Annotated in this window: 78 protein-coding genes (1 of these 78 only partly in view); 10 read left to right on the top strand and 68 right to left on the bottom strand. The window is 37.3% G+C overall.

The features are described 5' to 3' along the window. From sdrM to CD122_RS02595, 4 genes are all read right to left on the bottom strand, one after another. Positions 1–166: the 5' end (the start) of a multidrug efflux MFS transporter SdrM gene (gene sdrM, locus CD122_RS02610; RefSeq protein WP_103357446.1), read on the bottom strand. The gene continues 1,160 nt to the left of window position 1, outside the view; 166 of the gene's 1,326 nt are visible here — the first part of the coding sequence; the start codon lies at positions 164–166; its stop codon lies off the left edge, out of view. 147 nt (positions 167–313) lie between these two features. Continuing rightward, entirely contained in the window at positions 314–1,009 is a 696-nt protein-coding gene (gene trhA, locus CD122_RS02605; RefSeq protein WP_103357445.1) for a PAQR family membrane homeostasis protein TrhA, read from the bottom strand. A gap of 10 nt (positions 1,010–1,019) precedes the next feature. After that, positions 1,020–2,210, bottom strand: coding sequence for a UTP--glucose-1-phosphate uridylyltransferase (locus CD122_RS02600; RefSeq protein WP_103357444.1), 1,191 nt, complete (start codon positions 2,208–2,210; stop codon positions 1,020–1,022). A 94-nt stretch (positions 2,211–2,304) separates the two neighbouring features. Beyond that, positions 2,305–2,817 (bottom strand): metal-dependent hydrolase, encoded by a 513-nt coding sequence (locus tag CD122_RS02595; RefSeq protein WP_103357443.1) that lies wholly within the window; start codon positions 2,815–2,817, stop codon positions 2,305–2,307. A 181-nt stretch (positions 2,818–2,998) separates the two neighbouring features. Here CD122_RS02595 and CD122_RS02590 point away from each other — a divergent pair, with 181 nt between their 5' ends. Beyond that, a complete protein-coding gene (locus CD122_RS02590; protein ID WP_103357442.1) occupies positions 2,999–3,259 on the top strand; it encodes a SunI/YnzG family protein in 261 nt (86 codons plus the stop codon). 417 nt (positions 3,260–3,676) lie between these two features. On the opposite strand, the gene CD122_RS02585 is transcribed toward CD122_RS02590, so the two are convergent. The 12 genes from CD122_RS02585 to CD122_RS02525 all read right to left on the bottom strand — a co-directional run bounded on the left by CD122_RS02585 (position 3,677) and on the right by CD122_RS02525 (position 14,868). After that, a complete protein-coding gene (locus CD122_RS02585; protein WP_142381173.1) occupies positions 3,677–4,207 on the bottom strand; it encodes a hypothetical protein in 531 nt (176 codons plus the stop codon). Between the two features lie 81 nt (positions 4,208–4,288). After that, the gene (locus CD122_RS02580) at positions 4,289–4,657 is read right to left on the bottom strand and encodes a hypothetical protein (protein ID WP_103357440.1); all 369 of its coding nucleotides are present in this window, start codon (positions 4,655–4,657) and stop codon (positions 4,289–4,291) included. Positions 4,658–4,675: 18 nt separating this feature from the next. Further along, positions 4,676–5,140 (bottom strand): hypothetical protein, encoded by a 465-nt coding sequence (locus CD122_RS02575; protein WP_103357439.1) that lies wholly within the window; start codon positions 5,138–5,140, stop codon positions 4,676–4,678. Between the two features lie 34 nt (positions 5,141–5,174). Beyond that, positions 5,175–5,615: a hypothetical protein gene (locus tag CD122_RS02570; protein WP_103357438.1), complete on the bottom strand. Its 441-nt coding sequence runs from the start codon at positions 5,613–5,615 to the stop codon at positions 5,175–5,177. Positions 5,616–5,798: 183 nt separating this feature from the next. Beyond that, positions 5,799–6,119 (bottom strand): hypothetical protein, encoded by a 321-nt coding sequence (locus tag CD122_RS02560; RefSeq protein WP_103357436.1) that lies wholly within the window; start codon positions 6,117–6,119, stop codon positions 5,799–5,801. Positions 6,120–6,227: 108 nt separating this feature from the next. Beyond that, complete coding sequence (locus CD122_RS02555) at positions 6,228–7,598, bottom strand: YjiH family protein (RefSeq protein ID WP_103357435.1); 1,371 nt, start codon at positions 7,596–7,598, stop codon at positions 6,228–6,230. Between the two features lie 192 nt (positions 7,599–7,790). Continuing rightward, on the bottom strand, positions 7,791–8,753 hold the full coding sequence (locus CD122_RS02550) for a FecCD family ABC transporter permease (RefSeq protein WP_103357434.1): 963 nt from the start codon (positions 8,751–8,753) through the stop codon (positions 7,791–7,793). After that, positions 8,750–9,775 carry a FecCD family ABC transporter permease gene (locus CD122_RS02545; RefSeq protein ID WP_103357433.1) on the bottom strand — a complete coding sequence of 342 codons (1,026 nt, stop codon included), beginning with the start codon at positions 9,773–9,775 and terminating at the stop codon, positions 8,750–8,752. Before CD122_RS02545 ends, CD122_RS02550 begins: the two co-directional genes overlap by 4 nt. Before the next feature lie 34 nt (positions 9,776–9,809). Continuing rightward, a complete protein-coding gene (locus tag CD122_RS02540; protein WP_373694266.1) occupies positions 9,810–10,772 on the bottom strand; it encodes an ABC transporter substrate-binding protein in 963 nt (320 codons plus the stop codon). 88 nt (positions 10,773–10,860) lie between these two features. Beyond that, the gene (locus CD122_RS02535) at positions 10,861–11,934 is read right to left on the bottom strand and encodes an alanine racemase (protein WP_103357431.1); all 1,074 of its coding nucleotides are present in this window, start codon (positions 11,932–11,934) and stop codon (positions 10,861–10,863) included. After that, complete coding sequence (locus CD122_RS02530) at positions 11,934–13,703, bottom strand: IucA/IucC family protein (protein ID WP_103357430.1); 1,770 nt, start codon at positions 13,701–13,703, stop codon at positions 11,934–11,936. Before CD122_RS02530 ends, CD122_RS02535 begins: the two co-directional genes overlap by 1 nt. Further along, the gene (locus CD122_RS02525) at positions 13,681–14,868 is read right to left on the bottom strand and encodes an MFS transporter (protein ID WP_103357429.1); all 1,188 of its coding nucleotides are present in this window, start codon (positions 14,866–14,868) and stop codon (positions 13,681–13,683) included. Before CD122_RS02525 ends, CD122_RS02530 begins: the two co-directional genes overlap by 23 nt. A gap of 112 nt (positions 14,869–14,980) precedes the next feature. On the opposite strand from CD122_RS02525, the gene CD122_RS02520 reads away from it, so the two are divergent. After that, on the top strand, positions 14,981–16,942 hold the full coding sequence (locus CD122_RS02520; protein ID WP_103357428.1) for an IucA/IucC family protein: 1,962 nt from the start codon (positions 14,981–14,983) through the stop codon (positions 16,940–16,942). A 142-nt stretch (positions 16,943–17,084) separates the two neighbouring features. After that, complete coding sequence (locus CD122_RS02515) at positions 17,085–18,242, top strand: MFS transporter (protein ID WP_103357427.1); 1,158 nt, start codon at positions 17,085–17,087, stop codon at positions 18,240–18,242. 59 nt (positions 18,243–18,301) lie between these two features. On the opposite strand, the gene arsC is transcribed toward CD122_RS02515, so the two are convergent. The 7 genes from arsC to hchA form a co-directional block, all read right to left on the bottom strand. Further along, on the bottom strand, positions 18,302–18,697 hold the full coding sequence (gene arsC, locus CD122_RS02510) for an arsenate reductase (thioredoxin) (RefSeq protein WP_103357426.1): 396 nt from the start codon (positions 18,695–18,697) through the stop codon (positions 18,302–18,304). Between the two features lie 14 nt (positions 18,698–18,711). Then, entirely contained in the window at positions 18,712–20,001 is a 1,290-nt protein-coding gene (arsB, locus tag CD122_RS02505) for an arsenite efflux transporter membrane subunit ArsB (protein WP_103357425.1), read from the bottom strand. Beyond that, complete coding sequence (locus CD122_RS02500; protein WP_103357424.1) at positions 20,001–20,315, bottom strand: ArsR/SmtB family transcription factor; 315 nt, start codon at positions 20,313–20,315, stop codon at positions 20,001–20,003. The genes arsB and CD122_RS02500 overlap by 1 nt, the downstream gene beginning before the upstream one ends. A gap of 117 nt (positions 20,316–20,432) precedes the next feature. Then, the gene (locus CD122_RS02495; RefSeq protein ID WP_103357423.1) at positions 20,433–20,918 is read right to left on the bottom strand and encodes an Asp23/Gls24 family envelope stress response protein; all 486 of its coding nucleotides are present in this window, start codon (positions 20,916–20,918) and stop codon (positions 20,433–20,435) included. A gap of 66 nt (positions 20,919–20,984) precedes the next feature. Beyond that, the gene (locus tag CD122_RS02490) at positions 20,985–21,230 is read right to left on the bottom strand and encodes a DUF2273 domain-containing protein (RefSeq protein WP_103357422.1); all 246 of its coding nucleotides are present in this window, start codon (positions 21,228–21,230) and stop codon (positions 20,985–20,987) included. A 12-nt stretch (positions 21,231–21,242) separates the two neighbouring features. Continuing rightward, the gene (amaP, locus tag CD122_RS02485; RefSeq protein ID WP_103357421.1) at positions 21,243–21,785 is read right to left on the bottom strand and encodes an alkaline shock response membrane anchor protein AmaP; all 543 of its coding nucleotides are present in this window, start codon (positions 21,783–21,785) and stop codon (positions 21,243–21,245) included. A gap of 238 nt (positions 21,786–22,023) precedes the next feature. Continuing rightward, positions 22,024–22,887 (bottom strand): glyoxalase III HchA, encoded by an 864-nt coding sequence (gene hchA / locus CD122_RS02480; RefSeq protein WP_103357420.1) that lies wholly within the window; start codon positions 22,885–22,887, stop codon positions 22,024–22,026. A gap of 210 nt (positions 22,888–23,097) precedes the next feature. Between hchA and CD122_RS02475 the strand changes: the two genes are divergently transcribed. The 4 genes from CD122_RS02475 to CD122_RS02460 all read left to right on the top strand — a co-directional run bounded on the left by CD122_RS02475 (position 23,098) and on the right by CD122_RS02460 (position 25,793). Continuing rightward, a complete protein-coding gene (locus tag CD122_RS02475) occupies positions 23,098–23,544 on the top strand; it encodes a DM13 domain-containing protein (RefSeq protein ID WP_103357419.1) in 447 nt (148 codons plus the stop codon). A 100-nt stretch (positions 23,545–23,644) separates the two neighbouring features. Next, the gene (locus tag CD122_RS02470) at positions 23,645–24,106 is read left to right on the top strand and encodes a DoxX family membrane protein (protein WP_103357418.1); all 462 of its coding nucleotides are present in this window, start codon (positions 23,645–23,647) and stop codon (positions 24,104–24,106) included. Then, on the top strand, positions 24,081–24,764 hold the full coding sequence (locus CD122_RS02465) for a response regulator transcription factor (protein ID WP_103357417.1): 684 nt from the start codon (positions 24,081–24,083) through the stop codon (positions 24,762–24,764). Before CD122_RS02470 ends, CD122_RS02465 begins: the two co-directional genes overlap by 26 nt. Next, on the top strand, positions 24,765–25,793 hold the full coding sequence (locus CD122_RS02460; protein WP_103357416.1) for a sensor histidine kinase: 1,029 nt from the start codon (positions 24,765–24,767) through the stop codon (positions 25,791–25,793). Positions 25,794–25,854: 61 nt separating this feature from the next. On the opposite strand, the gene CD122_RS02455 is transcribed toward CD122_RS02460, so the two are convergent. The 8 genes from CD122_RS02455 to CD122_RS02425 form a co-directional block, all read right to left on the bottom strand. Continuing rightward, positions 25,855–26,166, bottom strand: a complete 312-nt coding sequence (locus CD122_RS02455) for a thioredoxin family protein (RefSeq protein WP_103357415.1) — start codon at positions 26,164–26,166, stop codon at positions 25,855–25,857. A 63-nt stretch (positions 26,167–26,229) separates the two neighbouring features. Next, a complete protein-coding gene (locus CD122_RS02450) occupies positions 26,230–29,070 on the bottom strand; it encodes a TOTE conflict system archaeo-eukaryotic primase domain-containing protein (protein ID WP_103357414.1) in 2,841 nt (946 codons plus the stop codon). Positions 29,071–29,220: 150 nt separating this feature from the next. Next, positions 29,221–29,949, bottom strand: a complete 729-nt coding sequence (locus CD122_RS02445) for an amino acid ABC transporter ATP-binding protein (protein WP_103357413.1) — start codon at positions 29,947–29,949, stop codon at positions 29,221–29,223. Further along, a complete protein-coding gene (locus CD122_RS02440) occupies positions 29,946–30,665 on the bottom strand; it encodes an amino acid ABC transporter permease (protein ID WP_103357412.1) in 720 nt (239 codons plus the stop codon). Before CD122_RS02440 ends, CD122_RS02445 begins: the two co-directional genes overlap by 4 nt. Continuing rightward, the gene (locus CD122_RS02435; protein WP_103357411.1) at positions 30,646–31,428 is read right to left on the bottom strand and encodes an amino acid ABC transporter substrate-binding protein; all 783 of its coding nucleotides are present in this window, start codon (positions 31,426–31,428) and stop codon (positions 30,646–30,648) included. The genes CD122_RS02440 and CD122_RS02435 overlap by 20 nt, the downstream gene beginning before the upstream one ends. 135 nt (positions 31,429–31,563) lie before the next feature. After that, complete coding sequence (locus tag CD122_RS12245) at positions 31,564–31,740, bottom strand: MmcQ/YjbR family DNA-binding protein (protein WP_240624107.1); 177 nt, start codon at positions 31,738–31,740, stop codon at positions 31,564–31,566. After that, positions 31,718–31,921: a hypothetical protein gene (locus tag CD122_RS12240; RefSeq protein ID WP_240624106.1), complete on the bottom strand. Its 204-nt coding sequence runs from the start codon at positions 31,919–31,921 to the stop codon at positions 31,718–31,720. The genes CD122_RS12245 and CD122_RS12240 overlap by 23 nt, the downstream gene beginning before the upstream one ends. 96 nt (positions 31,922–32,017) lie before the next feature. Beyond that, a complete protein-coding gene (locus CD122_RS02425) occupies positions 32,018–32,989 on the bottom strand; it encodes an NAD(P)H-dependent flavin oxidoreductase (RefSeq protein WP_103357410.1) in 972 nt (323 codons plus the stop codon). 144 nt (positions 32,990–33,133) lie between these two features. On the opposite strand from CD122_RS02425, the gene CD122_RS02420 reads away from it, so the two are divergent. Continuing rightward, positions 33,134–33,715: a TetR/AcrR family transcriptional regulator gene (locus CD122_RS02420; protein WP_103357409.1), complete on the top strand. Its 582-nt coding sequence runs from the start codon at positions 33,134–33,136 to the stop codon at positions 33,713–33,715. A 60-nt stretch (positions 33,716–33,775) separates the two neighbouring features. Here the strand turns inward: CD122_RS02420 and CD122_RS02415 are convergent, their stop codons facing one another. Continuing rightward, positions 33,776–34,171, bottom strand: coding sequence for a winged helix-turn-helix transcriptional regulator (locus CD122_RS02415; protein WP_103357408.1), 396 nt, complete (start codon positions 34,169–34,171; stop codon positions 33,776–33,778). Positions 34,172–34,303: 132 nt separating this feature from the next. On the opposite strand from CD122_RS02415, the gene CD122_RS02410 reads away from it, so the two are divergent. Together CD122_RS02410 and CD122_RS02405 are read left to right on the top strand one after the other, a co-directional pair. Beyond that, positions 34,304–34,954: a nitroreductase gene (locus CD122_RS02410; protein WP_169926451.1), complete on the top strand. Its 651-nt coding sequence runs from the start codon at positions 34,304–34,306 to the stop codon at positions 34,952–34,954. A 68-nt stretch (positions 34,955–35,022) separates the two neighbouring features. Further along, the gene (locus CD122_RS02405) at positions 35,023–36,018 is read left to right on the top strand and encodes an LLM class flavin-dependent oxidoreductase (protein WP_103357406.1); all 996 of its coding nucleotides are present in this window, start codon (positions 35,023–35,025) and stop codon (positions 36,016–36,018) included. Positions 36,019–36,070: 52 nt separating this feature from the next. Here CD122_RS02405 and CD122_RS02400 read toward each other — a convergent pair whose 3' ends face one another. From CD122_RS02400 to rpsJ, 36 genes are all read right to left on the bottom strand, one after another. Next, positions 36,071–36,406: a hypothetical protein gene (locus CD122_RS02400; protein WP_103357405.1), complete on the bottom strand. Its 336-nt coding sequence runs from the start codon at positions 36,404–36,406 to the stop codon at positions 36,071–36,073. Between the two features lie 235 nt (positions 36,407–36,641). Beyond that, positions 36,642–37,034 carry a 30S ribosomal protein S9 gene (gene rpsI, locus CD122_RS02395; RefSeq protein ID WP_044359397.1) on the bottom strand — a complete coding sequence of 131 codons (393 nt, stop codon included), beginning with the start codon at positions 37,032–37,034 and terminating at the stop codon, positions 36,642–36,644. 19 nt (positions 37,035–37,053) lie between these two features. Then, entirely contained in the window at positions 37,054–37,491 is a 438-nt protein-coding gene (gene rplM, locus CD122_RS02390; RefSeq protein ID WP_044359398.1) for a 50S ribosomal protein L13, read from the bottom strand. A 206-nt stretch (positions 37,492–37,697) separates the two neighbouring features. Next, positions 37,698–38,504 (bottom strand): tRNA pseudouridine(38-40) synthase TruA, encoded by an 807-nt coding sequence (gene truA / locus CD122_RS02385; protein ID WP_103357403.1) that lies wholly within the window; start codon positions 38,502–38,504, stop codon positions 37,698–37,700. A gap of 15 nt (positions 38,505–38,519) precedes the next feature. Continuing rightward, entirely contained in the window at positions 38,520–39,323 is an 804-nt protein-coding gene (locus tag CD122_RS02380; RefSeq protein ID WP_103357402.1) for an energy-coupling factor transporter transmembrane component T family protein, read from the bottom strand. Continuing rightward, on the bottom strand, positions 39,313–40,179 hold the full coding sequence (locus CD122_RS02375) for an energy-coupling factor transporter ATPase (RefSeq protein WP_103357401.1): 867 nt from the start codon (positions 40,177–40,179) through the stop codon (positions 39,313–39,315). The genes CD122_RS02380 and CD122_RS02375 overlap by 11 nt, the downstream gene beginning before the upstream one ends. Then, positions 40,176–40,985, bottom strand: coding sequence for an energy-coupling factor transporter ATPase (locus CD122_RS02370; protein ID WP_103357400.1), 810 nt, complete (start codon positions 40,983–40,985; stop codon positions 40,176–40,178). The genes CD122_RS02375 and CD122_RS02370 overlap by 4 nt, the downstream gene beginning before the upstream one ends. Positions 40,986–41,379: 394 nt before the next feature. Continuing rightward, positions 41,380–41,748 carry a 50S ribosomal protein L17 gene (rplQ, locus tag CD122_RS02365; protein WP_044359403.1) on the bottom strand — a complete coding sequence of 123 codons (369 nt, stop codon included), beginning with the start codon at positions 41,746–41,748 and terminating at the stop codon, positions 41,380–41,382. Between the two features lie 16 nt (positions 41,749–41,764). Next, positions 41,765–42,709 carry a DNA-directed RNA polymerase subunit alpha gene (locus CD122_RS02360; RefSeq protein WP_044359404.1) on the bottom strand — a complete coding sequence of 315 codons (945 nt, stop codon included), beginning with the start codon at positions 42,707–42,709 and terminating at the stop codon, positions 41,765–41,767. A gap of 77 nt (positions 42,710–42,786) precedes the next feature. Continuing rightward, entirely contained in the window at positions 42,787–43,176 is a 390-nt protein-coding gene (gene rpsK, locus CD122_RS02355) for a 30S ribosomal protein S11 (protein WP_014613235.1), read from the bottom strand. 24 nt (positions 43,177–43,200) lie between these two features. Continuing rightward, positions 43,201–43,566, bottom strand: a complete 366-nt coding sequence (gene rpsM / locus CD122_RS02350; protein ID WP_044359405.1) for a 30S ribosomal protein S13 — start codon at positions 43,564–43,566, stop codon at positions 43,201–43,203. 22 nt (positions 43,567–43,588) lie between these two features. Then, positions 43,589–43,702, bottom strand: a complete 114-nt coding sequence (gene rpmJ, locus CD122_RS02345; RefSeq protein WP_002509257.1) for a 50S ribosomal protein L36 — start codon at positions 43,700–43,702, stop codon at positions 43,589–43,591. 31 nt (positions 43,703–43,733) lie between these two features. Continuing rightward, positions 43,734–43,952 (bottom strand): translation initiation factor IF-1, encoded by a 219-nt coding sequence (infA, locus tag CD122_RS02340; RefSeq protein WP_001118443.1) that lies wholly within the window; start codon positions 43,950–43,952, stop codon positions 43,734–43,736. 165 nt (positions 43,953–44,117) lie between these two features. Further along, entirely contained in the window at positions 44,118–44,768 is a 651-nt protein-coding gene (locus tag CD122_RS02335) for an adenylate kinase (protein WP_103357399.1), read from the bottom strand. A gap of 17 nt (positions 44,769–44,785) precedes the next feature. Continuing rightward, the gene (gene secY, locus CD122_RS02330; protein WP_103357398.1) at positions 44,786–46,078 is read right to left on the bottom strand and encodes a preprotein translocase subunit SecY; all 1,293 of its coding nucleotides are present in this window, start codon (positions 46,076–46,078) and stop codon (positions 44,786–44,788) included. Beyond that, positions 46,078–46,518 carry a 50S ribosomal protein L15 gene (gene rplO, locus CD122_RS02325; RefSeq protein ID WP_103357397.1) on the bottom strand — a complete coding sequence of 147 codons (441 nt, stop codon included), beginning with the start codon at positions 46,516–46,518 and terminating at the stop codon, positions 46,078–46,080. Before rplO ends, secY begins: the two co-directional genes overlap by 1 nt. 16 nt (positions 46,519–46,534) lie before the next feature. Further along, on the bottom strand, positions 46,535–46,714 hold the full coding sequence (gene rpmD, locus CD122_RS02320; RefSeq protein WP_044359546.1) for a 50S ribosomal protein L30: 180 nt from the start codon (positions 46,712–46,714) through the stop codon (positions 46,535–46,537). Between the two features lie 16 nt (positions 46,715–46,730). Beyond that, complete coding sequence (gene rpsE, locus CD122_RS02315; protein WP_044359547.1) at positions 46,731–47,231, bottom strand: 30S ribosomal protein S5; 501 nt, start codon at positions 47,229–47,231, stop codon at positions 46,731–46,733. A gap of 20 nt (positions 47,232–47,251) precedes the next feature. Further along, positions 47,252–47,611, bottom strand: a complete 360-nt coding sequence (gene rplR, locus CD122_RS02310; RefSeq protein ID WP_044359548.1) for a 50S ribosomal protein L18 — start codon at positions 47,609–47,611, stop codon at positions 47,252–47,254. A 30-nt stretch (positions 47,612–47,641) separates the two neighbouring features. Further along, complete coding sequence (gene rplF, locus CD122_RS02305; RefSeq protein ID WP_103357396.1) at positions 47,642–48,178, bottom strand: 50S ribosomal protein L6; 537 nt, start codon at positions 48,176–48,178, stop codon at positions 47,642–47,644. Positions 48,179–48,206: 28 nt separating this feature from the next. Continuing rightward, a complete protein-coding gene (gene rpsH, locus CD122_RS02300; protein WP_103357395.1) occupies positions 48,207–48,605 on the bottom strand; it encodes a 30S ribosomal protein S8 in 399 nt (132 codons plus the stop codon). A 31-nt stretch (positions 48,606–48,636) separates the two neighbouring features. Beyond that, positions 48,637–48,822, bottom strand: a complete 186-nt coding sequence (locus CD122_RS02295) for a type Z 30S ribosomal protein S14 (RefSeq protein ID WP_009382778.1) — start codon at positions 48,820–48,822, stop codon at positions 48,637–48,639. A 21-nt stretch (positions 48,823–48,843) separates the two neighbouring features. After that, positions 48,844–49,383 carry a 50S ribosomal protein L5 gene (gene rplE / locus CD122_RS02290; RefSeq protein WP_044359552.1) on the bottom strand — a complete coding sequence of 180 codons (540 nt, stop codon included), beginning with the start codon at positions 49,381–49,383 and terminating at the stop codon, positions 48,844–48,846. 24 nt (positions 49,384–49,407) lie between these two features. After that, complete coding sequence (gene rplX / locus CD122_RS02285) at positions 49,408–49,725, bottom strand: 50S ribosomal protein L24 (RefSeq protein ID WP_044359553.1); 318 nt, start codon at positions 49,723–49,725, stop codon at positions 49,408–49,410. Positions 49,726–49,764: 39 nt separating this feature from the next. After that, positions 49,765–50,133 carry a 50S ribosomal protein L14 gene (rplN, locus tag CD122_RS02280; protein ID WP_044359554.1) on the bottom strand — a complete coding sequence of 123 codons (369 nt, stop codon included), beginning with the start codon at positions 50,131–50,133 and terminating at the stop codon, positions 49,765–49,767. A gap of 30 nt (positions 50,134–50,163) precedes the next feature. Next, on the bottom strand, positions 50,164–50,427 hold the full coding sequence (gene rpsQ / locus CD122_RS02275) for a 30S ribosomal protein S17 (protein ID WP_000004086.1): 264 nt from the start codon (positions 50,425–50,427) through the stop codon (positions 50,164–50,166). A 24-nt stretch (positions 50,428–50,451) separates the two neighbouring features. Next, positions 50,452–50,661, bottom strand: a complete 210-nt coding sequence (rpmC, locus tag CD122_RS02270; RefSeq protein WP_103357394.1) for a 50S ribosomal protein L29 — start codon at positions 50,659–50,661, stop codon at positions 50,452–50,454. Beyond that, positions 50,651–51,085, bottom strand: a complete 435-nt coding sequence (rplP, locus tag CD122_RS02265) for a 50S ribosomal protein L16 (protein ID WP_044359570.1) — start codon at positions 51,083–51,085, stop codon at positions 50,651–50,653. The genes rpmC and rplP overlap by 11 nt, the downstream gene beginning before the upstream one ends. Before the next feature lie 2 nt (positions 51,086–51,087). Continuing rightward, positions 51,088–51,741, bottom strand: a complete 654-nt coding sequence (gene rpsC / locus CD122_RS02260; RefSeq protein WP_044359571.1) for a 30S ribosomal protein S3 — start codon at positions 51,739–51,741, stop codon at positions 51,088–51,090. A gap of 24 nt (positions 51,742–51,765) precedes the next feature. After that, the gene (gene rplV / locus CD122_RS02255) at positions 51,766–52,119 is read right to left on the bottom strand and encodes a 50S ribosomal protein L22 (protein ID WP_016426354.1); all 354 of its coding nucleotides are present in this window, start codon (positions 52,117–52,119) and stop codon (positions 51,766–51,768) included. 32 nt (positions 52,120–52,151) lie between these two features. Further along, positions 52,152–52,430 carry a 30S ribosomal protein S19 gene (gene rpsS / locus CD122_RS02250; protein WP_044359572.1) on the bottom strand — a complete coding sequence of 93 codons (279 nt, stop codon included), beginning with the start codon at positions 52,428–52,430 and terminating at the stop codon, positions 52,152–52,154. Positions 52,431–52,494: 64 nt separating this feature from the next. Then, positions 52,495–53,328 (bottom strand): 50S ribosomal protein L2, encoded by an 834-nt coding sequence (gene rplB / locus CD122_RS02245; RefSeq protein ID WP_103357393.1) that lies wholly within the window; start codon positions 53,326–53,328, stop codon positions 52,495–52,497. A 31-nt stretch (positions 53,329–53,359) separates the two neighbouring features. Beyond that, positions 53,360–53,635 (bottom strand): 50S ribosomal protein L23, encoded by a 276-nt coding sequence (gene rplW, locus CD122_RS02240; RefSeq protein WP_103357392.1) that lies wholly within the window; start codon positions 53,633–53,635, stop codon positions 53,360–53,362. Continuing rightward, positions 53,635–54,255, bottom strand: coding sequence for a 50S ribosomal protein L4 (gene rplD, locus CD122_RS02235; RefSeq protein ID WP_103357391.1), 621 nt, complete (start codon positions 54,253–54,255; stop codon positions 53,635–53,637). Before rplD ends, rplW begins: the two co-directional genes overlap by 1 nt. Positions 54,256–54,281: 26 nt before the next feature. Beyond that, complete coding sequence (rplC, locus tag CD122_RS02230; RefSeq protein WP_103357390.1) at positions 54,282–54,941, bottom strand: 50S ribosomal protein L3; 660 nt, start codon at positions 54,939–54,941, stop codon at positions 54,282–54,284. A gap of 28 nt (positions 54,942–54,969) precedes the next feature. After that, a complete protein-coding gene (gene rpsJ / locus CD122_RS02225) occupies positions 54,970–55,278 on the bottom strand; it encodes a 30S ribosomal protein S10 (RefSeq protein ID WP_001118667.1) in 309 nt (102 codons plus the stop codon). Between the last annotated feature and the right edge of the window lie 375 nt (positions 55,279–55,653).

Genomic DNA, 55,653 nt, shown 5'->3' with positions numbered 1-55,653 from the left:
TAATGATGCCGCTAAAATACACTGTAATAATCAGTGAAATAGGCAAGCGTGCATTTAAATCATCTCGAATCGTCGGTAAGGCTAACGATACAATAGAGGTTTCGATTGCAGCCATAAACATAATAAGTACCAACGAAACAATAATACTGAGCTTCCTCAAATTCATTACGACACCCCTTTTCATTTTGCTATTATCATATATTTTGTACATAAATACAATCTACGCAACCTATCAATAAAGGCTAGGCATTCATCTGCACAATGAAGTCCTAGCCAATTAACGTTATTTATTCGTTTATGTTTTTTCACGTAATTACATAAAATAAAGAATACCTACGAAATGGAACATCGACGCAATTAAAATAAAAATGTGCCAAATCATATGGAAATACGGGCGATTCTTTTGTGCATAAAACCAAGCACCGATTGTATAAGAAATGCCACCAAGTAGGATAAAGATGAAGAACCACCATAATCCTTTACTAATAATGATTGGTAAATAAATGATGCCGACCCAGCCCATCAATAAATAAATGAGCAAGCTTAACTTGGAGTTCACTTTTGTCGCAATGGCTTTATATAAAATCCCCCAAATCGTCGTGCCCCATAAAATAATCATGATAGTCCAGCCGAGCCATCCACCTACTAACACCAACGACACGGGTGTGTACGTACCCGTAATCGCAACATATATCATACTGTGGTCAATAATGCGCATGACATATTTATGCGGCGAATTTTGTTGCATCGTATGATAGACGGTAGAAGATAAAAACATCAAAAACAAACTAATTACAAAGACAGAAACACTCACCGACATGAGCACACCTGACGTTGCATAACTGTAAACAGCCGCATATGGCAATGCAATCAACATTAACAACGCAGCTACCCCGTGCGACACAGAGTTCCCTATTTCTTCACCGAAAGATAACGGGTTAATATCTTTAAATGTTTCAAGCGCTGTTTTTTTCTTGGCTTTCACATTCGTCGTGCCTACTTTCGTCATTTCATCACCCTTATTCAATAATATTCATGCGTTTTAAGTCTTCAGTAGCCGTCTCAACGCTGTCCTTACCTTCTTTATTTTTCAATGGACTAAATTCTTCTTCACGTGGTACTTGTAACGTAATAAAAGAATTCGCATACTTGAAAATATCAAAATAAAATAATTCAAACTTAAGTGTTGGTCGCGTCACAACACCGAAATCTTCATCTAATTGTTCCAGTTGTTTAATCGCCAAATGATATGGCAATGCTTTGTCCACTGCTTTATCAATGAAAGCTAGACGGAATGCGTGGATACCAATATTCGCATTGTTAAATGCATCAGCTGCACCATCCGCCAACTCTGAATATTCTAAGACCACATCTTTACCATCTTGTACAACAAGGCGCCCTACTGATTCACCTGGTTTCGGCGCAATCGACTTAGACGTCACATCTTTATGATGATGTACAGTAAAGCCAGCAAATAACGGATCTAGCACACGAACGAGCACATTATCAATATTGTTCATGAACACATACTCATTGCCGTTTTCAATCATCTGCGCCAAATAACCAGCAGATTTTAAAGATTTGAATACACCGCCGTTACCGTTTGGCGTTTCCATAATTTGACTCGTTTTATCAAAAATTAACTGCCCCGCTTCATTTAACGCCACCATATTATCTTGTTTAAAGAAATAAATATGCGCTTGCGGATAGTTGAAATAACGATGCGCTTCAAAAAATGCGTGTGTTTCCTCATCATTAATATCGCTCGTCATAATATACCAATCAACGTATGTACCCGTTTTTTCGTGTAGTTCTAATAATTGGTCAGCTTGCAGTTCAAAAAGACTCTTATTGCCAATCGTAAACGTGCCTTTAGGGCCTTTATGTCCAAGACGAGTCCCTTGTCCACCTGCTAATAATAACACCGCAAACTTGCCATTTTTAATCGCTTCTAATCCTTCATTTGTGTACATCGCAACTGTTTCATCATCATAAGCTGCACGTTGTTCAAAATTGACCTCTTGTACACCAGATACATCTTTAATGGCTTGTCTGTTCACGTATACATCATTGTATAACGTCTGAATAGCTTCCAAATCTAATGACGCAACTTTTTCACTAAGGCGTTCTTTTTCATTTGTGCTCATCATTTTTTCATATTCACACAAATGTGCTTGATTAACCTTTTCTAATTTATTCTTATCTAACATAACTTCTTTTTCCGCTCCTTTTGAATGGGTAATTCGTATGCGTGAGATTGAGATACGGCAAAAAATAATAAAATACATCTCATTCTCTTGCAAATTACTTATAATGTAGCATCGATTCTAAAACGTACTTAAACCCCTCATCAAACAGCATATAAATCGTCAAAATACTAAATGTCGTTGCTAATGATAAATCAACAAGGCCCCCTGTTTTAAAGTGAATGGGGAACCTTACCCTTATTGGTAATGGAAATAATAAATGTACTCCTCTTGGTGTGAGCATATCTAATATTACATGTGAAAGCATACCACAGATTATTGAAATCATGTAGTATATCGGTGTATGGATAACATACAATAACCCATATATCATCGCGATAAACAATATCGAATGTGTCAGCGTCCGATGCCCAAACAGATGTTTGATAATCCAACTTAACAGCCACAGCTTTCTTCCTATCTTACTTCGTGTATGGCAAATGTCTGGAAATATACTCGCAATGCCCGCTATGACCATACTTGTCACGGTTTTAAAAATATCTAATTCAAAATGTAGCGCAACGGCTGTACCAACTAATAAACCAGCAGCCGCATGTGTTTTACCTGTCATGAGGGCACTCCTTTCTATACAACACAAAAATTATATCATAAAACACATAAATACACGAACGTATTTTCGCGTTTCTATTAGTATGTCACATTAATTTAAAAAGTATCACACAATCGCTTGCAAAATTAGAATGAATGCGTTATCATGTATTTACAAATTAGTTAAAGGATGTGTCAGTCGAATGGCTATGACAGTTAAGAAAAACGACAAAGAAGTACAAATTCAATGGAGAGTTGCTGATATCCGTATTCCTAATGAAGCAATCAAAAATGTTTCAGAAGACAGAGATATCCATGCAGTACCAGAGTTAGACAACAAGCACGTTTCTCGTATCGGTTCAACATTTGGTAAAACGAACCGTGTCATTATCGATACTGAAGATCATCAATACATTATCTACACATTTAACGATAAAAAAGTTTATAACGAAGTCACGAAATAAGTGAGTTTATAATAAAAGACGGCGTTCTCTTTCGGGAGAGCGTCGTCTTTTTTGTGAGGGTACTATAGGAATTTCATCTAGTAACAGGTATACTACAGTGATTGTATTCAGATGTTAATCAAAACACTAACATCTAATTCATGATTTACCACTAAAAGCCTTTCATTTTTAACTGCAAAACGATTATTGATAAAGTCTTTTTCACTTAAAGTCATTTTATCAATCAAGAAGTATGCAGCGTTATTGTTACCACCTTGAATAGAAAAGTAAATGATATCCATACACAAATCTTTAGGTAGCTTGATGTTACTATATAAATAAATAACATTTCCGTAGCGCTTATAACTTAATTCTTTATTATCGAGATATTCGATTATATCGGTATTATGTTCTAAAAATACCCCATATATTTCAAACTTATCGATTAATGAAGCTACTGAGTGAGTTTTCAGTGAAATCTTTAACGCTACCTATATATGTTTCTACTAATTTCATTTTGTCTAGACTACAACTTATTAAATCATCTAGCACTAATTTTCTGCAATCATCATAATCATCTTCAAATAGAATATTCTCTATTCTAAAATGTTCATTTGATACGTATTTAATATACCTATTTCCCTCTAGCTTTATTAAATTACGCCTTAACGGTTCCCACACTAATAGTGGATAATACTTTGCGTCTAGAAATATTAGAATATCATTATACTCTAAGTTATTAATAAATGAAGAAGACTGAGATTCATTTGGATATAGTTTAGTGATATATCTGAAATAGTTAGTCATATATATTTTCTTACCATACGATACAAGAAAATTTTCTACTATTTCTTTTATATCAACTTTAGAGGATTTTAAATTAATGACATCATCATCCTTAACTATTATCCCTTGATCATTGGTACACAATAAGTGCTGAATATGTTTTTCTTTTAAAATCTTCTCCACCTCATTTAAGTCAAATACTGTCTACTACTATGATATTTACGCCTTAAATTAAATGTGTGTACTCATATCCTAGTCTCTTAACTAAATATTTATAAAGTAGGTCTCGTGCTGCTCGAATAACACAACAAATAATGCTTCATCTTCAATACAAATAGTAGGATTACACGCTTTTTTGATTAAAGTTTCAACATCACATTCAACAAAGCAATAGCATGAATATAAATAGTTCCCTGCAATAATTGACGTATAGATCAACTCTAACACTTGAGAAACCGTCAATGGCTCAGTAATTAAAAAACCAGATGTTGTTTCTATATAAGGGATTCCAAGTACACTTAATTCCTCATCAAGCTCTTTTTCTTTTGGAATCAAAACTGCTTGTATACTGTAATGTGCAATAATAGATTCAATTGTATTGTCATAAAAACTGTTGAGACTTGAAATATGCAACGCAAAACTATTTCACTTTTAAATATTTTTTATATACTTACTCCCGTTAAGGAGATAGACACTTTCATCCTCATAATATGGTATTATAGCAAACTCATTATCTATATATACTTTCGACTTTTTAAAACTTGGCTTACTAAATTCATGGTTCAAAATAAAGATGCCTGCAAAAATATAATTATAGCTTCTATTCACTAGAACAGATAGGAGTTGTCTGTACAAATCAACACTTTCATTTTCCAAAATAATGAATTTCGATTCAATTCTAAAACCTATACCGTTTTCATTCAGATGTTCTTTCAATTCTTTGGTAGAATCAAATATTGCTAAGTTAAAATTAAATGAGTCCAAAAGAACTTCATTAAATTTAATATTTGCCGACAATATATCATTACCCTTGTATATCACACTTCTAGATAAATCAAAAATCTCTCTCTCAACAATAAATTCTATATGCTGCTTTTTTATTGAAACCACCCCCATTTATTTATCACTGTTTTCTAAAAATCTATCTCTACTAATCTCTGTGAATATTTCTTTCATTCTCTCTCCAAATATAAATATATATGTCGTCTGGTGGTGCAAATATATAGTTTCCATCGCTAAAATCAAAGAGTACATAATCTCCATGAAGGTATGGAGGATATTCAAAACTTTCTTTTCCTTGTCTTAGATTGATATAAAAACTATCTATATCCCTTTCTAATAGATATAATTCTTCAAAGTTATTTACTAATTCATTAGTGATAAAGTCTAAATAATCATCTATTTCACGCTCAGCTTCTATTAAATCTTCAATTTTTAAAGGTAATATTTGATATTTATCATAATCAATAAATAACTCATCCCAATTTTCACAGTCGTTTTTCCACGTAAACATCGTGAATCTGACATATTTTCGTTTGAATTTTTTCCGCCGTAATTTTGAGAATTTATATGTTATGTCATAATGCTTCATTATACATCACTCATTGTTATCTTATTCTATAGAATCTCTTATAGTGATCTGGCGTATAATATACTTTTCGTTTCCCTCTTTTTCCATGATGCACTACAAACCTTTCTCGTCCTCTATTTCTTTTGGACTTATAATCTGGCATCATTTATTTTCATGGTTTTCTCCTTAAGTTATTTCAACTACCTAAACCCCTTCAAAGTCCAACCGTGCATTCGGATCCTGCGACAAAATGTCTTTAAGAATATATCGCCACTCTCTCATAATCGGTTCTTCATTTCCTAAAGGCTTACTGTACGTATATTTCAACATACCAATTAAATCTTCCATCGTATAATCACTAACACCGGCAACAAAATAGTTTTTATTATATTTGAGGAATAGATATGCTATCTCCTCCATATATTCATCATACAAATAATACTTAACCTTCTCCCCATTCACATGAAATATAAAATCCACTACTGGCCCCGGTCCTTCCCATTCTTTTGTCACGAAATACTTCATGTCTAACCTCTATTTTTTGTTTTATTATACTATAAATATCCCTTGTCATTTTTACTTTTCACAAATAAAAAAATGGAACAGCCGTAGCCATTCCATTGATATATTGTATTAGAAAAAGATATGCGCAAAGAGTGCGATGACTGGCAATGTGATAATCGTACGAATTAAGAAAATCACAAAGAGTTTCCATAAGCTCACTGGTATTTTTGAACCTAAGATAACGCCACCGACTTCTGATAAATAGATTAGTTGGCATACACTTAATGCGCCGACGACGAAACGTGTTAAGTCACTTTGAACGCCTTCAATTAAAATAGACGGTAAGAACATATCCGCAAAACCGATTATCATTGTTTTAGATGCTTCTGCCGCTTCAGGTATTTGTAGAAGTTCTAAAAATGGTACGAATGGTTTACCGACAATTTCAAAAATAGGTGTGTATGTCGCAAGGATTGTCGCTGCTGTCCCTATGGTCATTACGACTGGAATTACGACGAGCCACATATCCATGACTGTGCGCACTGCGGTATGGATATACACTTTAACACTCGGTGCTTGATAACCTGTTGCGACGGCGTCTTCATACCCTTTGGCTAACGCTTCTTTGTATGAGTAGCGCTTTTCTGGGCGCTCTTTTGCTGATACACCGTCTACATAGTTATCTTCTACTGAACGCAATGGCCAAATACGTGGCATGATTAATGCTGCGACGAAACATGCGACGATAACTGTAAAGTAGAATGCTGCGAAACGATCGATTAAGCCGATTGTCTCTGCAATAACGATCGCAAATGTTAATGATACGACGCTGAATGTTGTCGCAATAACGGTTGCTTCACGACGTGTGTAGTACCCTTGTTCATATTGCTTGCTCGTAATCATAACGCCGACTGTCCCATCACCGATAAATGATGCTAAGTTATCGACTGTTGAACGCCCCGGTAATGTAAAGAGTGGACGCATAATCGGTCTGAATATCGGCCCCAAAAATTCAAGTAGTCCGTATTCTAATAATAATGGTAAAAAGATAGCCGCAAAGAAAAATACAGCAACTAATGTTGGAAGCAGTCCTGTAAAAATCAAGTCCCCTGTATCTTCTGAAAAAATCCATTCCGGTCCAATTTTTAAGAATGTTATCCATGCGAAGACGACTGCGATAATACGTACTACCAACCACGGCCATGTAACGATGAACGTATTCGTTAAAAATTGTGAATGTGCGACTTTATGACGCCATACTGTACTGAAAAGGATTGTTAAAATCCCTGAGATTGTAATAATTGTGATGATTAAATACGGCATGACACCGCCGATTGTATCTTTAAAAATGCCCGCCAAAAATGCGATAGGCAATGTTGTTTTACGTTGTCCATCTTCTACAACTGGAACTGGAACTAAAAATAAAATAATACCAATTAACGATAATATAATAAACTTCCATTGACCGATGCGCTGTTGTTGTTTTGTCAACTTCTCCATAGTATCCATCCTTCTTTTTTTCTCATTGGTTATTTAGAACCTGCGCGATGTTGTATAGACATAGTGTTGACATTCCTGACACGCGCATAAAAAATCGCCTTTATCCTAACGTATGTAAATTATACAGAGGGCAAAGGCGATATGCAATACACATTTGAATATTGATACAATATCATGCATATTTAAGTTTATTTACATCTTTCTCAATACATATAAGAAATACGGTGCACCGATAATCGCAATTAATACACCTACTGGAATATCAATCGGTGGCGCAATTATACGCGCGGCTGCATCAGCAACGACCATTAACAGCCCACCAATCAAACCTGACATGAGTACGATATGCGTATGTCGATGTCCGACGATACTCCGTGCTATGTGTGGGGCGATTAAGCCAAGAAAGCTTAAACCACCAACGACTGAAATGGCTGAACCGGCTAACATAACGGCTGCCAACAACAGGATCATTTTAACTTTATTCACTTCAGTACCGAGTGCAGTAGCGACTTCATCGCCTAAATGTAAGATGTCTAACTTGTAGCTATAATACAAAATCACAGGAATGGCAACGCATAGCCACGGCAAGATGGTGAATACATGTTGCATCGAGCGTCCGAATAAACTACCTGTTAGCCATACCAATGCGATATTCGCTTCCATAGGATGACGGATTAATAAATATTGAACGACCGCCATTGCGATAGCACCTATTGCCATCCCAATTAACGCAAGTTGTGAACCTTTTACATTTTTATAACTAATCAATAGCGATAAGATAAAGCTAATGACCAAAGCACCGGCAAAGGAAGCAATCGGCAACACGAATAATGGTGCTGTTGGAAACACAATAATAACGATAACTGCTGCGAGGCTTGCCCCTTTTGTAATACCAATAACGTCTGGCGATGCGAGCGGGTTACGTACAACGCCTTGTATGACCGCACCTGAGATTGATAATGCCGCACCGACTAGAATCGCAAGTAGCATACGAGGCACGCGATATTCACTCAAGATAAAGTTGCTATTCGTCCACACTTCTTGTAACACTTGTGTAGGCGCAATCCATACGGCACCGGCACTCAAGCCTAACAAAGCACCAATCACGAGTAGAATCGTAACAATCATATAACGTCTGTTTAACTGTCGTCTCATCGTGAACGCACCCCTCTCAATGTAATCCACAAGAAGTAAAAGGCGCCGACAAAGGATGTGACGATACCAACCGGCGATTCGAATGGAAAGGCAATCAGTCGACTAAGTACGTCTGAAATCAACAGCAAGTCCGCCCCCATAATCATCGACAACGCAATAATTAAAAAGTAGTTGCGGTTCAGATAGTGTTTAACGATATGCGGAATAATTAAGCCAGTAAAACCAATTGGCCCCGCAATTGCGACACATGAACCTGCTAGAATAACGACTAACAAGCCTGCCAATGCACGTACGAGCTGCGTATTCTGGCCAAGCCCTGTTGCAATCTGGTCGCCCAAATCCAACACAGCCAGTTGTTTGGCCAGTAATAATGCGCCAACAAATCCAGCGATTAAAAATGGTGCGACCTTCACAATATGCACCCATTTAATCGTATGCAAAGCGCCAACAAGCCAGAACATGACAGTTGTCGTCGCATCATCATGTAGCAAGATGATACCTTGCGTCAAGCTAGTAAAGAATAAATGAATGGTCATCCCAGCGAGTGCTAACTTAATCGGCGTCATGCCTTTTGTCGTATCAGCTAATAAATACACTGCCAGCCCACCGATAAATGCTCCGACGAAGGCAAAGATAATATTATAGCCTGCCAATGAAGGAACGAGCACAGTAATCAAGACGACGAAAAATGAGGCGCCGGCATTGACACCAAATATTTGTGGTGATGCGAGTGGATTGCGTGTGATGGCTTGCATTAAGACCCCTGCAACACCTAATGCCGCACCAATCATCATTGCGGCAACCATTCTCGGCATGCGCACATTATGTATAATAAACGTCGCTTTCGTTTCTTTGAGAGAGAAAAAATAGTCTAAGAGCGATTGAAAGTTGATTTTGGACGAACCAATTGCAAGATTTAAATACGTTGCAAAAACAAGAAAGCACACGCTCACAATAAATGCGAGCGTAGTGCGTTTCTGTTGGTGATGTCCAGTGTATGTGTTTGTTGTTTGTTTCGACATAGCCAATCACCTTTATTTAAGTCTTTGAAGCGACTTATTTGTCTGATTTAGAGATTTCTGCTAATTCTTTGGCAATTTCTTCAGAAGAGATTAAGCCACGGAATTTTGCCCATGTTAAACGATCTACAACGTGTACGCGATCATTTTTCACAGCATCTAAGTCATTCCAAACTTTGTCTTCTTTCATTTTAGCGTAGAATGGATCATCTTCGCCATTAACCATAACGAACATACGCTCAGGGTTAACATCTGCAAGTTGCTCTGAGTTCATATTCAAGTATGGTGCGTTTAAGTATTCAGGTAGTTGATCTGCCACATCTTTCGTTAACGCTTCTTTAAAGCCAAGTTCATGTAAAAATTGACCAACGTAAGATTTGTCAGAGTGTGCTAATAAGCCTGATTGAGAGATAACTGCTGGTAAGACTTTTTTGTCTTTGTCCATTGTAATCTCTTTTTCGTATTTCTCGATTTTTTCTTTATGTTCATCAAGACGTTTGTCTGCTTCGTCTTCTTTAGAAAGTGCTTTACCAATTGTTTTGAATGCTTCCAAGTTTTGTTTGTAATCTGAATCTAAACTTGGTAGTAAGATTGTTGGTGCAATCTTGCTTAATTGCTCGTAGTTCCCTTTGTGACGGTTACTATCTGCAATGATTAAGTCTGGTTTCAATTGACTAATCACTTCTAGGTTAGGCTGTTTACGGTCACCAACTGACTTGTAATCGCCTACTTTATCACGAATCGGCTCGATGATATTTTTTTTGTCACCATCGTCCGCAATTCCTACTGGTTTCACGCCTAATGCGACGAGTGCATCGACGAATGAATATTCAAGTGCCACGACTTTTTTAGGTTCTTTCTCAATTTTAGTCGTACCACCGTCATGTTTTACTTCAACTGCATTGCCTTTTGAGCTAGACGAGCTGTCTTTTTTTGAGTTATTCGCATTACCACATGCTGCAACAAGTACCATCACAGCGATGATTGCGAGTAACCCCATCCACTTATTTTTATTCACAGTATAGCGCTCCTTTTTATTTTTAAATTGTAAGCCCTATCACTATATTAATTGATAATGATTATCACTGTCAATGACAAGAAGTGAATTTTTCTTTTTTCTTGTCTACTAAACCTTGAATCAAACTTTCAATCCCTGTATCTTCTATATAATGTTTCTCTAATTGATGACTGTGCATACTGTGTGCGAGGGCACTATAGCCAAGCTCAAATGTCACGTTATCCCCCACTTGATAGTAATCTGCCACCCCTAAATTAAGCAGCAGAACATCGCTTGTATAACCAACAATGGATAAATGTTCATCGAATGGCATAATATCATCTACCGCTGTGTCCAACTGACCAATATCAACAAGCGCCTGTAGATAGGATTGGCGTGTGCGCATATCTAAACGGGGTTTAATCTCAATAATGCGCCCTGTTATCGTAACGGCATTATCATAGAGTTGTGGTAAGCGCATATTATACGCCGTCTCGTAGCCTCTAAAAATCGCTTCACCTACACGCAATTCATTAATACGTCCTAAATCTTGATACATTGCCAAGGTTAACATACTTGAATTCCCACCAGAGATCGTATGTAAATGAATACCCGTATCCTTTTCGACCGCTTCAATCAATTGATGCATATACGGCAAATCTTCTTCTGTCGGTGGCATTTGACGATAACACATAAAGTTAAATGCGAGTCCTTTAAACGCAATACCTTCTAACGCCACAATTTGTTTCACATATGATACCACTTCATACGTTAACACACCTTCACGTCCATCTTTCCAGTCGACCATGAGTAAAACTTGATGTTTCGTATTTTGTTCTACCGCCGCAGCACTTAATGCACGAATCGTTTCCATTTCCGTCTGCAAGCTCACACGGGTCTTTTGTACAGTTTGCGCTGCTTCTTCGGGGACACTCCCTTTAATCAACATAAAATCCTTGCGTGGCGTTTGTTGTGCAGGAATGTGTTTCAAGCGTGATTCGGCTAATAGATCAAAGCCGAGTTCACGCAACATCGCATGAACCTTGGCATCACCAGCCATACATTTCGTTACCGGAATCATTCGAACGCCTCGATGATGGAGCATTTGTTGTAACAGCACGGCATTGTATTTAATTTTGCTCAAATGAATATTGATAACGCCCATTAATACACCTTCTTTTCATACAATGGATTGTCTAACGCAATGTTCATATACTTTTTCACTTGTTGTTTCATGCGCATATTTAACAGTGCCTTAACGATGACTTGTTCGCCAAATAACACACGTTTTAACGCAACGGCATGTGGTTGGGTATCATCAATCGCTTCACGAACAACGTCACGTACGATGTCATATAACGCTTGCTCATCACATTGGTGTTCGTGTTTAAAATGATGAATTAACGTCCCGAGTTGATTTTGAATAACCGCATGTTGAAACTTTGCGATGACCGCTTCAATATTTTCAGCAATTAAGCTCGTATTCGTGACTGTCACATCCGGAATGGCACGTTGTAACGTTGGTAAATCAATACGCGCACCACCTAAGTCTCTCACAATAAATGAAAAATCTTGGCCCGTTTTATCAACTTCTAAAATTGTATTTTGTTGATGTGCTTCTAACGCAATACCATAGCGCTGAATATACGCAATCAATGGCACAATCAATGCAGCGCTATACGCACGCATAAACGTCGCAATCGTTACTGCATTCACATCACCATATACATATTCAATCAAACTATCGACAACGACCTGTTTATCTACTGGATTTCGTTCGATTAAACTCGCCGTAACTAATTGTGTCATCTCAGTCGCATCCTTCTCTGGGGACTGACGCACAATCATCGCAAATTGACGTGCAGTGTCAGCTGCCGCATCAATATACGCACCATACGGCTCCATCGCCACTTGTAACGTAGGAAATTCATTCAACAATGGCTGAAGCTGATAACTCAAGTTTGGTCCATCGACCGTCGTTACTGTTGACACAGTGCGCACAGCACTCGTTGCTTGAACGTTAACAGGCAACTTAATGTGATACGGACGCCCTAATAAATACATCGTTCTGAACGATAACGTCGCCTTCGCATCAACTGTATAAGGTGTTGGTATCACTGAATGTGCATGAATGTTGTCTTTAAACTGTTCCACCACAACATTCCCATACTGCCACGGATGCACGAACATCACACGATAGTCTGCCAAATCCGCTTCATACGGTTCTAAGTATTGTTGTAACTTGCGCTTCATATCCGGAATAACCGCATTTAACACAAAGTTCGTGTCACCATTCATAGCCGTCGCATGCAGCATCGATTCGTGTACGAGCACAATTTTTAATGGTACGACACGCATAAATTCCGGTGCATACGCTTGAATCGCTTCAGACGTTAACGGTAATTTCGTTTTCGTCAATGGATGTGACGGATGCCCGTGCCACACCATCCCTTCTGTATAACCAAGCGCAGAGAAGTGATAGTCTTCGCCCATATGCGTTAACCAAGCGATAAAGTTCAGTTCACTTGGCATTCTCGAAAACTTCAACGCATGACGCATCGCCGTTTCTCGGGTTTCATACTGACGATAACTCAATGACAAGCCCAGCACGCTATGTTCTAATTCTTCAATTAAACGATCGTGGAATTCAATGTCAAAATGCGTCATCAATACATCGATTAATGCACGCAAGTTTTGAATTTCTTGTATGTCATCACCTACAAAATATGTAATCGGCCCATCCATTGTAATCTGATAAAATGCACTTTTCGTTGTGTATTGAACGTACAGCATATGTTGTTGATAGCAAATTCTAACATCGCCATCTTTCACAGTGATATGTGTTGCTGCAGGGAATAATGCTTCTTTCATACATGCTAATAATACGCGGTACTGTATCATTTGATCCGCCTTATATTGATGTGTTGCTGTCATGAGTTGCGCCTCCATTAAACTTAATCGTTATGAGATAACTGATTACTGCTATCATTACTGTTGCGATGCCCATCATGAGAAACGTCATGACAATGCCAAGCGTTTCTGCCAATAAGCTCATTACTAACGCACCGAGTGGAATCATCCCACGATCCATCATAATCACACTTAATATTTTACCACGATGTTCTGGTGCGACATCTTTTTGGAAATAAATGCGATTGGTTGTCCGAGCGATTTGTCCAAACAAGCCAACGAAAAAGATTGTCACTAATAAGCCATACATACCAAATGGAAAGATGCAGATCAAACTGACCCCAAATAGTACGGAGCTGATATAATAAAGGTGTTGCGTCTGAATATATTTAAGCATTGTTGGCAAACACAACGTTGCGAGAATACCACCGACAGCACTGATCGCCATCGCTGTTCCAAACAATTGCGCGTTATTTGGATATTGTGTATCTGTCAAAATCGGCAAGAGCGTCGAATAGCAATACCCCGTCGCCATGATGAGTAATGCTGTCACAAAAATGCGTCGTCCTTGTGTATGTATTTTAAAATAGTGCCATGTTACAGCTAAAGAAAATCCTTTTTTCGTCGTTTGTGCTGTATTTTCAAATCTCAATGGCATACTAGCAACTAACGCCAATAAATAACAAATTGTTTGCACGATAAATGCACTTTGTACACCTGCTGATGCAATTAAAAATCCTGAAATTGCTGGTCCAATCGAACGACAAGTATTTAATAGAAATGATTGGTACGATACCGCTTTTGAAATCGACAACGTTGCCGACAAATCCGGTAGCACTGCTTGTCTCACAGGTGTTTCAATCGCACTCATACATCCACGTAACAAGGCATACATATAGAGTACATACATTGGCACATCGCCCATTGCGACAACCATTACCGTTAGCACTGCCGTAATTACGAGCGAACTCATCGTTGTCAATTTGATTAGTGTACAACGTCGGTAACGATCTGCAATACTCCCTGCCCATACGCTTAATAAAAAAATAGGGGCCAGACGGAAGAAGTTAATCCATGCAAGATCAAATGCGCGATGATGTAACTGATACGCATACCAATTCAATGCAATTTGACCAATCCAATTACCAAGAAAGAGTAAAAAGGCACCGGAATAGAACCATTTCGCCACGTTATCCACTCCCCTTTAATTGATAACCGTTCTCATTTCCGATATTATGGATTATACGAATTAATGCAACATTTGTAAATTAAAAAGATATTATTATAAATGAGGTGCTCAAATGATTGATGAAAGTAAACAAACACACAATGCAACAATAAGGCTGACCGCAGATGAACAGGAGAGCTACGCCACACTCCACGATACAAATACACAATGGGCAGAGGCATTCCAACAATATCTAATGCTCGGTCGCGACCTTGTTACCGCAAGATTGATTGCCTCTATTTATCGTGAAAATCTAGTAGACGGCTATACACATAGTCAATTTATTGATCATACACAAGTACCAACTTCACCATTACAACATTCTGATGTGTTAATGATTCGTTTTAAACAAACATCTAAAGTATTATGTGCGCCTGTTAAAGGACACCATGCGTTCAACCGCATTGATGTCACTGGACCGTTTTATTGGCAACAAGGTACCCATTACGAACGTGTAATGCATCCAAATGAAGTGCTTGACGTCATTATTGCTGAAGATAGCAACTATCAAGGCGCTGCTGCCGAGCAATTTCGTGACGACTTAAACAATAGCGCATGTTATATGGCACTTGCTGTCAGCTATCAACACATGAAATACCGTGATGTTTCTAATACACTTTTAACAACAATCGAACAACAACAAGACCCATACCTTGCTTCTGAACAAGCCGTTGTCGAAGGGCATCCCGTTCATCCTGGTGCGAAATTGCGCAAAGGGATGTCGACAGCTGAAACGATTGCTTATTCATCTGAGTATGAACACGCTGTTCCGTTACGCTTTGTGCTCGTCCGTCGAGATCACGTCCGCATACAGCAGCTAGACAAATCATTCGACGCAATTTTGTTTGAGACATTTGATGGTTTAGAAGCTGCTTGTCATCACGTCTTAGATACACATGACTTAGCACTAACAGATTATCACTTAATGGTCGTTCATCCATGGCAATATACCCATATTTTAACAACCGATTATGAAGCGGAATTGGCACAACATATTTTAATCCCTGTCGACTATACATATGATTATTATGCCGGCTTGTCATTCCGAACGTTGATGCCACAATCCCCTAATATGTTACCGCACATCAAACTCTCCACGAATGTACATATTACCGGGGAAATACGTACACTGTCGGAACAAACGACACATAACGGGCCATTGATGACACAAATACTGAGAGATATTACCGCAACAGATACATGGTTTAAACATGTACCAACAGCTGCCGTTGATGAGTTAGCAGGGGCGCATTTCTTTAGCCCAACCGATACACCTGACGTCCAAGAACGACGAAGTGAACAACTCGGTACACTGCTACGTCACAATATTTATCATGAGCTTGATGCAACAGATTTACCATTGATTCCATCAAGTTTAATCGTGGGTATCCCACAACAATCATCATCACTGATTACTGAACTTGTCGCGCGTTATCAGCAACAACATCCAGAACTGACGGAACATGCAGCCGTTCAACAATGGTTTTCGCGTTATGCAAGTTCTCTGATTGACTACGTGATGCCTTTATTGATTAAATATGGTATTGCATTAGAAGCCCACTTACAAAATACCATTGCAGTGTTTGATAAAAATGACGGTAGTCTTAAACGTATGTATATTCGTGATTTTGAAGGACTGCGCATTGATACAGCACAACTTAATCAAATGGGATATGACACATCACACTTCCATGAAAAGTCACGTATTCTCACAGACAGTCAAAAATCAGTGTTCAACAAAGCCTTTTACGCGACGGTTCAAAATCATCTCGGTGAACTTGTTGTCGCATTGAGTGATTATTATAAGATTGAGGGGCTAGAAGCGGACTTATGGCATATTGTTCGCGACCACATTCAAGCGTTGTTTACCGCTTTTCGTGATAGCGATATGGATCTACAACGTCTACAAGATATTGAAGATATTTTCTTTAATCCCGTTATAGATTATAAATGCGTTACAACGATGCGTTTATTAGACGAAGCGCATGCTTATACGTATATTAAAGTAGCGAATCCACTCGCTGACCAATCATAATAAAAGAATCGATACCCCATACTGTACGACATGGCGGTATCGATTCTTTTTATCCCAATCTTGTCAAACACTGTCGTTTCCTGTGAAAATATATTACAATAGTGCGCAGAGACAAAATTTCTTTAAAGGAGCTATTGGACAAATGACAGCAATGCGTACCCTTACATTCATGCTTAGTATTTTCATTGTTGGCATGGTCGAAATGGTCGTGGCAGGTATTATGAGTTTGATGAGTGCGGACCTTCATATTTCTGAAGCCTGGATTGGACAACTCGTGACCATTTATGCTTTTACGTTTGCACTAACTGGACCTATCCTAGTCAAACTCACAGAACGTTATGCACCTAAACCTGTACTACTTATAACAGTTATTTTCTTTATTATCGGTAACCTTATGATTGCCGTTTCGCCAAACTTTATCATCTTAGTCATTGGTCGTATTTTATCGTCAGCTGCAGCTGCACTGATTGTCGTGAAAATACTCGCCATTACCGTATTTCTGTCAGAACCACATAAAAGAGGTCGCATGCTCGGTATCGTTTATACAGGCTTTAGTGCTTCCAATGTATTTGGCGTTCCAATTGGCACACTCATTGGTGACTGGCTCGGTTGGCGTTTTACATTCGGCTTAATCAGCTTTGTCGGTCTGCTTGTCAGTGTACTGTTAATGTATTACTTACCGCGCGAACTACGTATGAACGTTAACACAAATAGTACAAGTTCCAGTCGCGTGCGCAGTAAACGAGAAGTGACCAAGCTGCTTGCCGTTACATTTATTTTATTAACTGCGAACTCTATCGCTTATATTTATATTAATCCATTGATTTTATCGGGTGGCCATTCATTACAATTTGTATCACTTGCCTTATTAGTCATTGGCGTAGCAGGTATGTTAGGGACATCGATTGGTGGTTATTTTACAGACAAGTTATCATTTAAAACTTGGTTGATTGTGAGTAGCTTTGCCTTTTCTGTTGTTTTATTACTACTAAACCAATTATGGACTACTTCTATGCTACTTCTTATCGCACTGTTTACATGGCATATTATTGAGTGGAGTACGAATCCCGCCGTACAATCTGGTCTTATCAATCAAGTAGACGGTGACCATAGTCAAGTAATGAGTTGGAATATGTCCGCATTAAATGCCGGTATCGGACTCGGTGCAATGATTGGCGGTGTCATCGTGACACACCTCAGCCTACACGCGACCGTTTATATTGCGGCCGCAACAGGATTTATCGCATTTTTAATCGTGGTCACACTACAAAAACCACAACATGCATCCACTTCACATTAATACAAAAAACGCTACGGATTCGTTTTGTTTTATCAAAAAATGAATCGTAGCGTTTTTCTTTATCTTTGTTTGAAATCCTCAATCGCTTGTTTAACCTCATCTCTTACACGTTGAAACTCTGACCAAGGTTTGCCGGCTGGGTCATCAAAATCCCAATATTCTTTCGTTACATGTGCTGGTAAAATCGGACATTTTTTATCTGCATCACTACATAACGTCACAACCAAGTCTGCTTTTTCAAGTATGTTAGGATCAATCAAATCCGATGTGTGCGCACTTATATCAATCCCCACTTCTTTCATCGCTTCGACTGCTTTAGGGTTGACGCCATGTGTTTCGATTCCTGCCGAATACACATCCCATGTATCACCTAGTAGTTGTTTCCCCCAGCCTTCAGCCATTTGACTGCGACAGGCATTACCAGTACAAATAAAATAGATAACTTTTTTATCCAATATACTCGCCCCTTCTAGAATAAGATTAATGTTAAATAAAGACCGACTAACGTGACGAAAAGGACTGGAATTGTAATGACAATCCCCGTTTTAAAGTAAGTGCCCCAAGAAATCTTCACACCTTTTTGTGTCAACACATGCAACCATAACAATGTTGCTAACGATCCAATTGGCGTAATTTTAGGTCCTAAATCCGACCCAATCACATTAGCGTACACCATACCTTCTTGAATGATACCCGTCACATTGGATTGACTAATCGCAATCGCATCAATGAGTACGGTTGGCATATTGTTCATAATTGATGATAAAAATGCAGCGATAAAGCCCATACCCATGACACTGCTAAACAAGCCATATTGAGAAATGGTTGCCAATACATCTGCTAATAACGTTGTAATGCCTACATTTTTTAAACCGAACACGACTAAATACATACCGATCGAGAACACCACAATATTCCACGGTGCACCTTTAATCACTTGTGTCGTATGAACTGCTGGTGACTTGCGTGCTAATATAATAAAAATAAATGCAATCGTACCGGCAATCAATGATACAGGAATTTGTAACCATTCACTGATTAAATAGCCAACTAATAAAATACATAACACAAGCCATGATATTTTAAATAATCGTTCATCTTTAATCGCTGATTGTGGTGTGATTAAAGTTGATGTATCGAACGTCTTTGGAATCGCTTTTCGGAAATACAGCCACAATACAACAATACTTGCCATTAATGAAAAAATATTCGGGATGATCATACGCCCAAAATATTCTAAAAAGCCAATATTAAAATAATCCGCCGACACAATATTCACTAGGTTACTTACAATTAATGGCAATGATGTCGTATCCGCAATAAATCCACTCGCAATAATAAATGGAAATACCACTTTTTCGTTAAATCCTAAATTTCTGACCATCGCCAAAACAATCGGTGTCAGTATTAACGCTGCACCATCATTGGCAAAGAATGCAGCAACAATTGCCCCTAGCAGCATGATATACACAAACATTTTTAAGCCGTTCCCTTTAGAAGCACGCGCCATATATATCGCTGACCATTCAAAGAAGCCAATTTCATCTAATATAAGTGAAATGAGAATAACCGCTACAAAGGTTAACGTCGCATTCCAAACAATTCCCGTTACTTCCCAAACATCAGCAATACTAACCACACCCGTTATAATCGCTACGAATGCGCCGAGAAATGCTGTAATACCAATGTCCAATCCTTTAGGTTGCCAAATCACAAACAACAATGTGATTAAAAAGATACTCAGTGCTAAAATTGTCATTAACATGTACCACCTTTAATATTTTTACAGATACATTCATCATCTGAACGATGCAGTTGACGCAACGCATCATCCACTATATCGAAACGCGCCTGATTCAATTGATACATTTGACGATTCCCCTCTTTGCGCGCCTTCACGAGTCCACACGCAACCAACGCCTTCATATGATGACTCAATGTCGGCTGAGAAAATTCAAAATGCGTCAATATATCACACGCACATAACTCGCCACACGATAACAAATCAATAATTTCCAGACGACTGGGATCCGCCAATACTTTAAGCTGCGTTGCTAACGCTTCATAAGACATCATCATTCCTCCCAAACAATACATAGACTAACATCTATATAGACAATTGTCTATGTTATGACCAAAAAAAGAACCGAGCACATATGTACTCAGTCCTTGATTTCATCAACTAACGGCTTATTGTAAACCTTTTTGCTCGTTGTTGTTATTTTTTTCGTTTTTTTGTTGCCATTCTTTACGAGTCATTACATCGTCAACTTGCATGTTCACTTCAACAACATCTAAACCAGTCATGTGTTTCACTTGTTCTTTAATAAGTTCCGTTACTTTACGGAAGATTTTTGGTGCTGATTCACCGTATTCTAAAACAACTTTTAAGTCGATAGCTGCTTGTTTTTCGCCAACTTCAGCTGATACACCTTGTGTTACGTTGTTACCGCTTGTGAATGAACCGCTGATGCTGTCCACGAAGCCGCCTTTCATGTCTAAGATACCTTTTACTTCACGTGCTGCGATACCAGCGATTTTTTCAACAACTTCATCAGAGAAAGTTAAGCTGTTTGAGAATTGTGGTTGGTTTTCTTGACGTTGTTCTTGTTCTTTTTCGTTTACACCTGTTGTGTTATTGTATGCTTCTTTTGCTTTATTGTTATCTACTGCCATGATAAAAAACTCCTTTATTATATAATATTTACTACACTGTTCTTAAAATCTGATACGCTTTGCTGATTAGCTTAATCGATTCAATAAATTTAAGAAATCTTGTGTTCGGTCTTTAATATACCCAACACCGATACCGATTAAACATAAAACGACAATTAAAATTGTTTTCCAAAAGCCAAGTGTTAAAAACAAGATTGCAATGATAAGGAAAAAGAAGAACCCGATGATGCGCCATTTATAATTACTCAACATGGCAATGATCTGTTCATTTGTAACTTGTTCACCTTGACCATTTTGGTTTTGATTAGCCATAGGACCCCTCCTTTACACAACGCGTGGATCGCCGCTTTGACGCTGGTCACGAACATTGATTTCTAATTTTCGTACTGGCATTTCTGAAAAACGTTCTACATTTTCTTTCACATCTGCTCTCACTTGTTCAGTTAACGTTTGAATGTTTACTGATGTAGTTGGTACAAGGAAATCCGCTTTAATATCAACAAAGTTGTTGTTCTTTTTGTTGTATAATTTTGCTACAACATTTGGTTGGCGAATATCATCGTATTTTTTAAGTGTGTCTAATGCTGTGTTCTCAAGTGATTTGCGTGAAATATAGATATGTCCATCGTGATAGTCTTTGTATAGTCCTGGTTTTCTGTGTGTTGGTTTAAATGCACTGAAGAATAAAATTAAACCAAGTAAAATTAAAAACGCAGATAAGCCGATCAATAACGGTTCGAACCAGTTATATTGATAAAAATAGTTTTGGTATTGCTTGATTGGTTGGTAGTCTAAATACATAAACAGTAAGAAACCAACAATGACAACCATTAACAATCCCAAACAGAAATTTTTAAGTCGTCTCACCTTACGCACACCTCCTATTGTGTTTTCTTTTTGTCTCACATTCAATATACCCATATTACATTTTAAAAAACCTAAATTTAAAAAAATAATTACAATGGTTTGAATGCTAAGCTCTCTTAGTATACCCACTCCCTCGCCCACTAAACCTGAATATATAAAATTATGTAGAATTAAGCCTTAAATAAATAAAAAACAGACAATGCATCTATAAACATTGCCTGCTTCGACCCTTCATTATTTACTTATTAATATGTGCTAACATTTCATTAACTGCTAATTTACCTAAAGCGTTTGAAGCTAATGGACTATCACCAGTTAATAAGTTTCTGTCTTTTAATACTTGACCAGACATACTTTCATTAACAACTTTCAAACCATCTTCAGTTAAACGCTCAGCTAATAACCATGGCAAGCGACCTGGTAAATAACCAATATCAATATTCGCGCCTTCATCGAGTGCATCTGGGAATACAACGATTGAATAGCCAGCAAGTGGTGACTGTTCTCTATTCACTGAAGCTGCTAACAATGCGGCAGGTCCATGACATAATGTCACGATGAAACGATCATTTTCCAATGCCCAATCTAATGTTTTTTGGACGTCTTCACTGTCAGGGATTCCGATAAGTGCGGCATGACCACCTGGAATGAAGACAGATAAATAATCAGAATCTGCACCTAAGTTAGCAACAACATCTGATAATTTTTTAGGGGCTTTCAATTGCGCTTTTAACTTTTCGTATGTGCCCATAACTGCTTCATCTTCAGTAGGCATTGCCCAATATTCAAGTTTTGCAGGGTTACCAGATAATGTTGCGACTTCCACTTCAAAGCCCGCTTCCATTATATGATGTAAAGGTAATAGTGTTTCGACAGGATGATTACCTGTTGAGAACATTTTGCCGTTCTGCAACATTAAGTAGCGTTCGTCCGCCGCAATCACGAGCACCTTCCATTTCCCTTCCGTATATGCATTTTTATGTTCGACACCATCAAAGTCTGTTTTAGGTGCTGTATATTGTGAAAGTGAGAATTCAGATGGAAAATACGCATTATTCTCCGCTCTATCTGCCACTGGTTGTTTACTTAATTGTTCTGTCATGTGAATTACTCCCTTATCTATTTTTAACTTGTCACCAATCATAGCCCCATTTACACACAAAGTAAATGAATCTGCTTTTAGCTTTTTAGTGCTTTTAAGAATTAGTTAAGAATTGTTAACCCTTAGTTAATGTGAATTAAGATTATTCCCCTGTAGTATTAAGAGTGTCAAAACAATCACAAAAAAACAAAACGAAAGTGGGAAATTAACATGAAAATCAAAACATTATTATTATCAACTACAGTAGCAACATCATTAGTTTTAGGGGCATGCGGCAACATGAACGATGACAACATGAAAAAAGACGACAAAATGATAGAAAGCAAAATGGATGATAAGAGCAAAATGGACGACAAGAGCATGATGATGAAAGAAGGCATGTTCAAAGGCGAAAACAAACAAATGGTTGAAGGTAAAGCAATGATTAAAGACGGCAAATTAATGCTTACTGACTTCAAATCAGACAAAGGTCCAGACTTACACGTGTACTTAACTAAAAACGGCGACGTTGAAAAAGGTATGAAAATCGACAAAGTGAAATATGACGAAAAAGAACAAACTTTCGACCTTAAAGGCGCAAAAGTTGAAGATTACGATACAGTAACAATTTACTGTGACAAAGCACACGTTGTATTCGGTAACGCTAAATTAAAATAAGTCTGATACACGTTTAACGATACAAAAACACTCAGTGAGATAGAATTCTGCTTCTAAAGGGTTCTATCTCTTTTTTATCACTCGTAAAGGAGACAGAAAAATGAATATGCTATGGAAGATTATTATATTACTCATTAGAATGGGTTCAGGTATCGTCATGATTATGCAAGGTTTTGAAAAATTAACAGGTGGCTTTGCGATTAATGGCCTCATTCCTGCCGTACAAAATAGTACAGACGTTCCAGAATGGTATAAAGCGTTCTTCAGCCATGTCGTGAATAACCAAACCGAAGTCTTTCAATGGTTGATCCCACTCGGCGAAATCGCCATTGGCCTCGGCTTAATTTTAGGTCTTTTATCTTATACCGCTAGTTTCTTCGGTGCATTCGTTATGCTGAACTATATTTTGGCAGATATGATTTTTACGTATCCATTACAGCTATTTTTCTTTATAATATTGTTAATGAACAAAAACACATTAGATTCACTGAATTTATTAAACTTCTTTAAAAGAAAAAAGCTAGGGAATGATGCAAATGGAACACATACTCATAGTGGATGATGAACCAGATATTCGCGATATATGCAAAACGTATTTTGAATTTGAAGGCTATAGCGTCTCGACTGCATCTAACGGGCAAGAAGCGTTGGCCATGTTAGACGCGTCGATTGATTTGATGATATTAGATATTATGATGCCTGAGAAAGATGGCTATGCAGTTGTTAAAGAAATGCAGTCACGTAACTTAGATATTCCATATATTTATCTGACGGCGAAAACGACAGAATCTGATGCGATTTACGGCTTAATGCTTGGCGCAGACGACTATGTAAAGAAACCTTTTAGCCCACGTGAACTCGTAATTCGTGCTAAAAACATTTTAAAACGTGTCAATCAAAGTGCAGTCGTACAAGATACCGTCACATTCGGTGCACTGACATTAGACAATTTAACAAAAACCGTGACAATTAATGATGAAACGGTTAGCTTAAGAGTCAAAGAATTTGAGTTATTGTGGTATTTCGCTACACATGAAAATGTCGCATTATCCAAAACCGATTTACTCGAACAAGTTTGGGGTTACGACTATTACGAAGACATGAACACACTCAACGTCCATATACACCGTCTACGTGAAAAGCTCGAACAACACAACTATGATGACTATGCAATTACAACAGTTTGGGGACTTGGTTATAAGTTCCAGAGGAGGCATTAGATGACTATACGTAAACAACTTTTTATATCTTTTGTCACTTCCATTGCCATTACAACACTGTTTTTATTTATTTTATATAAGATGATGTGGTTTGATGGCCAACAAACATTGACACTCACACTGTTTTCACTTATTTCAAGTATGATGACGATGATGATTGCGATGACCTTTTCTGTACCAACCATTCATAAAATTGAGCGTTTAAATAGAGAAACTCAAAAAGTATCAGAAGGTGACTTTAATATTGAACATCTCGATATTACATCGCCACTTGAAGTGAAAGAACTGAATGAATCGTTCAAAATCATGGTATCGCGCGTTGAACAACAAATGGCACAGATTAAAAATGAAGAAGCTGAAAAGATGTATATGGTTCAAAATTTGGCGCACGACTTAAAAACGCCCCTTGCGAGTATTAAGTCTTATTCCGAAGCATTGCGAGACGGCATTATTGATACCGATGAAGCACATCAACATGCGTATAAAGTGTTGATTAATCAGGCCGATAGATTGAGCCATATGTTTGATGACTTAACATCAATGGTCAGCGTGACTACCCATGCTCAAGACAAAGTCGCATTACAAGTGGACCAGTTGTTGATTACTATATTGGATCCCTACCAACAGCAACTGGAACATGAACAACGTCGCTTAGAAGTCGATGTAGACGAATCAATTCCACGTTTTGTTCAAGATAAAGTGGCAATTGAACGGATTATTTCGAACTTCTTGGATAATGCTTTGAAATTCTCTGAAACAGGTACACCGATTACTGTGCGTATTAAGCAGGAAACAGCACAACAATTGGCGATTTCAGTAAGTGATGAAGGTCCGGGTATCGAATCGAAATATTTGAACCGTGTGTTTGAACGGACATTCCGTGTGGATAGTTCACGCAATCTTGAACGTGGTGGCTCTGGCCTTGGCCTGTATATTGCTCAGACACTGGCACATCAGATTGGTGGACACATTACAATAGACAGCGAATATGGTAAAGGTACGACGATTACATTACATTTCCCAATTTAAACATATAAAAGGCAGTCGACAATGGAGATGATTTCCATAATACGACTGCCTTCTTTATATTTTATGCACTTTTTAATTGATCAAGACGATAAGATAACGTCTCAAAATCAATAATACGTGCTTGTCTATGAAACTCTCTACCATGATCAAACAGAATGACCACAGGTGCCGTAAATAGCGATAACTGCCCTGCCGCTTCTGGTATCTCATTGACGTAAATTTTCGCACTTGGTATCGTCTCATCTTCTAAAAGCGCTGATACCCTCGGCAAATCTGCATGACAAACACTGCAACCCTCAGACATCACATACAACACAAACTTGTCTTGTGCCATTCTCGTTGTCAATGTCTCATAATCTGTAATACGTTCCACTGTTCATCACTCCTTTACTTGTGTTAGAGCTATTAAACCATGTGATTGAAGAACGCGCCATGATTATGCTTGGTTGTTAAATTTTAGGAGCCTGTCTGCAATTTCATCACTATAAAGTCTTAGTGATATCGGTGTCACATCATCTTCCTTTTTACTCATCGGAATTGTCCACACCAAATTTTTATCAATGATAATTATATTTTGATTTACTTTTTTGTTAATCGTAACCTTGAATCCATACGCTTCCAAATCTTGCAGTCTGTCTTTCATAATATTTGCGGCTTTTTGCGTAATGTTAACACACTTCTTCGCTTTGGATTGTGACGTGATATTAATAAGTTGATCAACGTCATTGTGCGATAAATAAGGCATCATCATTACAAATGTTTCTGCTTGAATCAAATCTTTTTGTAGTAATGGACGATAATCACCTTCTACGATAGAACTTTTATATAAATCAGATTGTAAGTTTTCTTCAAAAACGTACCCTAATGATTTATACGCTCTCAAACGTTTCAAATACATTTTGTAAAACATCGGCACTGCATAATCGACATAATCATAGACACGCAATTCTTCTTTATCATCTAAGTTTCTTAATAATCTTCCTAGATATTGCTGTATGCTATTTTTAGATTTTATAGGCATCACTAACATTAAAGTGTCTAACGCAGGTAAATCAAAGCCTTCTCCCGCGTAACTTCCTGTTGTAAACAAGACAAATGGCTTTCCTTCTTTTTTCAACAATTCCATTTCTTGTTTTAATGCTTTTGTCTTCATATGACTATTCAAAATGTAGGTCTTTGCGCTACCCTCTTGAGAATCAAAGGTTTCCTTTAATATTTGAATATGCTCAACATATCTTGAAAGAACGATGATATGGCGGTTTTCTTGAATCGCATCTTTGATATCATTGATAATCAATTGATGTCTATCAGCATCATTGACAATCATGTCATTGTTGTCATGAATAAGGTTTTCATGAATATTACGTGTGTGTTCCCCTAAAGATGTAAAGCGTAAATAGAGCTTTTGAGTAATATGTTTAGGTACTTCCTTCTGAACAATATGACGTATTGGTCCCATTCTAAGATAAATAATATTTTCCAATCCATCTTCACGTTTTGGTGTTGCTGTTAAACCATAGACATATTTACTCTTCACTTTTGACATCACATCTTCAAAAGTCTTAGCCGCAACATGGTGCGCTTCATCAACAATAACCATTCCATAATCATCCAATATTGTTTCAATATCTTCTATAGATGACATACTTTGAAATAACGCGATATCTATATTTTTACTACGTGAAACTTTCCCACCATATATAAAACCTATTTTACCTTTCTTCTTAATCCTGCCTGTAGGCGTATATTCTACAAATGGTTCATCTTGCAACTCAATAAAATCTTCTAATTGTGATTTCCATTGGTGTGCCAAATTTTTATTATTTACAAGTATGAGCGTACTTACTTGCTTATCCGCAATTAATTTACTTGCTACTACAGTTTTACCAAACCCTGTTCCAGCACATAATAAGCCGTCAGAGTGTTTAGTTAACGCATCTAATGCTGCTGTTTGATTGTCGTATAATTCTCCTCGAAATTCGACATCTATTGGATGACCTGCTACCTGATTATTAATAAATCTCGCATCGGGATATAATTTCTTAACTTCTGGTAACAAGCCTCGAGGCAACTTAATAAATGTATCATCAATATCACTTAACGAAATGACTCTAGGTATATCTTTAGTACTCATTCTTTGATTCAATGCTTTGTAATATGCCTTATTTTTAAAACTAGCTAAAAACTTCAACTGCACAATTTCTTTCTTTGGAAGGTCACGAAGTTTTATCATGATTTCAGAGTTCACATTAATATCAATAACAGCATTTGAACTTTTATGGTATTCTTCAAATATTTCTAATTCATCACTAGGACTATGTTCTGCTTTGTAATAATTAAACTGAATATCTTTTGAATACTTATCAATGATACTATCAACAATCGTTTCTGGTATTTTTCGTGTATTTTCTAAAGTTCCCCATATATCATCTATAATTGTTAAGTCATCATTAAAAAAGCGACTAAATCCTTTAATTACCCTATTTCCTTGTAAAGGTAATGCAATTAAATTACCAAATCCTCCCTTTCCAACAGTATCTTGACTAGGAAACATGCGATCAAAAGAATCAAAGCTCAGCTCCGGATATGCTTTCATCACTTGCATTAGTATGATATTGCCTAAAGTACGTGCTTTTCTGGCTAATATTTTATCTTCAAAAAAGAGCCACAAATGGGCACCATTTCCAGACTGTGATATTTCAATAAGATAATCTAACTCTAACTTTCTCACAACTTTCACTAAAACCTTTATTTCTTGTTTCCAGTTTTCTTTATCAAAATCAAACGCTAATATATACGTTTTATTGTCATCAATAATTGGATACATCCCATACATGACTTCTTTTTTATAATTATTATATCCACGTAAGTGATTAAAAATAACCTCATCCGTCATCTTTTGAAAGCTCTGCACTTTACACATCGAACAATTAAATTTAGCATTATTTACTTTTGGACATGGTAATTGTTTTCTTATATGACACCATGGGTAATATACCATCTTGCCTTCATTCGTTTTAAAACTTGTCGCAACAATATCATGATTCCCACGAAAATAGGAACGATACAAACTTATCTTTTCTTCTACAGATTTCTTGCTTATTGGCATACTTTCATTTTTAATATGCTTACTTAAATTTTCCAGTTCATATACATATTCGTCATTTTCTTTCGTAACCAATGCAAATAATCTATTACTTTGATAATCAGCTATCACTTTTTTAACAACAACACTAGAGCCATCTTTTAATTGATATGTTTCTCCAACTTTAATCAAGTAAATCGCCACCCTTAACTTGATATGAATACAAACATAGTGTTACATAAAAAGTAATGCACGTCGATTATTAATTTAATATAAATAAAAAAACACCAACACAAAGCCTTATCTATATAGACTTTATGCCGATGCTTTAATATTTTATCTCTATACTTCTATCACATTCAAAAACTTTCTCAATGCTTCTGTTTTGGGTTGTGTAAACAATGTCTCAGGTGTGCCTTCTTCACCAATTAAACCTTCATTAATAAAGATAATACGATCAGACACTTCACGCGCAAAACGCATCTCATGTGTCACAATCACCATTGTCATACCTTCATTCGCAAGATCTTTAATAACCGCTAATACATCGTTGACAAGTTCTGGATCTAGTGCTGATGTCGGTTCATCAAACAACATCACTTTCGGGTTCATCGCTAACGCACGTGCAATCGCAACACGCTGCTGTTGTCCACCCGATAACGCATGCGGTCTTTGGTCTTTGACACTTTCAAGCCCCACTTTTCTAAGTAGTTGTAACGCTTCTTCATGGGCTTGTTGTTTGTTAATCTTTTTAACAGTGATTAAGCCTTCCATGACATTTTCAATCGCACTTTTATGTGGGAATAAGTTATAGCTTTGGAAAACCATCCCAGACTGCTTTCTCACTTGAATTTGTGATTTTTTATTATCTGCTGTGTAGGTTTCACCGTTGACATATACGGCCCCTTCAGTAGGGATTTCCAACGCATTCATCATTCTCAATAGCGTTGTTTTACCCGAACCAGATCGACCGATAAGCGTAATCACTTCACCTTGTGCTACTGAAAGATTAATCCCTTTGATAACCTCTTTGTCCTTAAAAGACTTTTTAATATTTTGAAGTTCAATCATGAGTGATACCCTCTTTCAATATAAGCTTCATAGTGTGATTGTGCGACAGAAATAATGAAACATACAATCCAATATAATAGCGCAACGAGTAAGTAAATTGTTAAAAATTCATATGTTGTCGATGCGACTTCTTGTGCTTTTCTAAACATTTCTGCGACTAAAATAAATCCTAACAATGACGTATCTTTAATTAAGCTTAAGAATGTATTCCCTAAAGCTGGAATCGACACTCTAATTGCTTGCGGTAAAATAATACGTTGAATGGTTTGTTTGTAATTCATACCAATAGAATATGCCGCTTCTGTTTGCCCTTTAGGAATGGACATAATACCACCACGTAAAATTTCAGAAGCATATGCGCCAACATTAAATGACAAACCAATAATTGCAGCAACTACTGGTGTTAATGTAAGTTGATTATCAGCATCACCTGTTACCAATCTACCTATTTCAGGAATCCCGTAAAAGATAATGAATAACTGAACAATCATCGGTGTACCTCGAATGATTGATACATAAAAACGTGCAATTCCTCTTAATACTTTGCTGCTAGAAATTCGCATCAAAGCCGTGATTAAAGCCAAAATCAAACCAATCACAAAAGTAACTAATGTGATTGGTATTGAGTATTTAACTAAACCTTCGAGCATAGGTAAAAATGCTTGTTTGGCAGCATTTAACGCATGAAGCTGTTCATCATTTAGGTTCTGAAACATTTGCGCCAAACCATTTCTTACTTATTTTTTCTAACTCGCCATTATCTTTTAATTTTTTCAAGCCTTTGTTGAAATCTTCAACGACTTTGTCATCTGTTTTCTTACTAAATGCGAACGCTGATTGACTTTGTTCAGCATCACCTTGAATAGCTTTGATCTTAGCATTTGGTTTTTGCTTTTTATAATCTAAATATGAAATGTTGTCATTGAATGTACCTTCAACACGGTTAGATTGTAATAAATCCATTGCTTGGTTGAAACCATCTACTTTTGTGATTTCTGCACCTTTAGATTGTGCAAGTTTACCGTAGTTTGAAGTTAATGTTTGTGCTAACTTTTTACCTTTAACATCATCAAATGATTTAATGTCATCGTTGTTTTCATTAACAACTAATACACCATTTGAATATGTGTAAGGATCTGAGAATTTGTATTTCGCTTTACGTTCATCGTTAATACCTACTTGGTTCGCAACGACATCGAAGCGACCAGCATCTAGACCAGCAAACATTGAATCCCATTGTGTTTCTTTAAATTCAACTTCATAGCCCATTTCTTTTGCGACAGCTTTTGTTACTTCAACATCGTAACCTGTTAATTTGTCATTTTTGTCGTGGAAAGTGAACGGTGCGTATGTCCCTTCAGTTCCTACAACAATTTTCTTGTCATCTTGCTTTTTGCTACTATCTTTTGAGTCACTGCCATTACCACATGCAGCAAGCACTACCATTAATGCAATAATTAAAAATAAACCTTTTTTCATTTGAATATACCTCTATTCTTAGTGTGCTAATCGGATTAAATATAGTTTAGACTGAAATGCCCCTACTGTCAATTACAAAAACTTTACATCTCTTAAAGAGGGTGTTCAGTAATATACACGCGCAAGCCAAATCGATTACTTCGTCAGATTATAACTATCTTCAATTAATTCACATAGCATCTCCATCGACTCAATCTCTTGCAAATGAACCGTTACCCAATTCGACTTATTCATATGATAGGCAGGGTAGATAGCTCGCTTTTGTCTTAGCGAACCAATCAATTCTTTTTCAGCTTTTAAAATTGATGACATCCACCTGTTCTTTAGATTCTAATCCCAATTTATCAGCATTAATATTCATAATTAACGCAAACCATTTATGACTTTCTGTATGCCTTAAAGCTGCATAATTAGGAAACTTTTTCCAAGGATAATCAGGATTCACTCCATATTGATCTTTGATATGTGTTAGCACCGCTTCTCTTGTAACCATTACATGCCATCTCCAAGTCTTTTTCTTTATTATAAACCGCAAAAAAACACCTTCCAATTATATGAACTGGAAAGTGTGCTTTATCTAATTATTAAGTTATGACTCTATACCACGCATCAAACGATCTACAATCGCTGATACCGGCTCAATTTGATTCATAAATGAGATACCCAGACCAAATGATGCGTAACCTTTTGTTAAATCGCCGAACACCATACCATTTCGCATTCCTGTGTATCCGCTATGTTTTTCAAAAATTTCTTGTTTTGTTGCACCATTGTCACTCATTTCTTGTAATTCATTAGGTAGCTCACCTGGTATTGAACGATAATACGAACTATAGTCGTTGTACATGAGCATATCCGTCGCATCCAAACCGATTACTTGTTCTTTAATATTTTGTGCCATTACTGATTCTTCAGCCATTAAAAATGCACTGCCTACATAGATACCATCTGCACCAAGTACCATCGCCGCTTTTGCGGTACGTTCATCCGCAATACCACCCGCACCAAGCACTGGCACACGCCCATTCACCGCATCTACAATAAGTGGAATAATCGAAAATGTCCCAATAACACGGTCAGGCACCGTACCACCTTCATCAAAGCCCGTTGCTACAATGACATCAGCGCCGCCTTGAACCGCTTCTTCCACATTTTCTACGGATGGTGTATGCGGACGGAATACAACTTTAATTCCGTGGTCATGATAACGTTGCGTCCATTCTTTATTAAAACTACCCACCATTACAGCTACTTCAACGCCTGTTTCAACCATTAAATCAAACATCGCTTTTGAAACGTCCTCGACTTCTGGAGATGGGCTTACATTCATACCAATGGGATTGCTCGTAATGGATCTTGCAATTTCAATTTCACGTCGCATATTTTCAACAGATTTTTCAAGTGTCTCTGCTGTTTCAGTTTGTCCGGCATTGAAGCCTAAAACACCTAATCCACCCGCTTTACTGATTGCACCTACAAACTTGCCATCTGTTAACCAAAACATTGGACCTTGAACGATAGGTTTTTCAATTCCTAACACTTCAGTAATACGATTTTTCATATTTTTCACCTTTTTCTCACGTCATTTTATACGCTCATTGTATGTTGGCTAAAAAGTGGAATCAATGGATGTCTTATACTTAAAAGTTAGTTATCTAACATTTATATGGTACAATGTCCTATATCTCAGAAAAAGGTGTTAGTGATGAATAAAAATGATTTACGTTATCAAAAAACAGAAGCCAATATACGTAATAGTTATTTAAAGTTATCAGAAACGCTATCATGCAAGGAGATTACGATTAAAAACATTTGCGAACAGGCACTTTGTAGTCGTAATACGTTTTACCTGCATTACACATCAAAAGAAGATTTATACCACACATTAATTAACGAACTATTAGCAAGTGTGTCTAAAGCTTTTGAACCTTATGTTGAACATGCGAAACAAATCAATACCAAACACTATATTGCCTATTGCGACGCCATCATCAACAGTATTCAAGACAATAAGAAAACATTAACGGTATTTATTAAAAGTGACAATGGTATCTTTTTTAAACAACTTTATGATTGTATAGAAAAGGTTGTTTACAATACCACATCAAGTATTTCAAAACGTGATGATACAACTTCGAAAAAGCTCTATGCTGCATACTTAGCTGGCAGTATCACTGGATTTGTATTTGAATGGCTTAAGAACGATGACATTACAGATGATGAGGCACGAAAATCACTGCAACAAATACACATTAACGCAATGACAACCTTTACTAAAATTTTATAATACAATGTAAAAAGCACTCACTTCATTGAGAAATGGGTGCTTTTGTGTATACTCAACATTTCATCGTAGTTCGTCAATCTGTTCTACCGTGTAAATAATTTCAATTTCCTCTTTATCCTCAGCAAGTTCTTCTCCAATTTTAGAAAAACACTGTAGAATATCAGCAACTTTTTGCCCTTTTTCTGTCAACTCATATTTCACAATTTTTGGCGCTGTTGATTTGATTTCAATTCGTCGTAACATACCATCTTGTTCTAATTCTTTAAGATGTGAGGTCAGCACCTTCTTTGTCACCTTATTTTCAAATGCAGCATTCAAATCTTCTAACAATTCATTATAGCGATATTCATGGTGATTCAGTGCGCACATAATATTAGGTTTCCATTTACCTTTAATAATATTCAACAAATAATTAATGCCTAGCTCATACACTCTTGAATCTTTATTTTTTATCATACAACTCTCCAATTATCACACTTTTTAGTAGGCACAAATTAGTGCCTTCTTTACCTATATACTCAAACTGACTTAGAATAGCATTGTGAAAATTATAGCAAATAAGTATATATAATTAAAAGGAGAATGACTATGTCAGAAAGTATATTACGTCAACGCCATTCCGTTCGTTCTTTTCTTGATAAACCGATTGATAACGAAACGATTCAATCCATTATTGCTGATGCACATTTAGCACCCTCTTGGTGTAATACACAACCGTGGAAAGTATACATTGCGACAGGCAACCTCGCCAAAAAATTATGCAAAACACATTACGATAATACCTTGCATACACAATCATGGTGTGAAATTCCACCGCCACAAGATAATGATTGGAATACGACTACCGCGGTGAATAGACAAGGCTGGTTCCATACAATAGCTTCTCTTGATAACAAAAACAAGACAGCCCTTTTTGATATGAATAGTAATAACTTTAACGCACCTGTCATTATCTATATCACCGCTCCAGCAAAGGCTACCGCATATTCATATTACGATATAGGTGCATTTGGATATGGTATTACACTGTCCGCTTATGAACATAACATCGGTAGTATTCCAGCCTATGAGTTTATTCGCTATCCACATGAAATTCGTGCTGTATTTGATATTCCTGAAGATGAAAAAATATTACTAGGGATCGGATTAGGGTATCCAGACGATCATCCTATAAACAGTATACATCGTACAACTGGACGTGTTCCTATTGAAAGTATGATGACAATCAAAGAAAATTAGCAACGTGCGTTCTTTTTATGATTATAAAGTGATAACAAAGACCGCATAATATATGGAGGCAATTTAAAATGAAAAAACCAATTCTTTCTGTTTTAGATATCGTTAATGTTTATGAAAATGAAAATTTGGATATGGTGTTTAAAAACTTCCGTCAACGAGCAGCTGCCATAGATAAATTAGGCTACCATCGCTATTGGATTTCAGAGCATCATAACATGGCTTCTATCGCAAGTTCAGCTACAGTAGTGCTTATTAAAGATGTCCTTGAACATACGAAACAACTTCGTGTAGGTTCAGGTGGTATTATGATGCCTAACCATTCACCCCTTGTAGTTGCCGAACAATTTGGTACACTTGCAACGTTCTATCCCGACCGTGTTGACTTAGGATTAGGTCGTGCTCCTGGTACAGATCAAATGACATCTTATGCATTGAGACGACATACACATCAACATGCAGACACATTTCATGATGACATCAAAGCGTTATTACAATACTTTGGTCCTGAATCACAACAAGGAAAAGTAAAAGCAATCCCAGGTGCTGGAACTGAAGTACCGATATACGTATTAGGTTCTTCCATTAACTCTGCTGTTTTGGCTGCTGAATTAGGCTTACCCTATGCCTTTGCTGCCCATTTTGCACCAGCTCAGTTAAAAGACGCCATTCAATTGTATAGAACTAACTTTAAACCTTCACAGTATTTAACCGAACCCTATGTAATGATTGCTGTGAATGCGATTGCTGCAGACACTAACAGTCAGGCAGATTATTTATACACATCCCAATTACAAAATATCGTTGCGTTTTTGACAGGACATGTACACCCAGTTCCACAACCTAAAGAAGACTATTATGAATTTTTAGGTGAAGATAGAGTGAAGCAAATCCAATCACAGATGGGCATAGTAATCAAAGGTGACAAAAAAGCGGTTCAACAACAAATTATCGATCTCCAAGAAATATATGAAGCTGATGAATTAATCATTACTACAACCGCATATGGTATTAAAAACCAAATTAATTCGTTCAAAATCGTTAAAGATGCAGTAGACTCAATTTAATAACAAAAACGCCCACTTCCTTGAAATGGGCGTTTTTTGTTATTAATATCCTTTAATTTCTCTTATAATTCTTTTTAACAAACGTGGATGTCACTACGACAAGTACAGAAATCATGACCCCTGATCCTGTCAGTAAATACACCAACATAAACAACTTTTCAAAAACCGAATCTGGCATATATTCGACACTTAATGAAGTTGGGATCAATACAACAATACTTGTGAATAACGCATCTATTAATGGTAATCCACCTTCAGTATGTAGAAATATCGTACCACCAAAGATAATAATCAGTAATGTCGTTAATAAACCTTTTGCGATAGGTAGATTCACAACCTCCCATAATGCTTTTAATAATCTTTTTAATGCAATGATAAACGAAACCATAAGTTATCTCCTATATTTATTTCAATAAGAATAACAAGGAAAAACATTTTATTCAACTAGATTTATATGAATATCATTCCTTTTGAATTACTATCAACCTCTAAACTTATCGTCCGGTAACTTTATCCCTTGCGACTCTTAGCTTCAGCTCCTATCGTCCGGTAAATTAAATTCCTAAGAAAACTAAAAAAGCACCTTCCAACATAACATTGGAAAGTGCTGTATAAACGATATATTAACGTTTTGAGAATTGTGGTGAACGACGTGCAGCTTTAAGACCTGGTTTTTTACGTTCTTTCATACGTGGGTCACGTGTTAAGAGACCAGCGCGTTTTAATGAACCTCTGTACTCAGGATCAGCTTCTAATAATGCACGTGCGATACCGTGACGGATAGCTTGTGCTTGACCAGTGAAGCCACCACCGTGAACGTTAACTAAAACATCATAGTTACCTTTAGTTTCAGTTACATCAAATGGTTGGTTTAAGTCTAAGATTAATGATTCGAATGGTAAGTATTCACGTACGTCTTTACCGTTAACTGTGATATTACCTTCACCTGGTACTAAACGTACACGTGCTACTGAGTGTTTACGACGGCCTGTGCCTTTATATTCAACTTGTGCCAATGTAATTTCCTCCTTCTAATTAACCACGTAACTCGTAGTTTTCTGGTTGTTGTGCAGCGTGTGGATGTTCAGCGCCACCATAGACAAATAATTTTTTACCTTGTTTTTCACCTAAACGTGAACTTGGTAACATACCTTTGATAGATTTCTCTAATAAACGTTCTGGGTTAGTCGCTCTTAATTCACCAGCAGTGATTGATTTTAAACCACCTGGGTGATTTGAGTGACGGTAGTAAATTTTGTCAGTTTCTTTTTTACCAGTGAACTGGATTTTTGAAGCGTTGATGATGATTACGTAATCACCAGTATCAACGTGTGGTGTGTAAGTTACTTTATTTTTACCGCGTAAGATAGATGCTACTTCTGATGATAAACGACCTAAAGTTTGTCCTTCAGCATCAACAACGTACCATTTGCGTTCAATATTTGATTCGTTAGCCATAAATGTTTGACGCATAATTGAGTCCTCCTAATGAATAGATGTTTCTTTTTAATTTCAATCAGCTGTATTAAACAACCTAAACGATTATTTATTCCGTTAACTGTTGATCTTCCTGCTTCTATATCTTGTAACACAATAAGTTTCCGGGGCTTATCGTGGGGTGGATATAAAACAATACCGTTAACTATGATATAATTTATAAGCCCAAATGTCAATTGCTTTTAAGAATTTTGCGTTGATTTTTTATAGTGAATTTTAATGTCTTCACCAAAATCTTCTTGTAATGCTTGTGGACTCAAGTAAACCTTTTCTAAATAAAGTCCTTCAGCCGGTGCTGTATGCGGTACAAGGTTGCGATCTTTCGCTACAAGTAACTTTGGTACGTCCTCAGCCGAGCGCTTGCCTTTACCTACTTCTAACAAATACGCCATAATAACACGCACCATATTATACAGAAAGCCAGAACCTGTAATCACAAAATCTAATCCTTCAGACGTCTGTATGACATGACTTTCATAAATGGTACGCTCTTTACTCTCAACTTCTGTCTTCTGAGAACAAAATGATGTAAAGTCATGCGTCCCAATAAAATGCTGTGCAGCGTTATTCATCGCTGCAATGTCTAGCTGTGCTGATTCAAACGTCTTTAATTGTGCTAAGAAAGGATTCCGATGCGCCGCCTGATAGACAGAATAGCGGTACGTCTTCCCTACACAGTCGTAGCGGCAATGAAAGTCTTCGTCAACAAACTGTACCTCATGCACGTAGATGTCATCAGGAAGGCTTCTATTCATCGCATACTGCCATTTTTCTGGTGCAATATTCAGATCCGTATCAAAATGGAAATATTGTGCTTTCGCATGTACACCTCGATCCGTTCGGCTTGAAGGATGAATGCGTACCGGTTGTTTGTGCATACGCTTTAGTATTTTCTCAAAATATCCTTGCACCGTACGTCCTTGATTTTGAATTTGAAAACCTAAAAATTGTCCTCCATGATAACTGATTTTCACTAAAACTCGTGGCATAACTGTAAATCCTCTCTATATAATATAACGTATTGTTAATGCGACCACCGCAATTGGGATAATACATAATAACGCGACAGTATCACGTAACAACCACTCTAACCGGCGATAACTCGTGCGCTGAGCATTCGCATCATAACCTCGGACTTCCATCGCAATCGCCAACTCTTCGGCACGTTGGAATGCTGAAATAAACAACGGGATAAACAATGGGATAAAAGCTTTAATACGTGTCATAACTGAACCGCTTGATAACGCAGCACCACGTGATTTTTGTGCATTCATAATTTTGTCCAATTCTTCCATTAAGGTCGGAATAAAACGCAATGCAATCGCCATCATCATGCTTAATGCGGATACAGGAACTTTAAGATACCTTAATGGCTTGAACAGACGATCAAAGGCATCTGTGAGGTCTAATGGACTGGTTGTTAACGTTAAGATTGTTGAGATAATCATAATATATGATAAGCGCAATACAATCAATGTCCCTTCCTGCAAGCCATAAGTATCGATTGAGAAAATGCCCCATTCAACGAGCCGTGTCCCGCCTTTAGTCAAAAACATATGCATCATAAAAGTTAAACTTAAAAAGAAAAACAGCGGTAACAAGCCTTTTAACAAAAACCACAATGGAATTCGACTCAGCTTTAATAAAGCATAAAGTACAATTCCTAGCCACAGGTACGCCAACCAATCATGACTGAAAAATATTACGACGATAAATAGAAAAACAAACAGAAATTTACTGCGTGGATCTAAACGATGAATGATGGAATCAAGAGGCAAATAGCGTCCGATTATTAACTTATCTTTCATGTTCTTGCCTCCATACTTCAAACATCTTTACAAATTCAACTTCTGTCATCGCAAGTCGCTCGAAACGTATATTCAAGCGAGATTCGACATCTCTTTGAAGTTGCACAATATCCGGTAAGTCCAAATGTAATGACTGCACATATTCAGTATCACAGAAAAGTGTTTCGGGCGTTTGACTACTAATCACGCGCCCTTTAGCCATCACTTTAACTTCATCCGCATATGCTGCTACATCGTTCATGTCATGGGTCACAAGGATAATCGTCTTCCCTTGTTTCATTTGAATGTCTTTAAACAAATGCATAACTTGTCGCTTACTCTTTGGATCTAATCCAGCAGTTGGCTCATCTAATACTAAAACATCTGGATCCATTGCGAGTATTGCGACAAGCGCGACTTTACGCATTTGACCACCTGATAACATAAAGGGGGATTGTTTCATGATTTTTTCCGCATCAAAACCGAGTTGATCCAATAATTGCATCGCTTGTTCACGCGCTTTGTCCAAGTCTAAGCCATAGTTTTTTGGGCCAAATAAAATTTCATGCTCGACTGTTTGTTCAAATAACTGCGACTCCGGAAATTGGAACACCATGCCGATACGTTTTCTCACTTTTTGAAGCGTTTTGTCTTTCGTTTTACGCGTTATCGGTACATCTAACACTTGCAACTTGCCACGACTTGGTTTCAATAAGCCATTGAAATGTTGAATAAGCGTAGACTTACCTGAACCCGTTTTACCAATAATCGCATAGTAACGTCCCTGTTCAAACTGTGTTGTCACAAGATTAAGCGCTTGATATTCATATGGTGTATGCTGCTGATACGTAAACGATACATCTTCAAAAGTAATCATGACAAACACTCCAATAACTCTTCATATGTTAAAAAGCCCTTTTTCAGACCTAACAATTTCGCCATACGCATCTCAAAGGGCATATCCAAGCCATACGCCGTCAAAGCTTCAGAATGGGTAAAAATATCATTCACTGTACCAGATAACGCGATAGCGCCTTGATTCAGGACAATCACGCGATCTGATGATACAACTTCAGACAAGTCATGCGTAATAGATAAGACAGTGACACCGTGAACTTGATTGAGTTTTTGAATCATTGACAGTATTTCCTTTTTCCCTTCAGGATCTAACATGGACGTCGCTTCATCTAGAATAATCAATTTGGGCTGCAGTGCTAAAACCCCAGCAATCGCCACACGCTGTTTCTGACCACCCGATAGTGCAGTAGGTTCATGGTTTTGCTTATCATGCATATCCACATCTTTAAGCACGCGTGGCACAATATCATGCATTTCTTCATAAGCCACACGTTTATTCTCTAGGCCAAACGCCACGTCATACTTTACTGTTGAGCCTACAAATTGATTGTCAGGATTTTGAAAAACAATACCAATATGATGATGAAACGCAGTGTATGGCGTGTCTTTTATCGTTTGTTGTTCAATCAAAATCTCACCATCAAACGTTGGTTCAATCCCCGCAATAAGTTTAGCCAATGTAGATTTTCCAGAACCGTTATGACCAACGATAGACACCCATTCACCTTGATTTACCGTAAAAGAAATATCATTCAATACATACGCTGCATCTTCATCATATCGAAATGATACATTTTGAAATTGTAATAATGGTTCCTTAGACATACACTTGACTCCCCTAATTGTTTAAATACATCTCTCTTTTAGGATACAGATTATAAAAACTAGTAATAGGGATACAATTACATTTGATTACTTCCCTATAGTCTAAACTGTTTTTTATATTTATGGTTTATGAGAATACCATTTCATTTTACCTAAAAACATGTAAGGTGTACAATGCTTTCAATTCGGCCCAAAACAAATAAGACCCACACAATGGCAGGTCTTTTGAAATGATGCTAAGTATTTGCATAAAAAAGCGCGCACCCCATCCTATTGAGATCACGCTTTATCATCAATATTTAATTGGATGGGATGCTCCTGAGCTAGACAATATCTGTATGTGGCAGACATTATCGTTGCACTCATTTGCTTTAAATGTAGTAGTGTGTATTAATTATACTAATTCAATAATTACTGTTAAAGCGCCGTCACCTTTACGAGGTGCAACTTTAACGATACGAGTGTAACCACCTTGACGGTCTTGGTAACGCTCAGCGATTTCACCAAACAACTTTTGTAATGCTGTTTGTGTCGTTTCATCTTCGTTTAAGATTTCAACGTTACGTAATGTTTTAGCAGCATTACGACGAGATGCTAAATCACCTTTTTTACCTAAAGTAATTAATTTTTCAACAACACTGCGAAGTTCTTTCGCACGCGCTTCAGTAGTTTCGATACGTTCGCTTACGATTAATGAAGTTGCTAAATCGCGTAACATAGCTTTACGTTGATCTGACGTACGACCTAATTTTCTGTAACCCATGAGTTAACCTCCTTTATCAATCTTCTTTTCTTAGGCCTAAACCTAAGTCTTCTAATTTGTGTTTTACTTCTTCAAGAGACTTTCGACCTAAGTTACGAACTTTCATCATATCAGCCTCTGATTTGTCAGCGAGTTCTTGTACTGAGTTAATACCAGCACGTTTTAAACAGTTGTAAGAACGTACAGATAAGTCTAATTCTTCAATAGACATTTCTAATACTTTCTCTTTTTGATCTTCTTCTTTTTCAATCATGATTTCAGCATTTTGTGCTTCGTCAGTTAAACCAACGAAAATGTTTAAATGCTCAGTCATAATCTTTGCAGCTAAAGAAACAGATTCTTGTGGTGTGATTGAACCATCAGTCCACACATCTAAAGTTAACTTATCATAGTCTGAACTTTGACCAACACGTGTATTTTCAACTGTGTAGTTCACACGCTCAACTGGTGAGTATAATGAATCAACAGGAATAACACCGATTGGCATATCACTTGAATTGTTTTGATCAGCTAAAGCATAACCACGGCCTGTATTTGCTACTAAACGTAGTTTAAAATGACCACCTTTAGATACTGTTGCAATTTTAAGGTCTGGATTTAAGATCTCAACATCACTGTCATGTGTGATATCTTTTGCAGTGACTTCGCCTTCTTCTTTGACATCGATTTCTAGTGTTTTATCTTCTTCTGAATAAATCTTAAGCGCAAGCTTTTTGATATTCATGACGATAGTAGAAACATCTTCTACAACATTGTCAATCGCAGAGAATTCGTGTAAAACACCCTCGATTTCAATATATTTCACAGCCGCACCTGGTAATGATGATAGTAGGATACGACGTAAGGAGTTTCCTAGTGTAGTACCGTAACCACGTTCTAGTGGCTCAACAACGAACTTACCGAACTTAGCATCATCACTAACTTCAATTGTTTCAATTCTAGGTTTCTCAATTTCAATCATTTACATATCCTCCTTAAATACGTCGATTTGCATAAACTATAAATTTTATTAACATGTGACAAAGAAAAAATTTAAAATTATACGCGACGACGTTTTGGCGGACGGCAACCATTATGTGGTACTGGAGTAACGTCTTTGATCGCTGTTACTTCTAAACCTGCTGATTGTAACGCACGGATCGCTGATTCACGACCTGGTCCAGGACCTTTTACAGTTACTTCAACTGATTTTAAACCATGTTCCATAGCAGCTTTTGAAGCTGTTTCTGAAGCCATTTGTGCTGCGAATGGTGTAGATTTTTTAGAACCTTTAAAACCAAGCGCACCTGCAGATGACCATGATAAAGCATTACCGAATTCATCTGTAATAGTTACAATTGTATTGTTGAATGTAGAACGGATGTGTGCAACACCGTTTTCAATATTCTTTTTCACTCTACGTTTACGTGATACTTGTTTACGTGCCATAGTACTATTTGCCTCCTTTACCTATTATTTTTTCTTGTTAGCAACAGTTTTAACTGGGCCTTTACGCGTACGCGCATTGTTTTTTGTTTTTTGACCATTTACTGGTAAGCCACGACGGTGACGAATACCACGGTATGATGAGATTTCCATTAAGCGTTTGATGTTTAAGTTAGTTTCACGACGTAAGTCACCTTCAACTTTATAACCATCAACAACTTCACGAATACGACCTAACTCATCATCAGTTAAATCTTTAACACGTGTATCTTCTGAAACGTTCGCTTCTGAAAGAATTTTTTGTGCTGTTGCTTTACCGATACCGTAGATATAAGTTAATGAAATTACTACGCGCTTATCACGTGGGATATCAATTCCTGCAATACGTGCCATTATATTTACACCTCTCTTTTAATTAACCTTGTTTTTGTTTGTGTTTAGGGTTTTCACAAATTACCATAACTTTACCTTTACGTTTAATGACTTTACATTTTTCGCAAATAGGTTTCACAGATGGTCTGACTTTCATTTTTATACCTCCTTCAATGATGGAGTGACAATTATTTATAACGATATGTGATTCTGCCGCGTGTTAAATCATACGGAGACATTTCAACTGTTACTTTATCGCCAGGTAGAATACGAATATAGTTCATGCGAATTTTACCACTAACGTGTGCTAAAATTTCATGGCCATTTTCTAATTCTACTTTAAACATTGCATTTGGTAAAGTATCAAGTACTGTACCTTCAAGTTCGATTACGTCTTGTTTCGCCATTGATTAACTCCTCCTTTTCAGTTGTAAGGATTATAGAATATCAACTCGATTATAGTGCCTGGATTTCACTTCAAAATCATCATTATCATTAATTAATGTCACAACTTTGTTTCAAGTAATTTCAATACTAACGACTTATTAAAAGCGAATTGCATCCAAGTCGTTCTATTTAAGTGATTCTAAAATTTGAATTACATCCTCTGAAACAGCGTCGATTTCTTTTGAACCATCAATATTTTTCAAAACGCCTTCTTGACCGTAAAAGTCTAAAATTGGTTTAGATTGTTTGATGTTAACGTTCAAACGATTTGCAACTGTTTCTGGATTGTCATCTTCACGTTGGTAAAGCTTACCGCCATCAAGATCACAAACACCTTCAACCTTTGGAGGATTGAAAACAAGATGATATGTTGTCCCACAAGTTTCACAAATGCGACGTCCTGTAAGACGGTTCATCAATTCCTCTTCTGGAACTTCGATGTTAACTACAGCGTCGATTTCTCTACCTAGCTCTTCTAAAATTGAATTAAGCGCTTCAGCTTGTTCAATTGTTCGAGGAAATCCGTCTAATAAGAATCCTTTTTTTGCGTCATCTTCTGAGATGCGTTCTTTTACAATTCCTACAGTAACTTCATCCGGTACAAGTTCGCCGCGATCCATGTAAGATTTAGCTTCTTTCCCAAGTTCAGTTTGGTCTTTAATTGCCTTTCTGAACATGTCCCCTGTTGAAATGTGAGGGATTGGGTATTTCTTAACTATCTCACTCGCTTGCGTTCCTTTACCAGCACCAGGTAATCCCATTAAGATAATGTTCATATATGCCCTCCTAAAAATTAACGTCTACCAAAGCCTTTATACTCACGCTCATTCACTTGTGCTTCCAAGCTCTTCATCGTTTCGATTGCAACACCGATTACGATTAGCAAGCTCGTACCACCCACTTGAATAGATTGCGGTAAGTTCATAAATTTAGTAGCAATGATTGGCAAGATTGCAATGACTGCTAAGAAAATTGAACCTACAAAAGTTAAGCGATAAAGGACTTTCGTAATATATTTTTTAGTATTAACGCCCGGTCGAATACCCGGAACATAACTACCTTGTTTCTTCAGGTTATCTGCCATCTTCTCTGGATTAACTTGAACAAACGCATAAAAATAAGTAAATGCGATAATCAAGATAACATACACAATCATTCCAATATTATGTGAAGGATCTGCGTAGTTTCCAACTGTCTTCGCCCAATCAGCTTTAGGGAAGAACAATGTTAGCGTTCTTGGTAATAAGAAGAATGCCATTGCAAAAATGACAGGGATAACACCTGCTGAGTTTACTTTCAAAGGTAAATACGTTGCTTGTGAACCAAGTTGCATTTTGGATTGTTTCTTTGCGTATTGAATTGGTATTTTACGAATCGCCTGTAAGACGTATACGGCACCTACTGTAAGAAGTATCATACCGATTACGAGTCCTGCGACTTTCAACCAAGCCAATGTTACATCATCTTGTCCAATAAACTCTTGTTGGTAAAATTGGATTAAAGCTGATGGTAACGATGATAAGATACCCGCAAAGATAATGATAGAAATACCATTACCAACACCATATTGCGTAATTTGTTCACCTAACCACATTAAGAATGCAGTTCCTGTTGTTAAAACAATTGCAATTAATAGATATGACCAAACGTTTTGGTTCTTAATTAATGCACCATCTAAATAAGTATTGAACTGAAAAGACATACCTATTGATTGAATGAATGCAAGTACAATCGTGAAATAACGCGTAAAAGTACTTAACTTTTTACGTCCAGTTTCACCTTGTTTTGCCCATTCAGTAAACTTAGGTACTATATCCATTTGAAGCAATTGCATAACAATGGATGCTGTGATGTAAGGCATAATTCCCATTGCAAAGATGGAAAAGTTCTTCAAGGCACCGCCACCAAACGTGTTTAACAAGTCAGTGACGCCTTGAGAACCTCGTTGATTATCAAAAGCTGCTGGATCAACACCAGGTGCTGGAATATACGTACCTATTTTGAAAATTACTAACATTGCAAGAGTAAAAAGTATCTTGTTTCTTACTTCTTTCGTTTTAAAGAAGTTTACAAGCGTATGAAACATTAGATCACCTCGTGTGCTCCGCCTTTCGCTTCAATTGCTTCTTTGGCTGCAGCTGAGAATTTGTGTGCTTTAACAGTCAATTTCTTTTCTAATGAACCATTGCCTAAAACTTTAATGCCAGACTTTTCGCTTTTAACTACGCCTGTTTCGATTAATAATTCAGGTGTTACCTCAGTACCATCTTCAAATTTGTTAAGTTGATCTAAATTAACAATTGCGTATTCTTTGCGGTTGATGTTTGTGAAACCACGTTTTGGAATACGACGGAATAATGGTAATTGACCACCTTCGAAACCTGGTCTTACACTACCACCTGAACGTGCTTTTTGACCTTTTTGACCGCGACCACTTGTTTTACCGTTACCAGTACCCGCACCACGGCCGACACGGTTACGTACTTTACGTGAACCTTCTGATGGTTTTAATTCATGTAATTTCATTTCGGCACCTCCTTAATTATTTTTCTTCTACTGTTACTAAGTGACTTACTTTGTTGATTTGTCCACGAATTGCATCATTGTCTTCTACAACTACTGATGAGTGCATTTTTTTAAGACCTAATGCTTCAACAGTTTTACGTTGTGTCTCAGGACGACCAATAACGCTTCGAGTGAGGGTGATTTGAATTTTAGCCATTTATCTGTTTCCCTCCTTAATTGTATAATTCTTCTACTGATTTACCACGTAAACGGGCAACTTCTTCAGCATTTTTTAAGTTTTGTAAACCGTCGATAGTAGCACGTACCATGTTAATAGGTGTGTTAGAACCTAATGACTTACTTAAGATATCAGTGATACCTGCAAGCTCAAGTACGGCACGAACTGGTCCACCTGCGATAACACCTGTACCAGGTGCAGCTGGTTTCATTAAAACACTTCCTGAACCGAAACGTCCAGTAATTGTGTGAGGAGTTGTTCCGTCAACACGATGAACAGTGATAAGTTCTTTTTTCGCAGCTTCAACTGCTTTTTTGATTGCTTCAGGTACCTCTTGTGCTTTACCAGTACCGAAACCAACGCGACCATTTTTGTCACCTACTACTACTAATGCTGTGAAACGGAAACGACGTCCACCTTTAACAACTTTCGCAACACGGTTAATCGTAACAACGCGTTCTTCAAATTCTTTAACTTCTTCTTCTCTACGAGCCATTGAGTTGTCCCTCCTTTAAATTAAAATTGAAGTCCATTTTCGCGAGCTGCATCTGCTAATGCTTTCACACGTCCGTGGAATAAGTATCCTCCACGATCAAATACAACTGCTTCGATGCCTTTTTCATTCGCTTTTTTAGCGATTGCTTCACCAACTTTAGTTGCCATTTCAACTTTTGTAGCTGATGTATCTACGCCGCTATCTTTAGTTGACGCTTGCGCTAATGTTACGCCTTTAGTGTCATCGATGATTTGTGCATAGATGTGTTTGTTTGAACGATATACGTTAAGACGTGGTCTTTCGCTAGTACCTGACAATTTCGTACGAACACGTGCATGTCTTTTTAAACGTACTTTGTTTTTATCAATTTTGCTGATCATGTCAATACTCCTTTCTATAGAGTTTATTTATTATTTACCAGTTTTACCTTCTTTACGGCGAACATATTCACCTTGGTAACGAATACCTTTACCTTTGTAAGGTTCTGGTGGACGAACGTCACGAATTTTTGATGCTGTAGCACCTACTAATTCTTTGTCGATACCTTCGACTTTGACAGTCGTATTTTTTTCTACTGAGAAAGTAATACCTTCAGCAGCTTCCATTTCAACTGGATGTGAATAACCAACGTTTAATACAAGTTTAGAACCTTGAACTTGCGCACGGTAACCTACACCGATAAGTTCTAAAGTTTTTTCGTATCCTTTAGATACACCTTGTACCATATTATTGATTAACGCACGAGTTGTACCATGAACAGTTCTGTGTTCTTTAGAATCTGATGGTCTTACAACTTCAAGTGTGTTTTCTTCTTGTTTATAAGTCATTTCTGGGTTTAAAGTTCGTGATAATTCACCTTTTGGTCCTTTAACAGAAACTGTACTACCTTCGATAGTTACAGTTACATCGCTAGGGATCTCAATAATTTTTTTACCAACACGGCTCATGTTATGGCACCTCCTTATTTATTTAATATTACCAAATGTATGCTAATACTTCGCCACCAACGTTACGTTTTCTAGCTTCTCTATCAGTGATTACACCTTCAGAAGTAGATACTAATGCAATACCAAGACCATTTAATACTTTAGGCATTTCGCTTGCTTTAGCATAAACACGTAAACCTGGTTTAGAAATACGTTTTAAGCCTGTAATAACACGCTCGTTGTTTGAACCATATTTTAAGAAGATACGGATAACACCTTGTTTATCATCTTCGATATATTCTACATTTTTGATGAAACCTTCACTTTTAAGGATTTCAGCAATTTCTTTTTTAATGTTTGATGCAGGTAACTCCAATTTTTCATGGCGTACCATGTTTGCATTTCTTACACGAGTTAGCATATCTGCAATTGGATCTGACAATGTCATAGTTTGTTGCCTCCTTTCAAGAGTTAAATTTTTACCAGCTAGCTTTACGAACGCCAGGAATTTGACCTTTGTAAGCTAATTCACGGAAACAAATACGGCAAAGTTTAAATTTACGATATACTGAGTGTGGACGACCACAGCGTTCACAGCGTGTATATTCACGGACTTGGAACTTTTGTTTACGTTGTTGCTTAGCAACCATTGATTTTTTAGCCACTTATTTAGCCTCCTTCAGAGATTATTTTTGAAATGGCATACCGAATTGTGTTAACAATTCACGAGCTTCCTCGTCAGTGTTAGCAGTCGTTACGATAACGATATCCATTCCACGTACTTTTGATACTTTATCATAGTCAATCTCAGGGAAAATTAATTGTTCTTTAACACCTAATGTGTAGTTACCGCGACCGTCGAATGCATTTTTAGATACACCACGGAAGTCACGTACACGTGGAAGTGATACAGAAATTAATTTATCTAAGAATTCATACATTCTTTCACCACGTAATGTTACTTTCGCACCAATTGGCATACCTTCACGTAAACGGAATGTCGCAACTGATTTTTTAGCTTTTGTGATTAATGGTTTTTGACCAGTGATTGCTGTTAATTCTTCAACAGCTGTGTCCAATACTTTTGAGTTTTGAACAGCGTCACCGACACCCATGTTCACAACGATTTTGTCAATTTTAGGTACTTGCATTACTGAACTGTAATTGAATTTTTTAACTAAGTTCTCTGTAACTTCTGAGTTAAATTTTTCTTTCAAACGATTCAAAGTGGATCCTCCTTTCACCTGTTATTATTTATTAGACTTAATTTCTTCGCCAGATTTTTTTGCGATACGAACTTTTTTACCGTCAACAAATTTGTAGCCTACACGAGTAGGTTCGTTTGTTTTAGGGTCTAATACTTGTACGTTAGAAACATGAATAGCAGCTTCTGTTTCTAAGATTCCACCTTCAGGATTGAATTGTGTTGGTTTTTGGTGTTTTTTGATCATGTTAACACCTTCAACAACTACACGGTCTTTTTTAGGTTGAGTTGCTACAACTTTACCTGTTTTACCTTTGTCTTTTCCTGCAATAACGATAACATTGTCACCTTTTTTAATATGCATGTGGGCACCTCCTTGAATTTGTTTATAAATGATTACTAATTAAAGTACTTCTGGTGCAAGGGAAACGATTTTCATAAAGTTTCCATCACGTAATTCACGTGCAACAGGTCCAAAGATACGAGTACCACGTGGGCCTTTGTCATCACGGATTACAACACATGCATTTTCATCGAATTTGATGTATGAACCGTCTTTACGACGTACACCTGATTTAGTACGTACTACAACAGCTTTAACAACATCACCCTTCTTAACAACGCCACCAGGTGTAGCATTTTTAACAGTTGCTACGATGACATCACCGATGTTAGCTGTTTTACGGCCAGATCCACCTAATACTTTGATTGTAAGAACTTCACGAGCACCAGAGTTGTCTGCTACTTTCAAGCGTGTTTCTTGTTGGATCATGATTATACCTCCCTTATCTTTAAATAGTCATTAAATGATTACTGATTCTTCGACAATTTCTACTAAACGGAAACGTTTTGTCGCTGATAAAGGACGCGTTTCTTGGATTTTAACAATATCTCCTAATTTAGCTGAATTGTTTTCATCATGCGTTTTGTATTTTTTTGAGTATTTAACACGTTTACCATATAGTTTGTGTGTTTTGTAAGTTTCAACTAAAACAGTGATTGTTTTGTCCATTTTATCTGAAACAACTTTACCAACGTAAACTTTACGATCATTTCTTTCGCTCACTTTAGTAACCTCCTCTTTCAACTATTATTGGTTTGCTTTACCTTGTTCTAATTCTCTTTCACGTGCAACAGTTTTTAGACGCGCGATCGTTTTTCTTACTGTTTTGATGCGTGCAGTCTCTTCTAATTGACCTGTAGCTAATTGAAAGCGTAGGTTAAAAAGCTCTTCTTTTGAAGCTTTGATTTGCTCTTCGATTTCTGAAGTGGTTAAGTCTCTAATTTCCTTAGCTTTCATTTGATTCACCACCCAATTCTTCACGTTTTACAAACTTCGTTTTAACTGGAAGTTTGTGACTTGCTAAACGTAGTGCTTCACGCGCAACTTCTTCAGATACGCCTGCTACTTCAAATAATACTCTACCTGGTTTAACTACTGCGATCCAGCCTTCAACCGCACCTTTACCAGCACCCATACGTACTTCTAAAGGTTTTTGTGTGTATGGCGTGTGAGGGAAGATTTTAATCCAAACTTTCCCGCCACGTTTCATGTAACGTGTCATAGCAATACGAGCTGATTCGATTTGACGAGATGTGATCCAAGAAGTTGTAGTTGCTTGAAGACCAAACTCACCGAATGTTACAAAGTTACCGCCTTTTGAACGACCTTTAGTGTCAGGACGATGTTGACGACGATATTTTACACGCTTTGGTAGTAACATAATTATTTTCCTCCTTCACTATTTTTCTTAGTAGGAAGAACTTCACCACGATAGATCCATACTTTAACACCTAACTTACCGTAAGTAGTGTCTGCTTCTGCATGTGCATAATCAATGTCAGCACGTAATGTATGAAGTGGTACAGTTCCTTCTGAATATTGTTCAGCACGCGCGATGTCAGCGCCACCTAAACGACCTGATACTTGTGTTTTGATACCTTTAGCACCAAGTTTCATTGCTCTGCCAATTGCTTGTTTTTGAACACGACGGAATGATGCACGGTTTTCTAATTGACGTGCAATATTCTCAGCAACTAAGCGTGCATCAAGATCAACTTTCTTGATTTCAACTACGTTGATGTGAACTTTTTTATCAGTCAATTGGTTTAATTTGTTACGAAGTTTTTCAATTTCTGAACCGCCTTTACCGATTACCATACCTGGTTTACCAGTGTGAATTGCAATGTTGATGCGGTTAGCAGCACGCTCGATCTCAACGTGAGATACTGATGCGTCTTTCAATGCTTTATCAATAAATTTACGAATTTTTAAGTCTTCGTGTAAAAGTGATGCGAAGTCTTTTTCAGCATACCATTTAGCTTCCCAGTCACGAATTACACCAACACGAAGTCCGATTGGATTAATTTTTTGACCCACAATGTTCCCTCCTTAATGATTTGATTAAGCTTCTTGAGCTTCTTCTTTACCATCACTTACTACGATAGTGATATGGCTTGTTCTTTTGTTAATAGCACTTGCGCGTCCTTGAGCACGTGGACGGAAACGTTTTAAAGTCGGTCCTTCGTTAGCATAAGCTTCTTTAACAACTAATTCATCTGTGTTCATGCCGTAGTTGTGTTCAGCGTTAGCTAAAGCGGACATTAATAATTTTTCTACTACTGGAGAAGAAGCTTTATTTGTTAATTTCAAAATAGCTACTGCTTCTCTTACGTCTTTACCTCTGATTAGGTCTAATACTAATCGTACTTTACGAGGTGCGATTCTGATAGTTCTAGCAACCGCTTTTGCTTCCATTCGTATTTCCTCCTCTACTTACTAGAAATGGTTTATCTTCTTGTTTTCTTATCGTCTGCAGCATGTCCTTTGAAAGTACGTGTTGGAGCAAATTCACCTAATTTGTGACCAACCATATCTTCAGTTACATATACAGGTACATGTTTACGTCCATCGTAGACAGCGAATGTGTGTCCGATAAAGTTTGGGAAAATTGTTGAACGACGTGACCAAGTTTTGATTACTTGTTTCTTTTGGCTATCGCCTTGAGCTTCAACTTTTTTCATTAAATGCTCATCGACGAAAGGTCCCTTTTTAATACTACGAGCCATAATGGCGCCTCCTTTCTTATTATGTGCGTGCAGCGATTACGCCGCACACCCAAATAAGCTATTTTTATTTTTTCTTACGTCCACGTACGATAAGTTTATCTGAACGTTTCTTACCACGACGTGTTTTCTTACCAAGCGTTGGTTTACCCCAAGGTGACATTGGAGATGGACGGCCGATTGGCGCGCGACCTTCACCACCACCGTGTGGGTGATCGTTAGGGTTCATTACAGAACCACGAACTGTTGGTCTCTTACCTAACCATCTTGATTTACCAGCTTTACCGATGTTAACAAGTTCGTGTTGGAGGTTACCAACTTGTCCAACTGTTGCACGGCAAGTTGAAAGAATCATACGTACTTCACCAGAACGAAGTCTTACAAGTACATATTTACCTTCTTTACCTAATACTTGTGCACTTGCACCAGCAGAACGAGCGATTTGACCACCACGGCCAGGTTTTAATTCGATGTTGTGAATTACTGTACCTACAGGAATGTCTTTTAATTGAAGTGCGTTACCAACTTTGATGTCAGCTTCTGAACCACTTTCAACGAATTGACCTACTTGTAAGCCTTTAGGTGCGATGATGTAACGTTTTTCACCATCTGCATATACGATTAAAGCGATGTTCGCTGATCTGTTTGGATCGTATTGAATTGAATCTACTTTACCAGCGATTCCGTCTTTATTACGTTTGAAATCAATAACACGGTATTGACGTTTGTGTCCACCACCGTGATGGCGTACTGTCAATTTACCTTGGTTGTTACGACCCGCTTTTTTCGGTAGCGGTTGTAATAATGACTTTTCAGGTTTTGACTCTGTAATTTCAGAGAAATCTAATGTAGTCATATTACGACGACCATTAGTAATTGGCTTATAATGTTTAAGAGCCATTGTCGTTTACCTCCTTAATGGTAATGAAATTTTAGTTGAATAAGTCGATTTGACCTTCTTTTAATGTAACAATCGCTTTACGGCGTTTGTTTGTATAGCCTTGGTAACGGCCCATACGTTTTTTCTTAGGTTTGTAGTTGATGATGTTGACTTTGTCAACTTTTACATCAAAGATTTCTTCTACAGCTGTTTTGACTTGTGTTTTGTTTGCACGAACATCAACGTCAAAAGTGTATTTATCTTCAGCCATTGCTTCAGATGATTTCTCAGTGATTACGGGGCGCTTTAGAATATCTCTCGCTTCCATTATCCGAGCACCTCCTCAACTTTTTTAGCTGCTTCTTCAGTGATTAATACACTGTCAGCATGTGTTAAATCTAATACATTTAAACCTTCAGGTGTTGTAATTTGAACACCAGGGATGTTGCGTGCTGATAATTCAACATTTACATCTTCAAGTGTTACAACTAATACTTTCTTAGGTAATTCTAAGTTAGTTAAAGTTGTTTTGAATTCTTTTGTTCTTGGTGCTTCTAAGTTGAAGCTGTCAACGATTTTGAATTCATTTTCTTGTACTTTGAATGAAAGTGCTGATTTTAATGCTAAGCGACGCATTTTTTTAGGCATTTTGTATGCATAGCTTCTTGGTGTTGGTCCGAATACAACACCACCACCACGCCATTGTGGTGCACGGATTGTACCTTGACGAGCACGACCTGTACCTTTTTGTCTCCATGGTTTACGTCCACCACCACGAACTGCTGAACGGTTCTTAACCGCGTGAGTTCCTTGGCGTAATGAAGCACGTTGTAATTGAATTGCTTCAAATAATACATCATTGTTTGGTTCGATTGCGAATACCGCATCGCTAAGTTCAACTGAACCTGCTTTAGTTCCGTCAACTTTTAATACATCATAATTTGCCATTATGCATTTCCTCCTTTCACTACTAATTATTTATTAGCTTTGATAGCTGATTGGATTTGTACAAAACCTTTTTTAGGACCAGGTACGTTACCTTTTACTAAAATTACGCTGTTTTCCGTATCTACTTGAACAACTTCTAAGTTTTGAACAGTTACAGTATTACCACCCATGCGGCCTGGTAATTTTTGTCCTTTAAATACACGTGACGCGTCTGACGCCATACCGATTGAACCTGGTGCTCTGTGAAAATGAGAACCGTGTGACATTGGTCCACGTGCTTGGTTGTGACGCTTGATCGCACCTTGGAAACCTTTACCTTTTGAAGTTCCTGTTACGTCAATTACGTCGCCTACTTCGAATGTATCTACTGAGACTTCTTGACCTACTTCGTATTCGTCAACATTAACGTTTCTGAATTCACGAATGAAGCGCTTAGGTGCTGTGCCTGCTTTTTTAGCGTGACCTTCAGCTGGTTTAGTTGCATATTTATTCGTTTTGCTACCTTTTTTATATGCTTCTTTGTTTTCAAAACCGATTTGGATCGCGTTGTAGCCATCTACTTCTTCAGTTTTCTTTTGTAATACTACGTTCTCTTTTGCTTCGATTACTGTTACTGGAATTAAGTCTCCGTTTTCACTGAATACTTGAGTCATACCAATTTTTCTTCCTAAGATTCCTTTGGTCATCGAAAGTCCACCTCCTAAAAATTTTTAATTATAATTTGATTTCGATGTCTACACCTGATGGTAAGTTTAAGCCCATTAAAGCGTCAACTGTTTTTGGTGTAGGGTTAACAATGTCGATTAAACGTTTGTGTGTACGTTGTTCGAATTGCTCACGTGAATCTTTGTACTTATGCACCGCACGGATGATTGTGTAAACTGATTTCTCAGTTGGTAATGGGATTGGACCTGATACGTCCGCTCCAGAACGTTTAGCTGTTTCAACAATCTTCTCTGCTGATTGATCGATGACACGGTGGTCATAAGCTTTTAATCTGATTCTGATTTTTTGTTTTGCCATTATTTACCCTCCTTATTCGTCTTCATAAAAGTGATAGACTTCTCCACGAAAACTATCTGGCACAACGCCATGGCAAAGCGGCCGGGTGTGTCAGTAACCTTTCGCTTCATCGCATTAAAAAGTCCAACATTAGACATTTTACAAGAAATAATGCGGTTTGGCAACCATTTCCTGCAAATTTATTTATCTAATCACATACCATGTCATTTTACTGTATATAGGCGTTGAGTTCAACCATTTATGTAAATTTTTTTTGATTCTTTACTTCTTTTTGTTCTTTTCCATTAAATTGATTATAATAGATGAAAGTCGTAAGTATTTAATTGCTAAGATGAGAGGTATCTATATGACTAAAAAAATAAAAACTTCATTAAT

This window comes from Staphylococcus rostri (assembly GCF_002902145.1).
GTDB classification, from domain to species: domain Bacteria; phylum Bacillota; class Bacilli; order Staphylococcales; family Staphylococcaceae; genus Staphylococcus; species Staphylococcus rostri.
The sequence above is the reverse complement of the archived record's forward strand: the minus strand, read 5'-3'. Positions and strand labels throughout refer to the sequence as shown.

Bases quoted from the DNA above. Each gene is read 5' to 3' on its own strand.
- CD122_RS02420 (WP_103357409.1), top strand. From the start codon at position 33,134: ATGAATAAAAATGATTTACGTTATCAAAAAACAGAAGCCAATATACGT.
- CD122_RS02520 (WP_103357428.1), top strand. From the start codon at position 14,981: ATGATTGATGAAAGTAAACAAACACACAATGCAACAATAAGGCTGACC.
- rpmJ (WP_002509257.1), bottom strand. From the start codon at position 43,702: ATGAAAGTCAGACCATCTGTGAAACCTATTTGCGAAAAATGTAAAGTC.
- rpsE (WP_044359547.1), bottom strand. From the start codon at position 47,231: ATGGCTCGTAGAGAAGAAGAAGTTAAAGAATTTGAAGAACGCGTTGTT.
- rplQ (WP_044359403.1), bottom strand. From the start codon at position 41,748: ATGGGTTACAGAAAATTAGGTCGTACGTCAGATCAACGTAAAGCTATG.
- CD122_RS12245 (WP_240624107.1), bottom strand. From the start codon at position 31,740: ATGTCATCAATTTTAAAAGCTGAAAAAGAATTGATTGGTTCGCTAAGA.
- rpsM (WP_044359405.1), bottom strand. From the start codon at position 43,566: ATGGCACGTATTGCAGGAATTGATATCCCACGTGATAAGCGCGTAGTA.
- CD122_RS02410 (WP_169926451.1), top strand. From the start codon at position 34,304: ATGTCAGAAAGTATATTACGTCAACGCCATTCCGTTCGTTCTTTTCTT.
- CD122_RS12240 (WP_240624106.1), bottom strand. From the start codon at position 31,921: ATGGTTACAAGAGAAGCGGTGCTAACACATATCAAAGATCAATATGGA.
- rplR (WP_044359548.1), bottom strand. From the start codon at position 47,611: ATGATCAGCAAAATTGATAAAAACAAAGTACGTTTAAAAAGACATGCA.
- rpsK (WP_014613235.1), bottom strand. From the start codon at position 43,176: ATGGCACGTAAACAAGTATCACGTAAACGTAGAGTGAAAAAGAATATT.
- rplV (WP_016426354.1), bottom strand. From the start codon at position 52,119: ATGGAAGCAAAAGCGGTTGCTAGAACTATCAGAATCGCACCTCGTAAA.
- CD122_RS02370 (WP_103357400.1), bottom strand. From the start codon at position 40,985: ATGTCTAAGGAACCATTATTACAATTTCAAAATGTATCATTTCGATAT.
- truA (WP_103357403.1), bottom strand. From the start codon at position 38,504: ATGCCACGAGTTTTAGTGAAAATCAGTTATCATGGAGGACAATTTTTA.
- CD122_RS02425 (WP_103357410.1), bottom strand. From the start codon at position 32,989: ATGAAAAATCGTATTACTGAAGTGTTAGGAATTGAAAAACCTATCGTT.
- CD122_RS02335 (WP_103357399.1), bottom strand. From the start codon at position 44,768: ATGAACATTATCTTAATGGGATTACCTGGTGCTGGTAAAGGAACGCAA.
- CD122_RS02475 (WP_103357419.1), top strand. From the start codon at position 23,098: ATGAAAATCAAAACATTATTATTATCAACTACAGTAGCAACATCATTA.
- rplX (WP_044359553.1), bottom strand. From the start codon at position 49,725: ATGCATATTAAAAAAGGTGACAATGTTATCGTTATTGCAGGAAAAGAC.
- CD122_RS02560 (WP_103357436.1), bottom strand. From the start codon at position 6,119: ATGAAGTATTTCGTGACAAAAGAATGGGAAGGACCGGGGCCAGTAGTG.
- CD122_RS02570 (WP_103357438.1), bottom strand. From the start codon at position 5,615: ATGAAGCATTATGACATAACATATAAATTCTCAAAATTACGGCGGAAA.
- CD122_RS02555 (WP_103357435.1), bottom strand. From the start codon at position 7,598: ATGGAGAAGTTGACAAAACAACAACAGCGCATCGGTCAATGGAAGTTT.
- CD122_RS02360 (WP_044359404.1), bottom strand. From the start codon at position 42,709: ATGATTGAAATTGAGAAACCTAGAATTGAAACAATTGAAGTTAGTGAT.
- CD122_RS02435 (WP_103357411.1), bottom strand. From the start codon at position 31,428: ATGAAAAAAGGTTTATTTTTAATTATTGCATTAATGGTAGTGCTTGCT.
- CD122_RS02460 (WP_103357416.1), top strand. From the start codon at position 24,765: ATGACTATACGTAAACAACTTTTTATATCTTTTGTCACTTCCATTGCC.
- rpsJ (WP_001118667.1), bottom strand. From the start codon at position 55,278: ATGGCAAAACAAAAAATCAGAATCAGATTAAAAGCTTATGACCACCGT.
- CD122_RS02550 (WP_103357434.1), bottom strand. From the start codon at position 8,753: ATGAGACGACAGTTAAACAGACGTTATATGATTGTTACGATTCTACTC.
- rpmD (WP_044359546.1), bottom strand. From the start codon at position 46,714: ATGGCTAAAATTCAAATCACCCTCACTCGAAGCGTTATTGGTCGTCCT.
- CD122_RS02465 (WP_103357417.1), top strand. From the start codon at position 24,081: ATGGAACACATACTCATAGTGGATGATGAACCAGATATTCGCGATATA.
- secY (WP_103357398.1), bottom strand. From the start codon at position 46,078: ATGTTTCATACGCTTGTAAACTTCTTTAAAACGAAAGAAGTAAGAAAC.
- rplF (WP_103357396.1), bottom strand. From the start codon at position 48,178: ATGAGCCGTGTTGGTAAAAAAATTATTGAGATCCCTAGCGATGTAACT.
- infA (WP_001118443.1), bottom strand. From the start codon at position 43,952: ATGGCGAAACAAGACGTAATCGAACTTGAAGGTACAGTACTTGATACT.
- CD122_RS02415 (WP_103357408.1), bottom strand. From the start codon at position 34,171: ATGATAAAAAATAAAGATTCAAGAGTGTATGAGCTAGGCATTAATTAT.
- CD122_RS02600 (WP_103357444.1), bottom strand. From the start codon at position 2,210: ATGTTAGATAAGAATAAATTAGAAAAGGTTAATCAAGCACATTTGTGT.
- CD122_RS02540 (WP_373694266.1), bottom strand. From the start codon at position 10,772: ATGGGGTTACTCGCAATCATCGCTGTGATGGTACTTGTTGCAGCATGT.
- rplB (WP_103357393.1), bottom strand. From the start codon at position 53,328: ATGGCTCTTAAACATTATAAGCCAATTACTAATGGTCGTCGTAATATG.
- rplP (WP_044359570.1), bottom strand. From the start codon at position 51,085: ATGTTACTACCAAAGCGTGTAAAATATCGTCGTCAACATCGTCCTGAC.
- CD122_RS02375 (WP_103357401.1), bottom strand. From the start codon at position 40,179: ATGATTACTTTTGAAGATGTATCGTTTACGTATCAGCAGCATACACCA.
- CD122_RS02380 (WP_103357402.1), bottom strand. From the start codon at position 39,323: ATGAAAGATAAGTTAATAATCGGACGCTATTTGCCTCTTGATTCCATC.
- CD122_RS02490 (WP_103357422.1), bottom strand. From the start codon at position 21,230: ATGGCTAATCAAAACCAAAATGGTCAAGGTGAACAAGTTACAAATGAA.
- rplN (WP_044359554.1), bottom strand. From the start codon at position 50,133: ATGATCCAACAAGAAACACGCTTGAAAGTAGCAGACAACTCTGGTGCT.
- CD122_RS02495 (WP_103357423.1), bottom strand. From the start codon at position 20,918: ATGGCAGTAGATAACAATAAAGCAAAAGAAGCATACAATAACACAACA.
- CD122_RS02535 (WP_103357431.1), bottom strand. From the start codon at position 11,934: ATGGGCGTTATCAATATTCATTTGAGCAAAATTAAATACAATGCCGTG.
- arsB (WP_103357425.1), bottom strand. From the start codon at position 20,001: ATGACAATTTTAGCACTGAGTATCTTTTTAATCACATTGTTGTTTGTG.
- rpmC (WP_103357394.1), bottom strand. From the start codon at position 50,661: ATGAAAGCTAAGGAAATTAGAGACTTAACCACTTCAGAAATCGAAGAG.
- CD122_RS02405 (WP_103357406.1), top strand. From the start codon at position 35,023: ATGAAAAAACCAATTCTTTCTGTTTTAGATATCGTTAATGTTTATGAA.
- CD122_RS02440 (WP_103357412.1), bottom strand. From the start codon at position 30,665: ATGTTTCAGAACCTAAATGATGAACAGCTTCATGCGTTAAATGCTGCC.
- CD122_RS02400 (WP_103357405.1), bottom strand. From the start codon at position 36,406: ATGGTTTCGTTTATCATTGCATTAAAAAGATTATTAAAAGCATTATGG.
- CD122_RS02545 (WP_103357433.1), bottom strand. From the start codon at position 9,775: ATGTCGAAACAAACAACAAACACATACACTGGACATCACCAACAGAAA.
- rplO (WP_103357397.1), bottom strand. From the start codon at position 46,518: ATGAAATTACATGAATTAAAACCATCAGAAGGTTCACGTAAAGTACGT.
- CD122_RS02445 (WP_103357413.1), bottom strand. From the start codon at position 29,949: ATGATTGAACTTCAAAATATTAAAAAGTCTTTTAAGGACAAAGAGGTT.
- CD122_RS02530 (WP_103357430.1), bottom strand. From the start codon at position 13,703: ATGACAGCAACACATCAATATAAGGCGGATCAAATGATACAGTACCGC.
- hchA (WP_103357420.1), bottom strand. From the start codon at position 22,887: ATGACAGAACAATTAAGTAAACAACCAGTGGCAGATAGAGCGGAGAAT.
- CD122_RS02470 (WP_103357418.1), top strand. From the start codon at position 23,645: ATGAATATGCTATGGAAGATTATTATATTACTCATTAGAATGGGTTCA.
- rplW (WP_103357392.1), bottom strand. From the start codon at position 53,635: ATGGAAGCGAGAGATATTCTAAAGCGCCCCGTAATCACTGAGAAATCA.
- rpsH (WP_103357395.1), bottom strand. From the start codon at position 48,605: ATGACATTGTCAGATCCAATTGCAGATATGCTAACTCGTGTAAGAAAT.
- CD122_RS02500 (WP_103357424.1), bottom strand. From the start codon at position 20,315: ATGTCTTATGAAGCGTTAGCAACGCAGCTTAAAGTATTGGCGGATCCC.
- CD122_RS02595 (WP_103357443.1), bottom strand. From the start codon at position 2,817: ATGACAGGTAAAACACATGCGGCTGCTGGTTTATTAGTTGGTACAGCC.
- rpsS (WP_044359572.1), bottom strand. From the start codon at position 52,430: ATGGCTCGTAGTATTAAAAAGGGACCTTTCGTCGATGAGCATTTAATG.
- CD122_RS02575 (WP_103357439.1), bottom strand. From the start codon at position 5,140: ATGGGGGTGGTTTCAATAAAAAAGCAGCATATAGAATTTATTGTTGAG.
- rplM (WP_044359398.1), bottom strand. From the start codon at position 37,491: ATGCGTCAAACATTTATGGCTAACGAATCAAATATTGAACGCAAATGG.
- rplC (WP_103357390.1), bottom strand. From the start codon at position 54,941: ATGACCAAAGGAATCTTAGGAAGAAAAATTGGTATGACTCAAGTATTC.
- CD122_RS02590 (WP_103357442.1), top strand. From the start codon at position 2,999: ATGGCTATGACAGTTAAGAAAAACGACAAAGAAGTACAAATTCAATGG.
- trhA (WP_103357445.1), bottom strand. From the start codon at position 1,009: ATGACGAAAGTAGGCACGACGAATGTGAAAGCCAAGAAAAAAACAGCG.
- CD122_RS02515 (WP_103357427.1), top strand. From the start codon at position 17,085: ATGACAGCAATGCGTACCCTTACATTCATGCTTAGTATTTTCATTGTT.
- rplD (WP_103357391.1), bottom strand. From the start codon at position 54,255: ATGGCAAATTATGATGTATTAAAAGTTGACGGAACTAAAGCAGGTTCA.